The sequence below is a fragment of the Azospirillum sp. ST 5-10 genome, from assembly GCF_051225715.1.
GTDB lineage: Bacteria > Pseudomonadota > Alphaproteobacteria > Azospirillales > Azospirillaceae > Azospirillum.
Map to the genome: position 1 here is coordinate 1 of NZ_JBPJSP010000017.1, position 54991 is coordinate 54991.

53 protein-coding genes and 1 pseudogene (1 of these 54 cut by a window edge) are annotated in these 54991 nt (G+C 71.3%); 31 read left to right on the forward strand and 23 right to left on the reverse strand.

Going from position 1 to position 54991, the window contains the following annotated elements; translation table 11 throughout:
* Positions 1 to 128 precede the first annotated feature (128 nt).
* Positions 129 to 911, reverse strand: a complete 783-nt coding sequence (locus ACSBPG_RS18635; RefSeq protein WP_435538700.1) for an FCD domain-containing protein — start codon at positions 909 to 911, stop codon at positions 129 to 131.
* Positions 912 to 1065: 154 nt separating this feature from the next.
* On the opposite strand from ACSBPG_RS18635, the gene ACSBPG_RS18640 reads away from it, so the two are divergent.
* The 3 genes from ACSBPG_RS18640 to ACSBPG_RS18650 are packed head-to-tail and all read left to right on the forward strand — an operon-like array spanning position 1066 to position 3893.
* The gene (locus ACSBPG_RS18640; RefSeq protein ID WP_435538701.1) at positions 1066 to 1830 is read left to right on the forward strand and encodes a (Fe-S)-binding protein; all 765 of its coding nucleotides are present in this window, start codon (positions 1066 to 1068) and stop codon (positions 1828 to 1830) included.
* Entirely contained in the window at positions 1820 to 3247 is a 1428-nt protein-coding gene (locus ACSBPG_RS18645; protein WP_435538702.1) for a LutB/LldF family L-lactate oxidation iron-sulfur protein, read from the forward strand. Before ACSBPG_RS18640 ends, ACSBPG_RS18645 begins: the two co-directional genes overlap by 11 nt.
* Entirely contained in the window at positions 3240 to 3893 is a 654-nt protein-coding gene (locus tag ACSBPG_RS18650) for a LutC/YkgG family protein (RefSeq protein ID WP_435538703.1), read from the forward strand. The genes ACSBPG_RS18645 and ACSBPG_RS18650 overlap by 8 nt, the downstream gene beginning before the upstream one ends.
* A gap of 3 nt (positions 3894 to 3896) precedes the next feature.
* Here the strand turns inward: ACSBPG_RS18650 and ACSBPG_RS18655 are convergent, their stop codons facing one another.
* The 3 genes from ACSBPG_RS18655 to ACSBPG_RS18665 form a co-directional block, all read right to left on the reverse strand.
* Positions 3897 to 5516, reverse strand: coding sequence for a PAS domain-containing protein (locus tag ACSBPG_RS18655; protein ID WP_435538704.1), 1620 nt, complete (start codon positions 5514 to 5516; stop codon positions 3897 to 3899).
* A gap of 8 nt (positions 5517 to 5524) precedes the next feature.
* Positions 5525 to 6469 (reverse strand): substrate-binding domain-containing protein, encoded by a 945-nt coding sequence (locus ACSBPG_RS18660; protein ID WP_435538705.1) that lies wholly within the window; start codon positions 6467 to 6469, stop codon positions 5525 to 5527.
* A 117-nt stretch (positions 6470 to 6586) separates the two neighbouring features.
* Positions 6587 to 7006, reverse strand: a complete 420-nt coding sequence (locus ACSBPG_RS18665) for a hypothetical protein (protein WP_435538706.1) — start codon at positions 7004 to 7006, stop codon at positions 6587 to 6589.
* 144 nt (positions 7007 to 7150) lie between these two features.
* On the opposite strand from ACSBPG_RS18665, the gene ACSBPG_RS18670 reads away from it, so the two are divergent.
* Positions 7151 to 7357 (forward strand): DUF6898 family protein, encoded by a 207-nt coding sequence (locus tag ACSBPG_RS18670; RefSeq protein ID WP_435538707.1) that lies wholly within the window; start codon positions 7151 to 7153, stop codon positions 7355 to 7357.
* A gap of 173 nt (positions 7358 to 7530) precedes the next feature.
* Positions 7531 to 7848 carry a hypothetical protein gene (locus ACSBPG_RS18675; RefSeq protein WP_435538708.1) on the forward strand — a complete coding sequence of 106 codons (318 nt, stop codon included), beginning with the start codon at positions 7531 to 7533 and terminating at the stop codon, positions 7846 to 7848.
* Positions 7849 to 7918: 70 nt separating this feature from the next.
* Here the strand turns inward: ACSBPG_RS18675 and ACSBPG_RS18680 are convergent, their stop codons facing one another.
* Entirely contained in the window at positions 7919 to 8362 is a 444-nt protein-coding gene (locus ACSBPG_RS18680) for a MucR family transcriptional regulator (protein ID WP_435538709.1), read from the reverse strand.
* 546 nt (positions 8363 to 8908) lie between these two features.
* Between ACSBPG_RS18680 and rpiB the strand changes: the two genes are divergently transcribed.
* Genes rpiB through ribD form a run of 4 tightly spaced genes read left to right on the forward strand, consistent with a single transcriptional unit; the run spans position 8909 to position 12371 of the window.
* Entirely contained in the window at positions 8909 to 9346 is a 438-nt protein-coding gene (gene rpiB, locus ACSBPG_RS18685; RefSeq protein ID WP_435538710.1) for a ribose 5-phosphate isomerase B, read from the forward strand.
* Positions 9347 to 9383: 37 nt separating this feature from the next.
* Positions 9384 to 10691 carry a serine hydroxymethyltransferase gene (gene glyA, locus ACSBPG_RS18690; protein ID WP_435538711.1) on the forward strand — a complete coding sequence of 436 codons (1308 nt, stop codon included), beginning with the start codon at positions 9384 to 9386 and terminating at the stop codon, positions 10689 to 10691.
* Between the two features lie 46 nt (positions 10692 to 10737).
* Positions 10738 to 11202: a transcriptional regulator NrdR gene (gene nrdR / locus ACSBPG_RS18695; protein ID WP_435538712.1), complete on the forward strand. Its 465-nt coding sequence runs from the start codon at positions 10738 to 10740 to the stop codon at positions 11200 to 11202.
* Positions 11203 to 11258: 56 nt separating this feature from the next.
* A complete protein-coding gene (ribD, locus tag ACSBPG_RS18700; RefSeq protein WP_435538713.1) occupies positions 11259 to 12371 on the forward strand; it encodes a bifunctional diaminohydroxyphosphoribosylaminopyrimidine deaminase/5-amino-6-(5-phosphoribosylamino)uracil reductase RibD in 1113 nt (370 codons plus the stop codon).
* A gap of 131 nt (positions 12372 to 12502) precedes the next feature.
* On the opposite strand, the gene ACSBPG_RS18705 is transcribed toward ribD, so the two are convergent.
* Together ACSBPG_RS18705 and rnd are read right to left on the reverse strand one after the other, a co-directional pair.
* On the reverse strand, positions 12503 to 13798 hold the full coding sequence (locus ACSBPG_RS18705; RefSeq protein WP_435538714.1) for a hypothetical protein: 1296 nt from the start codon (positions 13796 to 13798) through the stop codon (positions 12503 to 12505).
* A gap of 182 nt (positions 13799 to 13980) precedes the next feature.
* Entirely contained in the window at positions 13981 to 15150 is a 1170-nt protein-coding gene (gene rnd, locus ACSBPG_RS18710; RefSeq protein WP_435538715.1) for a ribonuclease D, read from the reverse strand.
* Positions 15151 to 15322: 172 nt separating this feature from the next.
* On the opposite strand from rnd, the gene aspS reads away from it, so the two are divergent.
* Positions 15323 to 17164 (forward strand): aspartate--tRNA ligase, encoded by a 1842-nt coding sequence (aspS, locus tag ACSBPG_RS18715; protein WP_435538716.1) that lies wholly within the window; start codon positions 15323 to 15325, stop codon positions 17162 to 17164.
* A 90-nt stretch (positions 17165 to 17254) separates the two neighbouring features.
* On the opposite strand, the gene ACSBPG_RS18720 is transcribed toward aspS, so the two are convergent.
* Positions 17255 to 17479, reverse strand: coding sequence for a hypothetical protein (locus ACSBPG_RS18720; RefSeq protein ID WP_435538717.1), 225 nt, complete (start codon positions 17477 to 17479; stop codon positions 17255 to 17257).
* A 184-nt stretch (positions 17480 to 17663) separates the two neighbouring features.
* Between ACSBPG_RS18720 and ACSBPG_RS18725 the strand changes: the two genes are divergently transcribed.
* Entirely contained in the window at positions 17664 to 18719 is a 1056-nt protein-coding gene (locus ACSBPG_RS18725) for a tetratricopeptide repeat protein (RefSeq protein ID WP_435538718.1), read from the forward strand.
* A gap of 34 nt (positions 18720 to 18753) precedes the next feature.
* Here the strand turns inward: ACSBPG_RS18725 and ACSBPG_RS18730 are convergent, their stop codons facing one another.
* Entirely contained in the window at positions 18754 to 19623 is an 870-nt protein-coding gene (locus ACSBPG_RS18730; RefSeq protein ID WP_435538719.1) for a cell envelope integrity EipB family protein, read from the reverse strand.
* Positions 19624 to 19728: 105 nt separating this feature from the next.
* Here ACSBPG_RS18730 and ACSBPG_RS18735 point away from each other — a divergent pair, with 105 nt between their 5' ends.
* The 5 genes from ACSBPG_RS18735 to ACSBPG_RS18755 all read left to right on the forward strand — a co-directional run bounded on the left by ACSBPG_RS18735 (position 19729) and on the right by ACSBPG_RS18755 (position 25305).
* Positions 19729 to 20709: a 2-hydroxyacid dehydrogenase gene (locus tag ACSBPG_RS18735; RefSeq protein WP_435538720.1), complete on the forward strand. Its 981-nt coding sequence runs from the start codon at positions 19729 to 19731 to the stop codon at positions 20707 to 20709.
* 180 nt (positions 20710 to 20889) lie between these two features.
* Entirely contained in the window at positions 20890 to 21582 is a 693-nt protein-coding gene (locus tag ACSBPG_RS18740) for a GGDEF domain-containing protein (protein ID WP_435538721.1), read from the forward strand.
* 86 nt (positions 21583 to 21668) lie between these two features.
* The gene (locus ACSBPG_RS18745; protein ID WP_435538722.1) at positions 21669 to 23300 is read left to right on the forward strand and encodes an AMP-binding protein; all 1632 of its coding nucleotides are present in this window, start codon (positions 21669 to 21671) and stop codon (positions 23298 to 23300) included.
* A gap of 128 nt (positions 23301 to 23428) precedes the next feature.
* Positions 23429 to 23842: a response regulator gene (locus tag ACSBPG_RS18750; protein WP_435538723.1), complete on the forward strand. Its 414-nt coding sequence runs from the start codon at positions 23429 to 23431 to the stop codon at positions 23840 to 23842.
* Between the two features lie 50 nt (positions 23843 to 23892).
* Complete coding sequence (locus tag ACSBPG_RS18755; protein WP_435538724.1) at positions 23893 to 25305, forward strand: PleD family two-component system response regulator; 1413 nt, start codon at positions 23893 to 23895, stop codon at positions 25303 to 25305.
* A 109-nt stretch (positions 25306 to 25414) separates the two neighbouring features.
* On the opposite strand, the gene rpmG is transcribed toward ACSBPG_RS18755, so the two are convergent.
* Entirely contained in the window at positions 25415 to 25582 is a 168-nt protein-coding gene (gene rpmG, locus ACSBPG_RS18760) for a 50S ribosomal protein L33 (RefSeq protein WP_029007077.1), read from the reverse strand.
* A 308-nt stretch (positions 25583 to 25890) separates the two neighbouring features.
* On the opposite strand from rpmG, the gene ACSBPG_RS18765 reads away from it, so the two are divergent.
* The gene (locus ACSBPG_RS18765) at positions 25891 to 29508 is read left to right on the forward strand and encodes a PAS-domain containing protein (protein WP_435538725.1); all 3618 of its coding nucleotides are present in this window, start codon (positions 25891 to 25893) and stop codon (positions 29506 to 29508) included.
* A 27-nt stretch (positions 29509 to 29535) separates the two neighbouring features.
* On the opposite strand, the gene ACSBPG_RS18770 is transcribed toward ACSBPG_RS18765, so the two are convergent.
* A complete protein-coding gene (locus ACSBPG_RS18770; RefSeq protein ID WP_435538726.1) occupies positions 29536 to 30000 on the reverse strand; it encodes a pilus assembly protein TadG-related protein in 465 nt (154 codons plus the stop codon).
* Positions 30001 to 30138: 138 nt separating this feature from the next.
* Positions 30139 to 30501: a hypothetical protein gene (locus tag ACSBPG_RS18775; protein ID WP_435538727.1), complete on the reverse strand. Its 363-nt coding sequence runs from the start codon at positions 30499 to 30501 to the stop codon at positions 30139 to 30141.
* Between the two features lie 231 nt (positions 30502 to 30732).
* On the opposite strand from ACSBPG_RS18775, the gene ACSBPG_RS18780 reads away from it, so the two are divergent.
* The 4 genes from ACSBPG_RS18780 to ACSBPG_RS18795 all read left to right on the forward strand — a co-directional run bounded on the left by ACSBPG_RS18780 (position 30733) and on the right by ACSBPG_RS18795 (position 34462).
* Positions 30733 to 31242, forward strand: coding sequence for a hypothetical protein (locus ACSBPG_RS18780; protein WP_435538728.1), 510 nt, complete (start codon positions 30733 to 30735; stop codon positions 31240 to 31242).
* Between the two features lie 4 nt (positions 31243 to 31246).
* A complete protein-coding gene (locus tag ACSBPG_RS18785; RefSeq protein ID WP_435538729.1) occupies positions 31247 to 32629 on the forward strand; it encodes a type II and III secretion system protein family protein in 1383 nt (460 codons plus the stop codon).
* 8 nt (positions 32630 to 32637) lie between these two features.
* Complete coding sequence (locus ACSBPG_RS18790; RefSeq protein WP_435538730.1) at positions 32638 to 33063, forward strand: CpaD family pilus assembly lipoprotein; 426 nt, start codon at positions 32638 to 32640, stop codon at positions 33061 to 33063.
* A 106-nt stretch (positions 33064 to 33169) separates the two neighbouring features.
* On the forward strand, positions 33170 to 34462 hold the full coding sequence (locus ACSBPG_RS18795; protein ID WP_435538731.1) for an exonuclease domain-containing protein: 1293 nt from the start codon (positions 33170 to 33172) through the stop codon (positions 34460 to 34462).
* A gap of 74 nt (positions 34463 to 34536) precedes the next feature.
* On the opposite strand, the gene ACSBPG_RS18800 is transcribed toward ACSBPG_RS18795, so the two are convergent.
* Positions 34537 to 35001: a YaiI/YqxD family protein gene (locus tag ACSBPG_RS18800; protein ID WP_435538811.1), complete on the reverse strand. Its 465-nt coding sequence runs from the start codon at positions 34999 to 35001 to the stop codon at positions 34537 to 34539.
* Between the two features lie 100 nt (positions 35002 to 35101).
* Between ACSBPG_RS18800 and ACSBPG_RS18805 the strand changes: the two genes are divergently transcribed.
* Positions 35102 to 35818, forward strand: a complete 717-nt coding sequence (locus tag ACSBPG_RS18805; RefSeq protein ID WP_435538732.1) for a dienelactone hydrolase family protein — start codon at positions 35102 to 35104, stop codon at positions 35816 to 35818.
* A 25-nt stretch (positions 35819 to 35843) separates the two neighbouring features.
* On the opposite strand, the gene ACSBPG_RS18810 is transcribed toward ACSBPG_RS18805, so the two are convergent.
* From ACSBPG_RS18810 to ACSBPG_RS18830, 5 genes are all read right to left on the reverse strand, one after another.
* Positions 35844 to 36467: a glutathione S-transferase family protein gene (locus ACSBPG_RS18810; protein WP_435538733.1), complete on the reverse strand. Its 624-nt coding sequence runs from the start codon at positions 36465 to 36467 to the stop codon at positions 35844 to 35846.
* 69 nt (positions 36468 to 36536) lie between these two features.
* Positions 36537 to 37025: a sigma factor-like helix-turn-helix DNA-binding protein gene (locus ACSBPG_RS18815; RefSeq protein ID WP_435538734.1), complete on the reverse strand. Its 489-nt coding sequence runs from the start codon at positions 37023 to 37025 to the stop codon at positions 36537 to 36539.
* 157 nt (positions 37026 to 37182) lie between these two features.
* Positions 37183 to 37605 carry a VOC family protein gene (locus ACSBPG_RS18820; protein ID WP_435538735.1) on the reverse strand — a complete coding sequence of 141 codons (423 nt, stop codon included), beginning with the start codon at positions 37603 to 37605 and terminating at the stop codon, positions 37183 to 37185.
* Between the two features lie 285 nt (positions 37606 to 37890).
* On the reverse strand, positions 37891 to 39189 hold the full coding sequence (locus ACSBPG_RS18825; protein WP_435538736.1) for an RNA polymerase sigma factor: 1299 nt from the start codon (positions 39187 to 39189) through the stop codon (positions 37891 to 37893).
* Positions 39186 to 39560, reverse strand: coding sequence for a YciI family protein (locus ACSBPG_RS18830; protein WP_435538737.1), 375 nt, complete (start codon positions 39558 to 39560; stop codon positions 39186 to 39188). The genes ACSBPG_RS18825 and ACSBPG_RS18830 overlap by 4 nt, the downstream gene beginning before the upstream one ends.
* A gap of 179 nt (positions 39561 to 39739) precedes the next feature.
* Between ACSBPG_RS18830 and ettA the strand changes: the two genes are divergently transcribed.
* Positions 39740 to 41416, forward strand: a complete 1677-nt coding sequence (gene ettA, locus ACSBPG_RS18835) for an energy-dependent translational throttle protein EttA (RefSeq protein ID WP_435538738.1) — start codon at positions 39740 to 39742, stop codon at positions 41414 to 41416.
* A 72-nt stretch (positions 41417 to 41488) separates the two neighbouring features.
* Here the strand turns inward: ettA and ACSBPG_RS18840 are convergent, their stop codons facing one another.
* Positions 41489 to 42829: a L,D-transpeptidase family protein gene (locus ACSBPG_RS18840; RefSeq protein ID WP_435538739.1), complete on the reverse strand. Its 1341-nt coding sequence runs from the start codon at positions 42827 to 42829 to the stop codon at positions 41489 to 41491.
* A gap of 459 nt (positions 42830 to 43288) precedes the next feature.
* Between ACSBPG_RS18840 and ACSBPG_RS18845 the strand changes: the two genes are divergently transcribed.
* Positions 43289 to 43753 (forward strand): DUF882 domain-containing protein, encoded by a 465-nt coding sequence (locus ACSBPG_RS18845; protein ID WP_435538740.1) that lies wholly within the window; start codon positions 43289 to 43291, stop codon positions 43751 to 43753.
* Between the two features lie 34 nt (positions 43754 to 43787).
* Here ACSBPG_RS18845 and ACSBPG_RS18850 read toward each other — a convergent pair whose 3' ends face one another.
* Entirely contained in the window at positions 43788 to 44222 is a 435-nt protein-coding gene (locus tag ACSBPG_RS18850; RefSeq protein WP_435538741.1) for an ATP-binding protein, read from the reverse strand.
* Between the two features lie 204 nt (positions 44223 to 44426).
* Here ACSBPG_RS18850 and ACSBPG_RS18855 point away from each other — a divergent pair, with 204 nt between their 5' ends.
* Positions 44427 to 45608: a hypothetical protein gene (locus ACSBPG_RS18855; protein ID WP_435538742.1), complete on the forward strand. Its 1182-nt coding sequence runs from the start codon at positions 44427 to 44429 to the stop codon at positions 45606 to 45608.
* 495 nt (positions 45609 to 46103) lie between these two features.
* On the opposite strand, the pseudogene ACSBPG_RS18860 reads toward ACSBPG_RS18855, so the two are convergent.
* Positions 46104 to 46356, reverse strand: a pseudogene (locus ACSBPG_RS18860) (helix-turn-helix domain-containing protein); the annotation flags it as partial.
* Positions 46357 to 46843: 487 nt separating this feature from the next.
* Between ACSBPG_RS18860 and ACSBPG_RS18865 the strand changes: the two are divergent.
* From ACSBPG_RS18865 to ACSBPG_RS18875, 3 genes are all read left to right on the forward strand, one after another.
* Positions 46844 to 49291 carry a methyl-accepting chemotaxis protein gene (locus ACSBPG_RS18865; protein WP_435538743.1) on the forward strand — a complete coding sequence of 816 codons (2448 nt, stop codon included), beginning with the start codon at positions 46844 to 46846 and terminating at the stop codon, positions 49289 to 49291.
* Between the two features lie 83 nt (positions 49292 to 49374).
* Entirely contained in the window at positions 49375 to 49725 is a 351-nt protein-coding gene (locus ACSBPG_RS18870; protein ID WP_435538744.1) for a hypothetical protein, read from the forward strand.
* Positions 49726 to 49842: 117 nt separating this feature from the next.
* The gene (locus tag ACSBPG_RS18875; protein ID WP_435538745.1) at positions 49843 to 50184 is read left to right on the forward strand and encodes a hypothetical protein; all 342 of its coding nucleotides are present in this window, start codon (positions 49843 to 49845) and stop codon (positions 50182 to 50184) included.
* A 43-nt stretch (positions 50185 to 50227) separates the two neighbouring features.
* Here ACSBPG_RS18875 and ACSBPG_RS18880 read toward each other — a convergent pair whose 3' ends face one another.
* A complete protein-coding gene (locus tag ACSBPG_RS18880; protein ID WP_435538746.1) occupies positions 50228 to 50935 on the reverse strand; it encodes an MlaA family lipoprotein in 708 nt (235 codons plus the stop codon).
* 341 nt (positions 50936 to 51276) lie between these two features.
* Here ACSBPG_RS18880 and ACSBPG_RS18885 point away from each other — a divergent pair, with 341 nt between their 5' ends.
* Positions 51277 to 51705 carry a hypothetical protein gene (locus tag ACSBPG_RS18885; protein WP_435538747.1) on the forward strand — a complete coding sequence of 143 codons (429 nt, stop codon included), beginning with the start codon at positions 51277 to 51279 and terminating at the stop codon, positions 51703 to 51705.
* Positions 51706 to 51829: 124 nt separating this feature from the next.
* Here the strand turns inward: ACSBPG_RS18885 and ACSBPG_RS18890 are convergent, their stop codons facing one another.
* Entirely contained in the window at positions 51830 to 52741 is a 912-nt protein-coding gene (locus ACSBPG_RS18890; RefSeq protein ID WP_435538748.1) for a COG4223 family protein, read from the reverse strand.
* A gap of 573 nt (positions 52742 to 53314) precedes the next feature.
* On the opposite strand from ACSBPG_RS18890, the gene ACSBPG_RS18895 reads away from it, so the two are divergent.
* Entirely contained in the window at positions 53315 to 54637 is a 1323-nt protein-coding gene (locus ACSBPG_RS18895; protein WP_435538749.1) for a COG4223 family protein, read from the forward strand.
* A gap of 224 nt (positions 54638 to 54861) precedes the next feature.
* On the forward strand, positions 54862 to 54991 hold the start of the coding sequence (locus ACSBPG_RS18900; RefSeq protein ID WP_435538750.1) for a dynamin family protein. 1331 nt of this gene lie beyond the right edge of the window; 130 of the gene's 1461 nt are visible here — the first part of the coding sequence; it begins with the start codon at positions 54862 to 54864; its stop codon lies beyond the right edge, outside the window.

Genomic DNA, 54991 nt, shown 5'->3' on the forward strand with positions numbered 1-54991 from the left:
GGTACTGCGTCTCAAGACGTGGGAGAGTAGGTCGCCGCCAGGTCACCAGGACGCACACAGCGCAAATCACCCTCTTCGATCCCGGACGACGCCCGCACCTCCCGGTGCGGGCGTCGTCGCGTTCGCGCTCACCGCCCGGACCGCGGCGCCGCGGCCACCAGATCGCCGCGGCCGATGCGGCGCAGCGACGCCTCCAGGCGCGTCTCCTCCTCGCGGATCTCGCGCACCGTCTCCAGGGTGTAGGCGATGTGCCGCTCGGCCGCCTGCGCCGCGGCCACACCGTCGCCCGCCATCACCGCGTCGTAGATCGCCCGGTGCTGGGCCAGCAGCAGCTCGCGCGTGCCGCGGCGCGTGTACAGCCGGGTGCGGCTGTAGAACACGCCCCGCCGCAGCATGGTCGCCAGGCCGCGCATCACGTGCAGCAGGACCACGTTGTGCGTCGCCTCGTAGATCGCCAGGTGCAGATCGCTGTCCGCCTCCGCCTCCTCGCTGGGGTCCTCCAGACCGTGCGAGGCCTCCATGCGCTCGAACACCGCGCGTAATCCCTGCCGGTCGATCTCGGTCGCCCGTTCGGCGGCGAGGCGGGCGGCGTGTCCCTCGACGGTGCGGCGGAACTCCAGATAGTCGAAGGCCGTCTCCGGACGGGTTTCCAGCAGCGCCGCCAGCGGGTCGAACAGCGCCGCCCCGACGAGGTCGGCGACGAAGGTGCCCTCCCGGCTGGCCGTCAGCAGCCCCTTGCCCTCCAGCTTCTGCAGGGCATCGCGCAGGGTGGGGCGGGAGACGTCCAGCCGCTCCGCCAGGTCGCGCTCCGCCAGCAGCCGCTCGCCCGGGCGCAGGACGCCCTCCAGGATCAGCGATTCGAGATGCCCGGCGATCACCTCCGACGCCTTCATCTTCACCGGTTCGCGCATCCCGAGCACCCGCCTCCATGATCGCCCGGCGCGACTCTACGGCCGGGCCAATCCGCTGTCCACCGGCGGTTGGTCGCGCGGCGGGATTGTCCGGTTGACGAGCATGGTCAAAAAATTTATCCATGATCGAGGCTCCGTCACCGAAGGCCCCGCCATGACCGCTTCTCCCACGCCGCCGCCGGAGCGGCCGCGCACCGTCTATTATTTCGGAACCTGCCTGGTCGACCTGTTCTATCCCGAGGCCGGGCTCGCCGGGATGGAACTGCTGCGGCGGGAGGGGCTTCGGGTCGTCTTCCCCCAGGGGCAGAGCTGCTGCGGCCAGCCGGCCCGCAACACCGGTCTCCACGAGGAGGCGCGCGCCGTCGCCCGCGCCCAGATCCGGGCCTTTCCGGAGCCCTGGCCGATCGTCGTGCCGTCCGGCAGCTGTGCCGGGATGATGCGGGTGCACTATCCGCAGCTCTTCGAGGGCGAGCCCGACCGCGCCGCCGCGGAGGCCTTCGCCGGCCGCGTCTACGAGCTCACCTGGTTCCTCGTCCACGTCCTCGACGTGCGGCTGGAGGACAGGGGGGAGCCGGTCCGGGTGACCTGGCACCCGTCCTGCCACTCGATGCGCGAGATGGGCGTGACCGACGAGCCCAAGCGCCTGCTGCGCGGGCTCGCCAACGTCGAGCTGGTGGAGAACCCGCGCGAGCGCGAATGCTGCGGCTTCGGCGGCACCTTCTCGGTGCGTCAGCCCGAGGTGTCCGCCGCCATGGTCGCCGACAAGATCGCCGCCGTCGAGGACACCGGGGCGTCGGTGATGCTGACCGGCGATTGCGGCTGCCTGATGAACATCGCCGGCGCCATGGAGAAGGCGGGCAAGCCGCCGCGCGGCCGCCACATCGCCGAGTTCCTGATGGAGCGCTGCCATGGCCGCTGACGGGGATTTCGCCGCCCGCGCCCACGCGGCGCTGGGCAACGCCGGCGTGCGGGCGAACTTCCGCCGCGCCATGGACGGGCTGATGGCCAAGCGCGCCGCCCAGTTCCCCGACCCCGAGGCCTGGGCCGTGCTGCGCGCCCGCGGCGCCGCCATCAAGCGCCGGGTGCTGGCGCGTCTGCCCGACCTGCTGGAACGGCTCGAGGCGCGCTGCCGGGAGAACGGCATCCAGGTGCACTGGGCCGAAACGACCGACGAGGCCAACCGCATCGTCCTCGGCATCCTCCAGGAGGCCGGCGCGCGCACCCTGGTCAAGGGCAAGTCCATGGTGTCGGAGGAGATGCACCTCAACGCCTTCCTCGAGCGCCACGGCATCACGGCGGTGGAGTCCGACCTCGGCGAGTACATCATCCAGCTCGCCGGCGAGATGCCGAGCCACATCGTCATGCCCTGCATCCACAAGAACAAGGGCGACATCGCCCGGCTGTTCGCGGAGCACATCGAGGGCCAGGGCTACACCGAGGACGTGGCGGAGCTGACGGCGGCGGCGCGCCGGGCGCTGCGCGGCAAGTTCGCCGCCGCCGACGCCGGCATCTCCGGCGTGAACTTCGCGGTCGCCGAGACCGGCACCCTGGTGCTGGTCGAGAACGAGGGCAATGGCCGCCTGTCCACCACCCTGCCGCCGCTGCACATCGCCGTCATGGGCATCGAGAAGCTGGTGGAGACCCTCGACGACATCCCGCCGCTGCTGGCGCTGCTGCCGCGCTCGGCGACGGGGCAGGCGGTGACCACCTACGTCAACATGATCACCTCGCCCCGCAGGCCCGGCGAGAAGGACGGGCCACAGGCGGTGCACCTCGTGCTGCTCGACAACGGCCGGTCGCGGGTCTACGCCGACGCCCAGCTCCGCGACACCCTGCGCTGCATCCGCTGCGGCGCCTGCATGAACCACTGCCCGGTCTACGCGCGGGTCGGCGGCCACACCTACGACGCCGTCTATCCCGGGCCCATCGGCAAGATCCTGACGCCGCAGCTCGCCGGTCTCGACGTCGCCGGCGACCTGCCGCACGCGTCCAGCCTGTGCAACGCCTGCGTCGAGGTGTGCCCGGTGCAGATCCCCATCGCCGACATCCTGGTGCGCCTGCGCCGCGAGGCGGTGCGCCCGTCCGACAGTCCGGCCGTCAAGGGGGCGGGCGCCAAGCGCTCGCGCCTGGAGGCGCTGGCCTGGGCCGGATGGCGGTGGCTGTGCGCGTCGCCGCTGCTCTACCGGCTGGGCAGCCGGGCCATGGCGCGCTTCGGCAACCTCGTGCCCGAACGGCTGCCGCCGCTGCGGCAATGGACCTCGGTGCGCAGCAAGCCGCGGTTCGCCGCCAGAACGCTCCACGACCTCGCCCGCGACCGGGGGTTCGACGATGCCTGATGCCCGCAGCGCCATCCTTGCCCGCCTGCGCGCCGCGCCCGCCGCCGCGGCGCCGGAGCTGCCGGCGTGGCAGCCGCCCTCCTTCGGCGACGAGCGGGCCGCCCGCTTCCGCACCATGATGGAGGCGTGGCGCGGCGAGGTTCACGACGTCGACGCCGCCACCTGGCCGGCACGGCTGCGGACGATCCTGCACAACAAGGGGGTCCGCCGCGTGCTGCATGCCCCGGCGACCGACGCCGGGCGGGAGCTGGCCGAGGCCTGGGCGGGGCAGGCGGAGGCGCCGCGCCTCGTCGCCTACGACCGCACCGTGGAGGCGATGAAGGACACCCTGGTCCACGAGGTCGACGCCGCGGTGACCGGCACGCTCGGCGCCGTCGCCGAGACGGGATCGCTGATCCTCTGGCCGTCGCCGGAGGAGCCGCGGCTGATGTCCCTGCTGCCCCCCGTCCACGTGGCGCTGGTCGCCCGCTCCGCCATCCGCGACACCCTGGCCGAGGTGGTGCGGACGGAAGGCTGGGCGGACCGCATGCCGACCAACCTGGTCCTCGTGTCCGGCCCCTCCAAGACGGCGGACATCGAGCAGACCCTGGCGTTCGGCGTGCACGGCCCCAAGGAGCTGGTGGTCCTCGTCGTCGCCGACCGCTGACGCTCATCCGCCGGGCGGGTCCGGCGGAGCGGGGTGGGCGCCGTTCTTGCGGGAGTCGATGTCGACGACGGCCGTGTGCCCCTCCACCACGTCGCCGGCCGCGTCGCGCACCGGCTCGGTGGTGAGCGACACCCACAGCGGCCGTCCGTCGCGCCGGCGCATCTGCAATTCGGCGCCGCGCACCGGCTCGCCGGCGCGGAAGCGGGCGTAGACCCGATGCGCCGCCGGCGCCCCGTAGGGGGTTTGGGCGTAGAGGTCGACGATGCGCAGCCGGCCCAGCTCGTCGGCGCCGTAGCCGAGCAGGCGTTCGAACGCGCGGTTGAAGCGCAGGAGCCGGCCGTCGCTGGCGCGCACCGACACCAGCGCCACCGGCGCGTCGTCGAACAGCGCGCGGTGGTGGTCCAGGCTGGCGCGCAGCTGGCCCTCCCGGGCCGCGAAGCCGGCGGCCAGGCCGTTGACGGCGCGGACCACCCGGGCGACCTCGTCGTCCCGTCCGTCGGGCGCCAGCCGGGCGGCGGGGTTCCGTTGCAGCGCTTCGACGCCCGCGGCGAGGCGCTCCAGGCGGCCGGAGACGGCGCGGCGCAGCAGCCAGCCGCCGAGCGGGACGAACACCAGCGTGCTGCCGGCCACCGCCAGCAGGGTCGCGCGCTGGAAGGCGGCCAGCCCCGCGTCGAGATCGGACCGCCGGCGGGCCACCAGGACGTTGACGCGCCCGGCGTCGAGCGGCAGCCAGGCGGCGCGCAGGAAGAAGTCGCGACTGGCGACCTCCTGGCCGACGGTCGGGCGGGCGCCGGCGTCCGCCTCGTCGAACAGGGGCTGCTCGACCGCCGCGAGATCGGCGTCGGCGAAGGGGGCGGGAGGCGCCGCCCCGGCCGGCACCAGGGCGATCTCCAGCCCGGTCCGGGCGGCGATCTCCCGCACCGCCCCCGGATCCATGGTGCGGGCGACGGTGATGACGCCGACCACGGGCGCGCCACCGCCGGGCGGGTGGCGGACCACCGGGGCGCTCGCCACATGCAGCAGCCGCTCCCCGTAGAGGCGGCGGACCAGCGTCGTCCCGCCGGGAACGGCGGCGGGGGCCAGCGCATCGAGGATGGCCGGCGGCTCGACGATGCGGGCCAGCCGGTCGAGCGGCTGTGCCGTGCCCACCGGGACCCGGTGGCCGCCGATGACCGTGATGAACCCGCTGTCGGGGGACCGCGCCTCCGGCTGCCCGCTGGCGTAGAAGGCGACGAGGGAGAGGCCGGCATCGTGGGCGGTCACCAGGTCCAGGCCGATGCCGCGGGCCTGATCGGCGAACGTCTCGGCGAGACGGCGCTTCTCCACGTCGAAGATGAAGGGGTTGTAGTGTGTCGGGTCCTCGAAGCTGCTGACGAGGTGCAACGCCCCGATCACCTCCTCCCGCCCGGCAAGCACCAGCGCACCCGCCCGCACCGCCCGGCTGTCGTCGCGCAGCTGGGCCGAGAGCAGGTCGAAGGCGACGCCGATGTCGGCCTTGGCCCGCTCGGTGTGCAGACCGGTGAGCATCGTCGTGAAGACGGTGCCGAGCGCGGCGACCAGCAGGAGCGACGAAAGCCCCCACGCCAGCAGCAGGCGTTGTCGCAGTGTTGCGCGGCCGGCCATCGCGGGCCTCAGAAGATCGGCGGGATCGAGGCGGCGTTCGCCTTGGTCACCAGGCGGGTGTCGACGACCACCTCCTTGGGCACCGCCTCGCCGCGCAGCAGGCGGACGGCGAGGTCGGCGCCCTCCCGGCCGAACGTGGGATAGAGGAACGACCCCGCCTGCTCGCCGGCGAGGACGGCGGCGCGCGCCTCGGCGATGTAGTCGACGCCGACGGTCGGCACCGTGGCCGGGTCGATCCCGGCGCGGCGCAGGGCGAAGCGCGCGCCGCTCGCCATGCTGTCGCTCTGGGCGTAGATGGCGTCGAAGGCGATTCCCTCGGCCAGCACCTCCTCGACGGCCAGTATGGCCTTGCTGCGCAGGGAATCGGCGCGGCGGATGGCGGCCACCGACAGGCCCGGGAGATTCGCCAGCTCCTCCAGGAATCCTTCGGTCCGCTCGATCGCCGGCGTCGTCGTCGGAATGTGCTGAAGCACCAGGACGCGGCCGCGGCCGCCCAGGCGTTCGGCGAGGAAGCGCGCGGCGTCACGGCCGATCGCGCGGTTCGAGGCATGGACGAAGCTGGTGAAGGCGTCGCCGACGACGCGGCGGCTCAGCAGCACGACGGGAATGCCCCTGGCATGGACGGACGCGATCACCGGCGCCATGACCGTCGCGTCGAGCGGGCTGGTGATGAGCACGTCGGCGTTGCCCGCCGCGAACCGTTCGATGTCGAAGATCTGCTGCGCCACCCGGCCGCCAGCGTCCGAATAGACGAAGCGCACGTTGCGGTAGGGCTTGAGGGCCCGCTCGACGTCGCGCACCTGGGCGATGCGCCAATCGTTCTCCAGGGTGTCCTGGGCGAACGCGACGAACCACGTCCGCTCGGCCGGGGCGACGATCGGGCCGTCGTCGGACGAGGCGCTCACGACGGGAGCGAGCAGGAGCAGGAGCGCAAGGACAGGACGGACGACCATGGCACGCCTCCATCGAATGGAGTATGGACCACGCCTCTGGTCGAAGGAAGTTTACGCCCGCCGGGGCGGCGGACGTGAACGGCAAATCGGCAAGGGTGCCCTGACGTGCGCCGGCGGTCAGGGCCAGGCGGACTGGCGTGCCACGGGGGTGATGAGCACGCGGCCGACGACGTCCCGACCGAGCATCTCCTCGATCGCCGCATCGATGCGCTGGCGGAAGGCGGCGGCGTTGGCGATGTTGCCACGGACGATCCATCCCTGATCGACCGCCTCGTAGACCAGCGTGAGGATCGCGTCCTGCAGGCGCGGCACCGCCGCCTGCGCCACCCCGAGCTTCGTCGGATCGGCCAGTTCGAGGGTGATCTCCAGCTGGTTGTACTTTTCGATCCGACCGTCGCTGATCACGGGAACGAATAGGGGCCGGATGCGCAGGGCGGGCGGTGGTGCTCCCGGCGCACCCGGCGCTCCTTCGTTGGCGCGGACGGGGGCGGCGAGGGCGAGAAGGCCTGCCAGGACGAGGGCGGGCAGGGCGCGCATGCGCGAACCTCCAGCGGGTGCGGGACGGAATGCGGGGCGGCCGGCGAATCGAGGCTGTCGCCGCCGGACGCGCCGGCGCAGTATACTGCGCCGGGTGGCGCGACGCGAGGTCCGCCGGCCCGGTGATCAGGGAGTGTCCGCGGCATGTCCGGCTTCGATGAAAACAACGTCCTGCTCGAATATGTTCGGGTGGGGAACTACCTGAAGGTCAGCGCCATCGATCCGGTCACCGCCACCGAGGTCTCCGTCTCCGGCCCGGCGACGGGCAGCCGCGAGTTGCTGAAGCGCACCGCCGTCAACAAGCTGCGCTACGTGCTGCAGCGTCAGCAGGAGAAGGGCGCGAAGCGCTGAGCGGGGGAGGGGCGGGTGCGCAGCCCCTGGCGCATCGCCGCCGACCTCTGTAGAAGGGGCGGCGAGGACCGGCCGGGTTCGCCTTCGGCGCCTGTTCCTCAGATCCCTTGGGCCGGAGACCGCCGGCCACCCCCGGACCCACCAGCCGGACCCACGACCCGGACGAGGACCGAATGCGCTTGGCGACGACGGCGGCCATTCCGGCCGCAGTGACGATGATGGTGTTCCTGACCGCTGCGGCGCCTCCCGGCACGACCGCCAACACCTACATCTGCCTCAAGCCCGGCATGCCGGTGTGCATGGACGACGCGACGACCTTCGTCAGCGCCGAGCGGATGCAGAGCTGCCAATTCGAGGTCAAGGAATACGTCGAGCGGACCATGGCCTATCTTCAGTGTCTCAATGATGAGAGCACCGCGACCGGGAAGGAGCTGAACCGCAACGTCGAGCGGTTCAACTGTCGATTGTCCGGCGGCAAGGCCTGCGACTGACCCGCCGACCCGTACGCGGCCCGCCGCCGGGCGGCGGGCCGCGTACGGCCCGCCTCGGCGGTGGGGCCGGTCAGGACGCCTTGCGGCGGGTCTGCCGGCTGGCGCTGCGCCCGAGACCGATTCGCTTGGCGAACTCCGACCGCTGGGCCGCATAGTTCGGCGCCACCATCGGATAATCCGGCGGCAGGTTCCAGCGCGACCGGTATTCGTCCGGCGACATGTTGTAGGTGGAGCGGAGATGGCGCTTGAGCATCTTCAGCTTCTTGCCGTCTTCCAGACACACGATGTACTCGGGCGTCACCGACTTGCGGATCGGCACCGCCGGCTTCAGCGGCTCGTTCGGAGTCTCCGGCGCCCCGTTGTTGAGACCGTTCAGCGACGAGAACACCGTATTGATCACCTCGGGAATCTGCTGGGCCGGCAGGACGTTCTTGCTGACGTAGGCCGATACGATGTCGGCCGTCATCCGCAGCATCGCATTGTCGGGTACATCGGAACGGAGCGGGTCACTCATTGCCTAGTGTCCTGGATTTTTCGTTTTTGATCCTAGCAACCACGTTGCACACCGTGATTTGGGTGTCAATATAAATTCGACAAGTGGGGAAAAGCGTTATTTGTGTCTGCCAGAACTTGCCGGCATCCGGAGAATTAGCCCTTTCTGAAATCCCCGAGGCGCCGCGGCCTCTGTCGCTGGATTAGGGCTGCTCTAGTGTGGGGCGACCATCGCAGACGAGGAACACCGCCGCGCGCAACTGGCCGGTTCGGGGGAACGATACGAATCGGCGGATGCGCTTACTACGTCCTATGCGTCTTGTTGCAGCGGAATAAGCTTTGGGTTGTCATCGCCCGCACCTGATTCGCCAGCGACGACCGGGCGCCGCTGCGGCGGCCGGCGCGCTGCCATGCATGCAGGCCATTGTGTCGAACTGGTGATCGGCATCGACATCTGGTAGTTTCCCCACCGGTGTCCGGGACGTCGGCCGGGAGGCCCGGCGCCGGAGGCCATCGGGGGTGGGCGCCCTGCGCCGGCCCGGGGTCGTGGTACTGGGAGTGTTGCCGTATGACCGTGAAGACCGTCGCCCTCGCGTCCGACCACGCGGGCTATGAACTCAAGGCCGAGCTGCGGGAATATCTGGCGGGGAAAGGCTACGAGACCCTCGACCTCGGCACCGACGGGCCCGGATCGGTCGACTATCCCGATTTCGCCGACGCCATGGCCGCGGCGATTCGCGAGGGCCGGGCCGAGCGCGGCGTCTTGATCTGCGGCACCGGTATCGGTATCAGCATCGCCGCCAACCGCCACAAGGGCGTGCGCGCCGCGCTGTGCGCCGAGCCGACCTCGGCCCGGCTGGCGCGCGAGCACAACGACGCCAACGTGCTCGCACTGGGTGCGCGGGTGATCGGCCCGGAGATCGCCAAGGATTGCCTCATCGCGTTCCTCACCACGCCGTTCGCGGCCGGCGACCGGCACAGCCGCCGCGTCGGCAAGCTGGGGTGAGGGCGCGCCGCCGTTCGAGTTGAAAGGAACCCGTCCCATGTCCGCCCCCACGCCCGCCGCCGCCGAGATCGGCCGCTTCTTCTCGGCAACCCTCGCCGAAACCGACCCCGAACTCGCCGGTGCCGTGCGCGACGAGCTGCTGCGCCAGCAGGAGCAGATCGAGCTCATCGCCTCCGAGAACATCGTCTCCGTGGCGGTGCTGGAGGCCCAGGGCTCGGTGATGACCAACAAGTACGCGGAGGGCTATCCGGGCCGCCGCTACTACGGCGGCTGCGAGTTCGTCGACGTCGCCGAGCGGCTGGCCATCGAGCGCGCCTGCAAGCTGTTCGACTGCGCCTTCGCCAACGTGCAGCCGAATTCCGGCTCCCAGGCGAACCAGGCGGTGCTGCTGGCGCTGCTGCAGCCGGGCGACACGGTGCTCGGCATGTCGCTGGCGGCGGGCGGCCATCTGACCCACGGGGCGCCGCCCAACCTGTCGGGCAAGTGGTTCAAGGCGGTGCAGTACGGGGTGCGGCGCGACGACCACCTCATCGACTTCGACGAGGTGGAGCGCCTGGCCCGCGAGCACAGGCCGAAGCTGATCATCGCCGGCGGCTCGGCCTATCCGCGCACCCTCGACTACGCGCGCTTCCGCGCCATCGCCGACGAGGTCGGGGCGTACTTCATGGTCGACATGGCGCACTACGCCGGCCTCGTCGCCGGCGGCACCTACCCCAACCCGCTGCCCCACGCCGACGTGGTCACCACCACCACGCACAAGACGCTGCGCGGGCCCCGCGGCGGCATGGTGCTGACCAACAACGAGGAGATCGCCAAGAAGATCAACTCGGCCGTGTTCCCCGGGCTGCAGGGCGGCCCGCTGATGCACGTCATCGCCGCCAAGGCGGTGGCCTTCGCCGAGGCGCTGCGCCCCGACTTCAAGGCCTACGCCCAGGCCATGCTCGACAACGCGCGCACCCTGTCGAAGACGCTGATCGCCGGCGGGCTCGACATCGTCTCGGGCGGCACCGACAGCCACATCGTGCTGGTCGACCTGCGGCCCAAGAACCTGACCGGCAAGGCCGCCGAGGCGAGCCTGGAGCACGCCGGCATGACCTGCAACAAGAACGGCGTGCCCTTCGACCCGCAGAAGCCGATGGTCACCTCCGGCGTCCGCCTGGGCAGCCCGGCGGCCACCACCCGCGGCTTCGGCACCGCCGAGTTCGAGCAGGTCGGGCGGATGATCGTCGAGACGCTGGACGGGCTGGCCGCCAGCAACTCCGGCGACAACACGGCGGTCGAGCACGCCATGCGCGAGCGCGTGCGCGAGCTGTGCCGCCGCTTCCCGATCTACCCGACGCTGTAGGCCGGCGCGCGAGCGCCGGCCCCTTCCTGGAGGAGAACCCCCGTACATGCGCTGCCCGTTCTGCGGACACGAAGACACCCAGGTCAAGGACTCGCGCCCGACCGAGGACAATTCGGCCATCCGGCGGCGGCGCTTCTGTGCGGGCTGCGGTGCGCGCTTCACCACCTTCGAACGCGTCCAGCTGCGCGAGCTGACGGTGGTGAAGAGCACCGGCCAGCGGGAGCCCTTCGACCGCGAGAAGCTGCTGCGCTCGATGCGCATCGCCGCCCGCAAGCGGCCGATCGACGCCGACCGCATCGACCGGGTGGTGAACAGCCTGGTGCGCCAGCTCGAATCCTCGGGGGAGAGCGAGATCCCGTCGAAGCAGATCGGCGAGATGGTGATGAGCGCGCTGCAGACCCTCGACCAGGTCGCCTATATCCGCTACGCCTCGGTCTACAAGGACTTCCGCGAGGCCGCCGACTTCAACCAGTTCGTCGGCCAGCTGGCGCCCGAACCCAACGAGGGCTGACGGAACGGCCGCGGGCGCCGGCCGCCCCGGCCGGCTCACAGCGGGGAGCCGCAACCATGCCGTTCGATTCCGACGACCTCCGGCACATGCAGTCCGCCCTGGCCCTGGCGGCGCGCGGGCTCGGCACCGTCTGGCCCAACCCGTCGGTGGGCTGCGTGCTGGTCCGGGACGGCCTCGTCGTCGGCCGCGGCTGGACCCAGCCGGGCGGCCGTCCCCACGGCGAGACCGAGGCGCTGCGCCGGGCCGGTGCGGCGGCCCGCGGCGCCACCGCGTACGTGTCCCTGGAGCCGTGCAACCACCACGGCAAGACGCCGCCCTGCACCGAGGCGCTGCTGGAGGCCGGCATCGGCCGCGTCGTCGTCGCCTGCGAGGACCCCGACCCGCGGGTCGCCGGCAGCGGCGTGCGGCGCCTGCGCGACGCCGGCCTGGAGGTCGAGGTCGGGCTGTGCGCCGAGGAGGCCTACGAGCTCAACCGCGGCTTCTTCACGCGCATCCTGCGCGGCCGCCCGCTGTTCACCCTGAAGCTGGCGACCACCCTGGACGGCCGCATCGCCACCCATGGCGGGGAGTCGAAGTGGATCACCGGCGCCGCGGCGCGGGCCTGGGGGCACCGGCTGCGGGCCGGCCACGACGCCATCATGATCGGGGTCGGCACGGCGCTGGCCGACAATCCCGATCTCACCTGCCGGCTGCCGGGCCTCGCGCACCGCTCGCCCCTGCGGATCGTCGTCGACAGCCGCCTGCGCCTGCCCCTCACCGGCCGCCTCGTGGCGACGGCGCGCACCGTGCCGACCTGGATCTTCACGCGCGACGACGCGGACCCCCTGCGCATCCAGGCCTTCACCGCGTGCGGCGTGGAGGTCCTGCCGCTGCCCGCCGACGGCGCCGGGCTGCCCGACGTGGTGCGGGCGGCGGCGGTGCTGGCGGAGCGCGGGATCACCCGGGTGCTGGTCGAGGGCGGCGCCACCCTGGCGGCGTCGCTGCTGCGCGCCGCCCTGGTCGACCGGCTGGAATGGTTCCGGGCGGCGCGGGTGATCGGCGGCGACGGCATCGCCGCGGTGGCGCCGTTCGGTGTCGACCGCCTCGCCGACGCGGCGGCGTTCCGCCGCATCGACGTCCGCCGGTGCGGCGAGGACGCCGTGGAGCGCTACGTCCGCCACGACGCCTGACTAAGCAGGTTTGCCCGGATCGGGCCACCGATGGCCCGGCCTGGGCAAACTTGCGGGCTCTCTGGTTTTGCAGGTTTTCCGAGCCTGCCCGAAGGTGGGCGGAGTTCGGAAAACCTGCTTGGGGCGCCGGGTCAGTCGGTCAGGCCCTTGGCGGTGTTGACGGCGTCGCGGACGGCGACGCCCTTGCGCATGATGTTGTCGACCGCGCGCCCCTGCACCAAGCCGATGCCCGCCTTGTGCGCGTAGACCAGGCTCGCCACCGAATCGCAGCGCGCCAGGATGAACTTGCAGCGGTCCTGCTCGGCGATCCGGTCGAAGAAGTACCTCTCGAACGTCGGATCCATCTCCAGCATGTCGTTCGACCAGAAGATCTTGGCGTAGTCGGCGTTGAGGTACTCCAGGTCGAAGTTGGTGACCCAGAAGGGGTTGAGGCCGTCGACGGCGATCTTGTACTGGCGGTCCTGCGCGAAGTCCACGACCTCCTGGAAGAGCTGGAGGTTCTCGATGAGATCACCCTTGGTGACCTCGAGGACGACGTTGCCGCGGAAGTCGATGGGCAGACGCTCGTCAAACTTCACGAACCCCGTCGAGATCACCGTCGACAGGTTGATGTTGATGCCGATCTTCCGCCCGCGCATGAACGACAGCCCGTGGTTCAGCGCCTTCAGCACCGACTGGTCGAGGTTTGCCGTGAAGTAGTTGAACAGCCACTTGTTGGCCGTCAGGTCGTAGTCGGGACAGAGGCGCTCCTGCAACAGCTTGATCGAGATGTAGAGCTCGAAATACTCCATCTCGTCGGTGCCGTTCGGACCGAGATTGGCGATCGCCTGGTTGAACAGGAAGGGGGACAGGTCGAACATCTGCATCGAGCGTTCGAGCTTGCCCATCTCTTCGAGCGTGATCGGCGGCTTGGTCTCGACCGCGCCGGCGCCGGCCTCACCGATCTGCAGTTCCTCGACGAACCGGATGACGTTGATGAAGTTCAACGCCAGTTCCATGATCGAGTAGAGCGAATATTCCTTGTACGGGTTCGGCCCGGTCAGCGTCGTCTTCGACAGGAAGACCTGCTCCACCTTCTGGCACACCTCGGTGACGCCGGACAGTTTCAGACCCTTGTAGAGAACGATGACGTCGCCGTTGGAGATGTTGAAGGACTGGAGATAGGAGGCCTTCGATCCCAGCTCCTGGATGATCGTGCGGACGATCATCTGGCTCGTCGGGTCCTTGTCCTTCAGGAGCGACAGGTGCATGTGGATGAGGCGCATGCCCTGCAGCTCGCTCTTGGCGGAGCGCAGCAGGTTCAGCAGCTTGTCGTTGTCGAATTCGGGTTTCTTGTCCTGCGCCGCGGCGACGGCCTGCTGCTTCTCCAAGGTGGAGAGGCGGACGCGGTCCCTGCCCATGGGCGGCTTGCCCCGAAACGTGCTCATCCAGAACTCCTGTGCCCCGCGGACGGTGGAAGGCCACGGGCGACTTTCCCTGGGAACCGGCGGGTCAGCGTCCGCCGGGCGCGATGGTAACTCAGGCCTTCTTTAAAAACATCTTAAACCCAGCGAATAAGAGTATAATGCGACTTGCATTGTAGTGTTTTCCGCCGGTCCGCGCCGTGGACTCAACGGCCAGCGGCGGCGTCTGGCACCGGAACGATGCGCACCCGGCGGTCGACGACGGCGAGCGCGATGCGGCCGTGCTTCAGCGCCAGCGCATCGTCACCGAACAGCTCCCGCCGCCATCCCGCCAGGGCGGGGACTTCGGCCTCGTCGTCGGCGGCGATCGCCTCGAGGTCGGCGGCCGACGCCACCAGCTTGCTGGCGACGTGGTTCTCGTCGCACTTCATCTTGAGGAGCACGCGCAGCAGCTCGATGACCGGGGCGAGGCCCGGCGGCAGCTCCTCGCGGGGCTCGACCCGCGGCCATTCGGACTCCGGCAGGTTCAGCCCGCGCTGCACCGCGGCGAGCACCTCCTGCCCCTGGCGGCCCTCGGCGAAGCCGCGGCCCATGCCGCGGGTGCGCGCCAGGTCCTCGACGCTGGTCGGGGCGTGGGCGGCGATCTCGAGCAGCGCCTCGTCGCGCAGCACCCGCGAGCGCGGCAGGTCGCGGCGCTGCGCCTCCCGCTCGCGCCAAGCCGCCAGCTCCTTCAGCGCCGCCATGAAGCGCGGCTTGGTGGTGCGCACCTTGAGGCGCTGCCAGGCCGTGTCGGGATCGACGCGGTAGGTGCGCGGATCGGTCAGCACCGCCATCTCCTCCTCCAGCCAGTGCTCGCGCCCGGTCCGGGCGAGGCGCTTGCGCAGCTTCTCGAAGGCGGGGCGGAGGTGGATCACGTCGGACAGCGCGTACTGGAGCTGGCGGTCGGTGAGCGGCCGCTGCGACCAGTCGGTGAAGCGGCTGGACTTGTCGATGTGGGCGCCGGCCAGCTTGGTGACCAGCGTCTCGTAGCCCACGCTCTCGCCGAAGCCGCAGACCATCGCCGCCACCTGGGTGTCGACCAGCGGGTGCGGGATCTTGCCGGTGAGCTGGTAGAAGATCTCGAGGTCCTGCCGCGCGGCGTGGAAGACCTTGAGCACGCCGGGATCGTCGAGCACGGCCACCAGCGGCCCGAGGTCGATGCCCTCGGCCAGCGGGTCGATCGCGACGGCACCGCCCGGCCCGGCGACCTGGATCAGGCAGAGCTGAGGATAATACGTCTTCTCCCGCAGGAACTCGGTGTCGACGGTGATGTAGTCGGCTCCGGCGAGGTCGCGGCAGAACGCCTCGAGGTCGCGTGTGGTCGTGATCAGAGTCATGATCTGTTCATACACGACCCGGCGGGTGTAGGAAAGTATCGACAGGAGCGCGCGGCGCTCCGCACGGCGCGTCCCGCCACCGTCTTCGCGGCTTGACATTCGCCCGGCGTCGGTGTGCTCTGGCCCGCATTTCCCTGCCGGAACCGCCCGAGTCTTCAAGGTATCCCGACCCATGCACCCCTATCGCACACACACCTGCGGCCAGCTTCGTGAAGAGGACGCGGGGCAGATCGTCCGCCTGTCCGGTTGGATCCATCGCAAGCGCGACCACGGGCAACTGCTGTTCGTCGATCTGCGTGACCACTACGGCATCACCCAGTGCGTGGTCGACACCTCCAGTCCGGCCTTCCCGGCGCTGGAGCGGCTGCGCGTGGAGTCGGTCGTCACGGTGACCGGCAAGGTGGTCAAGCGTTCGGCCGAGACCATCAACGACAAGATGGCGACCGGCCGGGTCGAGATGCAGATCCAGGACGTGACCGTGCAGAGCGAGGCCGAGCAGCTTCCCATGCCGGTCAACCAGGAGGCCGACACCGGCGAGGAGGTGCGCCTGCGCTACCGCTTCCTCGACCTGCGGCGCGAGCGCATCCACGAGAACATCCTGCTGCGCTCGCGCGTCATCGCCTCGGTGCGCCGCCGCATGATCGAGCAGGGCTTCACCGAGTTCCAGACGCCGATCCTCACCGCCTCCTCGCCCGAGGGCGCGCGCGACTACCTCGTGCCCAGCCGCAACCATCCCGGCAAGTTCTACGCCCTGCCGCAGGCGCCGCAGCAGTTCAAGCAGCTCCTGATGGTCGCCGGCTTCGACCGCTATTTCCAGATCGCGCCGTGCTTCCGCGACGAGGACGCGCGTGCCGACCGCAGCCCGGGCGAGTTCTACCAGCTCGACTTCGAGATGTCGTACGTCACCCAGGACGACGTCTTCGCCGCCGTCGAGCCGGTGCTGCACGGCATCTTCGACGAGTTCGGCGGCTTCCGCCGCGAGGCGATGCCGGCCGTCGATAAGCCGCCGTTCCGCCGCATCCCCTTCGACGAGGCGATGCTGAAGTACGGCTCCGACAAGCCGGACCTGCGCAATCCCCTGGTCATCACCGACGTCACCGAGATCTTCCGGCGGGACGACGTGGAGTTCCGCGCCTTCCGCGGCACCATCGACAAGGGCGGCGTGGTGCGCGCCATCCGCGCCCCCAAGGTCGCCGACCGGCCCCGCAGCTTCTTCGACAAGCTGAACGACTGGGCCAAGGAGCTGGGCGCCCCCGGGCTCGGCTACATCGTCTTCGAGGCGGCCGGCGGCAAGGGACCGATCGCCAAGTTCGTGCCCGAGGCGGCGCAGGCGGCGCTGCGCGCGCTGGTCGGGCTGGAGGACGGCGACGCCGTGTTCTTCGTCTGCGACCAGCCGGCGGCGGCCGCCAAGCTGGCCGGTGCTGCGCGCACCAGGCTCGGCCAGGAGCTGGACCTGATCGAGAAGAACGCCTTCCGCTTCTGCTGGATCGTCGACTTCCCGATGTACGAGTACGACGAGGACCTGAAGCAGGTGGTGTTCTCCCACAACCCGTTCTCGATGCCGCAGGGCGGGCTGGAGGCGCTGGAGACCAGGGACCCGCTCGAGATCAAGGCCTACCAGTACGACATCGTCTGCAACGGCGTCGAGCTGTCGTCGGGCGCCATCCGGAACCACCTGCCGGAGGTGATGTACAAGGCCTTCGCCATCGCCGGCTATCCGCCGGAGGAACTGGAGGCGCGGTTCGGCGGCATGCTCAGCGCCTTCAAGCTGGGCGCGCCGCCGCACGGCGGCTCGGCCCCCGGCATCGACCGCATCGTCATGCTGCTGGCCGACGAGCCCAACATCCGCGAGGTCATCGCCTTCCCGCTGAACCAGCGCGCCGAGGACCTGCTGATGCAGGCGCCGGCCCCGGTGGCGGTGGAGCGCCTGAAGGAACTGCACCTCAAGCTCGACCTGCCCAAGCCCAAGGCCGGCCCCGCCACCCCGGCGGGGGGGCCGACGATCACCCACTGAGGCGGCGGTCGGCTTGACGCTCGATCAAGCCGACCGCCGCCGCGGGCGGCCGCGGAAGCGCTTTCCGCGGCCGCCCGCGGGCCGGTCCCGTCACGCGACGTTCGGCGCCGGCCGCGTCTCGACGAGCCGGTAGAAGGCGGAATCGGCCAGCACGAGGCAGCTCAGCGTCTTGGTTTCGCCCTCGTCCTCGGTGTTGACGATGCGGGCGTGTGGGATGCCGAACAGGGCGACCGTCGCCGTCACGCGCCACGTCCGTCCGTTGGTGGCGCCGGCGACCTGATAGACCTGCCCCACCTGAATCTGCTTCCTGCCCATCGCCAATCCCTCGTTGCGGCATGCCTGATCCGTTCGCCCATGTTGGCGATAAAATCTCTTAAAATTTATTGATCCCCCGGACGAGGTCACGGCCGGGTCCGGGAAATCGCTTCCGGGTGTCCCGGCAATCTGCTTCAATGCCGGCGCGGGGCAGCAGCCGCGGTGTCTCGGAAGGGGGGAATCGATGGATTTCGGTGCCATTTCTCTGCCGGTGCTGGCGCTTTCCGCGCTGGTGGGATACGCGGTCCTGTTCGATCCGAGCCCCATCGCCTTCCACGACATCGACGTGCCACCCTCCCTGAGCTATCAGGGTTTCACGCCGGAGGTGTTCACCGCACACTTGGCCGACGAGGTGCGCCTGATCAACCGGAAGGCGCGCACCGTGAAGGCGGTGCGTGACTTCCACCTGCCGGACGGCGAATCGGCGGTCGACTCCATCACCGGCCACTTCAAGTTCCTGGAGCCGGTGCTCGCCACCCAGGAAATGCTCGGCCTCGTCGAGTTCCGCGTCGATGGAGACGTCATCAAGCGCGACGACGGCTACATGCTGTCGATCCGCGGTCTCGACTATTACCGCAAACGCGCCTTCGAGACGTCGGTCACCGCCACGGACCCGCGGGCCCTGGTGCACAGCGCCGCCATCGACATCGCCCGCTTCATCGATCCCTACGTCGTCGCCTCGTACTACTACGAGACGGCGGTCGACGCCGGCAACGGCGACTTCGCCAATGCGGAGCGGGAATTGCGGAACTGCGAGGCGGCGATGCCCCGTGACGAGCTCCACTGGGTGCACAACCTGCGCGGCCTGATCCACGTCCGCAAGGGAGAGGCGCAGGAGGCCATCCGCGACTACCGCAAGGCGTTGGAGGTCCGGCCGGACTTCGTGCTGGCGGTCTACAACTGGGGCAACGCCCTGGCGCTCGAAGGCGCCTACGAAGACGCCATCGGCAAGTACCAGGAGGCCCTGGCCCTCGATACCGACGGGGCACGGGTGCCCCACGCCTACACGCAATGGGCGGTGGCCCTGATCGCGCTCAAGCGCGACGGCGAGGCCGTCGAGATGCTGAGGAAGGCGCGCGACGCCGATCCCGAGTTCGCCGAGGCCTACAACGTCTGGGGCAAGCTGCTGCGCGACCAGGGGAAGACGTCCGAGGCGATCGCCATGTTCGAGCGCGCCGTCACCTTGCTGCCGAGCCGGGCGGAGTACCAGGAGAACCTGAAGTCCGTGGCGATCAACTGAGAGGCTGCCAACCGAGGCGTCGCCGTGGGCCGCTTCAGCAACCGGACCGCGGCAGCGCCTCGAGTCGTTCCAGGACGGCGTCGACCGTGAAGTCGCCGTAGTCGATCTGCATCGATTCGGCGACCCCGTTGCGCAGCAGATGGAGGCTCATCTCGTATTCCGGCTGGGCGGCGTCGCCGTCCAGCGGGAAGAACGCCATGCGCACCGGCCAGCCGGTCTTGCCCGCCAGCAGGTCGCCGCCGACGCCCGAGGTGGCCGGCGTCGGCTTGCCGATGACGGCGCTGATCTCGGTCGCCCCTTCGGCGTCGGCGCCGTCGAACACCGGGCGGTTGAGGAACACGTCGCCCGCCGCGGCGTGTTCCAACAGGGCGATGGTGTGGGCGGTGGGGAACATGGTTCCCGGCGGCAATTCCATCTCCTGCTCTTCCGGCGCGGCGAACATGGCGACTCCGCCGCCGCCCTGCGCCTCCAGTCGGGCGGAGCCGCGCACCTCCTCGTCCAGGTCGCCGTCGATGAGCTTGCGGACGTTGAAGCGGTAACGCGTCCCGTCCTTGGTTTCCCAGGTGGTGTAGGTGGTCGACATGGTCGTCTCGTCACCCTCGGCGTAGACGAAGCGCAGCTGGAACCGCTGCTGGGTCGTCCAGCCGTCGCAGGCGTCGGCCCACTCGAAGCTCATCAGGCCGCTGACGTCCGCGACCTTGCTGCTGTTGCGGGCCTTCAGCAGCGACATCTTGTAGAGCGCCCGGTGCGGCAGGATCTCCGGAGCGGCCTGCACCGCCGTCGCCGTGACGCCGGCACCGACGACCAAGGCGACTGTGGCGAGCGCCGCGGCCGCGAACGGGCGGGCGAGGCGGCTCCGGGTCGGGCGACGGGTGGGGCGGCGGTTCGTCGAGGTGGCGTCCACGGTCGGTGTGGCCTATGAATCGAGAGCGATGGACCGGGATAATGGGCGCTTTTGCCGCGGATCGGAAGCGCCAGCGCGACTATTTCGAGATTCGGGAGGGCGGGGATGGGCATAAATGCCACGCGGACGAAGCCGGTTCTGGTGGTCACCCGGCGGCTGCCCGACGCCGTGGAGGCCAGGGCGGCGCGCGACTTCGACGCCCGCCTCAACCCCGACGACACGCCGCAGACGCCGGCCTCGCTGGGCGAGCGGGCGGCCGGCGCCGAGGCCGTGCTGTGCTGCCCGGCCGACCGCCTGGACGCCGCCGCCTTCGCGGCGCTTCCCGCCAGCGTGCGAATCGTCGCCACCTTTTCCGTCGGCACCGATCACATCGACCTGGCCGCGGCGGCGGCGCGCGGCATCCGCGTCACCAACACGCCGGACGTGCTGACCGACGCCACCGCGGACGTGGCGTTGCTGCTGATGCTGGGCGCCGCGCGCCGCGCCTCGGAGGGGGAACGCCTGCTGCGACGCGGCGACTGGACCGGCTGGACGCCGACCCAGCTCATGGGCACCCACCTCGGCGGCAAGCGGCTCGGCATCTTCGGCATGGGCCGCATCGGCCAGGCGGTGGCGCACCGGGCGCGTGCCTTCGGCATGGCCATCCATTACGCCGGCCGCCGCCGTCTGCCGCCGGAACAGGAGCGGGGCGCGGTCCACCATGCCGACCCCGACACCCTGCTGGCGAACGCCGACGTGCTGTCGCTGCATTGCCCGGCGACGGCGGAGACGCGGGGGTGGCTGAACGCCGCGCGCATCGACCGGCTGCCCCGCGGCGCCATCGTCGTCAACACGGCCCGCGGCACGGTGGTCGACGACGACGCGCTGATCGCCGCGCTGCGCAGCGGCCGGCTGGCGGCCGCCGGCCTCGACGTCTTCGCCAACGAACCGGACCTCGACCCGCGGTACCGGACGCTGGAGAACGCCTTCCTGCTGCCGCACCTCGGCAGTGCGACGGTGGAGACGCGCAACGCCATGGGCTTTCGCGCGCTCGACAACCTCGATGCGTTCTTTGCCGGCCGGACGCCGCCCGACCCGGTCGTTTAGTGCGCGGCGGAATTTCCTGCCGGGCGGCGGGAGGCGGGCAATTCCTGCCGGGGCGAAGCCGCCGCGGCGCGTTCTGCCGGCCGGCGCAACGGCGGAATTGCAGGGCCGGGGAGCTGGCACGGCCGTTGCTTCAGGTCGGGCGTGACGGTGCAGCCGCCACGCCCGCCGAGGAGCCCAGCCATGACCGCCTACGCCCCGATCCACGTCGCCATCGAGACCGCTCCGCAGGCCGGGACCATCGCCCGGCTGCCGTCGGCCTTCGACCTGACGGCGAACGGCGTCGACGACTGGAAGCTCCACGACGCGCTGGCCAAGCTGGCCGAGGCCAGGGACCTGATCGAGCAGCAGCAGGAGCGCATCGCCTATCTGGAAAGCCTGACCATGACCGACGAGCTGACCGGTCTGCTGAACCGCCGCGGCTTCTACAGCCATCTGCGGCGGGAACTGGCGGCGGCGCGGCGCAAGGCGGCGGGCGGGGTGATGGTGATGATCGACCTCGACGGCTTCAAGGCGGTGAACGACGTCCACGGGCACGCCGCCGGCGACGCCTACCTGCGCCAGGTGGCCCGCTTCCTCCAGTCCCAGGTGCGCGCCCAGGACGTGGTGGCCCGCCTCGGCGGCGACGAGTTCGCCATCCTGCTGACCGCCACCGACGCCGCGGCCGGCACCGCCCGTGCGGCGCAGCTCGCCGCCGCGGCCGAGCGCGAGCGCGTCGAGTGGGGCGGCGCGGCGCTGCCGGTCCGCTTCTCCCTGGGGCTGCACGCCTACGCCGCCGAGGATCGCGAAGACGAGGTGATCCGCCAGGCCGACGCGCGGATGTACCGCGCCAAGGGCGAACGCCGCCGCTCCCGCCGCGGCCGCCGCGCGGCGTGACGGAGCGTCGGCCGAACCGCCGGCTTGCCCGCCGCTCGCCGCCACCCCTACTGTAGGGGAAGACCGCGGAGGGGAGGGGAGGGGCGGTGTACGCTCATCTGCGCGACGAGACTCGCTGGGTGCTGGCCGAGGCGCTGGCGTGGCAGGCGCGCGAGCGCGGCGGCGCCACCTTCGTGACCATGGTCGACGGTGGCGCCCTGACCTACGCCGAGGCGCAGGCCGATGCCGAGCGGGTCGCCGGCTGGTTCGCCGGGCAGGGGGTGCGGCCGGGCGACATGGTGGCGGTGATGCTGCCCAACGGCCTCGATTTCGTGCGGGTGTGGCTCGGCCTGGGCCGCCTCGGGGCGGTGATGGTGGCGCTCAACACCGATCTGGTCGGCGCCTTTCTCGAGCACCAGATGACCAACTGCGCGGCGCGGCTGGCGGTGGTCGACGCCGCCCTCGCCCCGCGTTTCGACGCCCTCGCCCCGCGTCTGCCGGACCTGGCGTCCCTCGTCGTCGTCGGGGCGGCGGCGGCGGGGGCGGTGCCGCGGATACCCTTCGACGGCTGGCGGACGGCGGCGCCGTTCGCCGGCCCCATGCCGCGGCCCGGCGACACGGCCTGCGTGATGTACACGTCCGGCACCACCGGCCCCTCCAAGGGCGTGCTGATGCCGCACGCCCACACCTTCCTGTTCGGGCTGGGCAGCATCGACCATTACGCGATGACGGCGGACGACCGCTTCTACGTCGCCCTGCCCATGTTCCACGCCAACGCCCTGTACATGCAGCTGGGCGCCACGCTGATCGCCGGCGCCGCGGCGGTGCTGCGGACCCGCTTCAGCGCGTCGGCGTGGATCGCCGACATCCGGCGTCATGGGGCGACCCTGACCAACTCCCTGGGCGCCGTGACCGTCTTCGTGGTGGCGCAGCCGCCCCGCCCCGACGACCGCGACCACCGGCTGCGGCTGGTCGGCTGCGCCCCCAACCCGGCGGCGCTGGAGGGGCCGCTGCGCGAACGCTTCGGCATCGCCGACGTGGTCGGCCTCTACGGCATGACCGAGGTCAACATCCCGCTCTACGGCGAGCGCGGCGTCCCCCGGCCGGGCACCTGCGGGCGCGTCTACGAGCGCTATTTCGAGGTCGCCATCCGCGACCCGGAGACCGACCGGCCGCTGCCGCCCGGCGCCGTCGGCGAGATCGTCGTGCGTCCCAAGGCGGCGCACGGCTTCATGAGCGGCTACCACCGCATGCCGGACAAGACGGTGGAGGCCTGGCGGAACCTCTGGTTCCGCACCGGCGACGCCGGCGTGATGGCCGAGGACGGCTCCTTCACCTTCGTCGACCGCATCAAGGACTGCATCCGCCGGCGCGGCGAAAACGTCTCGTCCTTCGAGGTGGAGACGGCCATGGCGCGGATGCCGGGGGTGGAGGAGGTCGCCGCCTTTGCCGTTCCGGCGGCGCTGGCCGGGGCGGAGGACGAGATCATGCTGGCGGTGGTGCCGGCCGCCGGCGCCACGCTCGACCCCGCGGCGGTGGCGGCCCACGCCGGACGCGAGCTGCCGCGCTACGCCCAGCCGCGCTACATCGAGATCGTCGACGCCCTGCCCAAGACGCCGACCGCCAAGGTGCAGAAGACCGCCTTGCGCAGCCGCGGCATCGGCCCCGCCACGTGGGACCGCGAGACCGGGGCCATGGCGGGGGCCGCCGATCCGACTCCGCCGGGGGCGCGGCGCTAACCACAATTTAACCGTCGCAGCCCCATAGAGAAATCGGTGTACCGGCCCACCGGCCAAGTCCGTGCGCAGGGGTGGCACCGCAGTCTATTCTCCGCACGTGGCAGCGGTGGACCCCAGGGAGCGCCTTGATGTCTTCGGAAGCGAACGGCCCGGGCAACGCGATGGTGGCGGCGAAGCCTTCCAGGCGGGTCCTCATCGTCGAGGACAACGAGCTCAACATGAAGCTCTTCCATGACCTGCTGGAGGCGCACGGCTACGAGACGCTGCAGACGCGCGACGGTCTGGAAGCGCTGAAGATGGCCCGCAGCCACCGGCCCGACCTGATCCTCATGGACATCCAGCTGCCCGAGGTGTCGGGTCTGGAGGTCACCAAATGGATCAAGGAGGACGACGACCTGAAGTCCATTCCGGTGATCGCCGTCACCGCGTTCGCCATGAAGGGAGATGAGGAGAAGATCCGCGAAGGCGGCTGCGAGGACTACATCGCCAAACCGATCTCGGTGACGAAGTTCCTCCAGTCCGTCCAGAAGTTCCTCGGCTGACCGCCGCCGATCGGCATCGGCTCGTCACTGGCATCGGATAAAGGCCCGCAATGTCCGCGCGCGTTCTCGTCGTCGACGACGTTCTGCCCAACGTGAAGCTTCTGGCGGCGAAGCTGACGCGCGAGTACTTCGACGTCATCAGCGCCTACAACGGCCCGGACGCCCTGGAGCTGGTGCGGCGGGAGTCGCCCGACATCGTCCTGCTCGACGTCATGATGCCGGGCATGGACGGCTTCGAGGTCTGCGAACGCATCCGCTCCGATCCCACCACCATGCACATCCCCGTGGTCATGGTGACCGCGCTGTCCGACGTCGCCGACCGGGTGCGCGGCCTGGAGGCCGGGGCCGACGATTTCCTGACCAAGCCGGTCAACGACATCGCCCTGTTCGCCCGCGTCCGCTCGCTGGTCCGCCTCAAGATGATGATGGACGAGTGGCGGCTGCGCGAGAACACCTCGGGCCAGTTCGGCGTGTTCGAGCCGACGGGGACGCTGCTGTCGGAATCGCCGGAGAAGGCGCGTGTCCTGGTGCTCGAGGATTCCGTCCTCGACCTCGACAAGATCGTCGAGACGCTGCAGCGCGACAGCGACCACACCGTGGCGGCCGACACCTGTGCGCGGGCGCTGGAGCGGGCGCTGGCCGACGATTTCGAGCTGGTCATCGTCAGCCTGACGCTGATGCACGAGGACGGGCTGCGCCTGTGCTCGCAGCTGCGCTCCCACGAGCGCACCCGCCAGGTGCCGATCCTGCTGGTGGTCGACGAGGGCGACCTCAACCGGGTCGCCAAGGGGCTGGAGCTGGGCGCCAACGACTACGTCATCAAGCCGATCGACCGCAACGAGCTGCTGGCCCGCGTGCGCACGCAGATCCGCCGCAAGCGCTACCAGGACCGTCTGCGGGCGAACTACGAGCACAGCCTGTCGATGGCGCTGACCGACAGCCTGACCGGCGTCTTCAACCGCCGCTACGTCAACGCCCACCTGCCGCGGCTGCTGGAGCGGGCGATCGACAGCCACAAGCCGGTGTCGGTCCTGATGTTCGACATCGACCACTTCAAGGTGGTCAACGACACCTACGGCCACGACGTCGGCGACGGCGTGCTGAAGGAGGTGGCCGAGCGGTCGAGCCGCAACCTGCGCACCTTCGATCTGGTGGCGCGGCTGGGCGGCGAGGAGTTCCTGGTGGTCCTGCCGGACACCGACGGCGATGCCGCGCTGATCGTCGCCGAGCGGCTGCGGGCGCGGATCGGCGACGCGCCCTTCGCCATCCCGGCGCCGGTCGGGGAGATCGCCGTCACGGTGTCCATCGGCGTCTCGGCGGGCGGCCGCCTGGGCGACACCGCCGAGAGCCTGATCAAGCGCGCCGACGAGGCGCTGTACGCCGCCAAGGCCAAGGGCCGCAACTGCGTCGTCGCCGATCCGCGCACCGACGTGCCCGAGCTGCGCCTGTCACCGGCGCGTTAGGACGCAGCTCGCGGCCGGCTGGGTCTGGCAAAAGGACGGGACAGACAGAAGAAATGCAAAAGGCCGCCCCTCGGGACGGCCTTTTCCTGCACGTCGCGGCCGGAACGCCTTACTTGATCTTCGATTCCTTGAACTCGACATGCTTGCGCGCCACCGGGTCGTACTTGTTGAACGACAGCTTCTCGGTGGTCTTCTTCGGGTTCTTCTTCTTGACGTAGAAGAAACCGGTATCGGCCGTGCTCACCAGCTTGATGAGGACGGTGTTCTGCTTGGCCATGATCGCTATCCCGACATAGATCCGTAACCCGCCGGCCCGGCGGGGCGGCGACGTAGGCGCGCAAGATACCCTCATCCGCCGCCGTGTCAAGTCCCGGCCCCGTGGATTCCCGGGACATCGCACCCGGCTCCGGGACTCCGGCCCGCTCCCCGGGGCGGGTGCTGGACGCGCATTTCCCCCTGTCCGATCCGATATGCCCGCCGGCGCGGATCATCCGATTGCCCCGCCGCTCCGACAACTTGCGGTGAGGGAAAACGCCTCGGGCCTGCTACACTGCGGCGGGCCATGACCGCACATCGGGATCCAGGGTGGACACGCCGCCGCTGCTCATAGCCGATTCCGTCGCCGACGCGCCCTTGCCGATGGGCGCGCGCGACCTTCTCGACGTGCTGCTCGGCCGCCTCGACACCGCGGTCTGCCTGTTCGATCCGCTCGACCGCATCGTGCTGTGGAACCCCGCCTATCCGCGCTTCTTTCCCGAGGAGGCCGACCTTCTGCGGCCCGGCGTCTCCTACGAGGACACGCTGCGGCGCTACTTCGCGGCCAACTTGCCGCCCGAGGAGATGCCGGCGCTCGACCGCCATCTCGCGGCCGGGCTGCGCCGCCACCGGGAGCAGCAGGACCCCTACGTCTACCAGCGCCGCGACGGCCGCTGGTTCCGTGTCGAGGCCCACCGCTTCGTCGACGGCAGCCGGCTCAAGATCTGGACCGACGTGACCGCCGAGAAGGCGCTGGTGGCCGACCGGGCGCTGGGCCGCGACACCGCCGCGGCGATGCGCGTCGGCTTCGCCCGGATCGGCGCCGGCGGCGCCTTCGTCATGGCGAACCGCGCGCTCGGCGACCTGCTGCCCGACGTGGTTGGGCTGTTCCACCCCGGGGTGGCCTACACCGCACTGCTGGCGGCGGTCGCCGAGCGGCTGCTGGCTCCCGGCCAGCGCGAACGGCTGCGTCCCCTGATCGAACGGACCGATCCCCGCTCCAGCCCGGCGACGGAACCGGCGACGCTGGAGCGGCGCGACGGCGGCTGGCTGCAGTTCGAGGAGCGGCTGGCCGAGGACGGCGACCTCTACAGCCTGTGGACCGACGTCACCGTCCAGGTGCGCTCGGAGCAGGCGGCCCGCCGGGCGCGCCGGCAGCTGTCGGTCGCCGTCGAGAGCCTGCCCGAAGGCTTCGCCCTCTACGACGACGACGACCGGCTGGTCGAATGCAACGCCCTCTACCGCAGCCTCATGGGACCGGGCTGCGCCGCCGGGGCGGCGTTCGACGAGATCCTCGCCGGTGCGCTGGCGGCCGGGCACTTTCCCGAAGCGGCGGCGCTGGAGCCGGCGGAACGGCAGCGTTGGTGCGAGCGCATCCGCATCGCCCACCGGCTGCCCGGCGGACCGCTGGAGCTGGCGGTGTCGGGCGACCGCCGCATCCGGATCGCCGAGCGTCCGACGCCCGACGGCGGGATCGTCAGCGTGGTCCGCGACGTCACGGCCGAGCGGCGTCGCGAGGGCGAGCTGGCGGCGCGTTCGGCCGCCGAGATCGCCCGCAAGAACGCCATTCTCGAAGCGACCCTCGAGAACATGGGGCAGGGCATCGCCATGGTCGACGCCGACCTGCGGGTGCTGGCCGTCAACCGCCGTCTGTCGGAACTCTACGACGTGCCGCCGGACCTCGCCCGGCCGGGCATGCGGTTCGAGGATCTGATCCGCATCACCGCCGAGCGGGGCGAATACGGCGATGGCATCGACGTCGAGGCGGAGGTGCGCCGGCGGGTGGCCGAGGCGAGGCGCGCCGACGTCCCGCTGTACGAGCACGTCCGCCCCAACGGGCGGATCGTCGAGGTGCGCACCTCGCTGCTGCCCGACGGCGGCTTCGTGCGGACCTACACCGACGTGACGGCCCGCCGGCGGGCCGAGGAGGAGAGCGCCCGCAAGGCCGACATGCTGCGGATCATCCTGGAGAACATGAGCCAGGGAATCGCGCTGGTGGACGCCCGCGACCGCATCGTCGCCTTCAACCAGCGGGCGCTCGACCTGCTGGGCCTGCCCGCGGAGATGGCCGCCGCCGCCCCGTCCATGCGCGACGTCGCGCGCTTCCAGGTGGCGACCGGACGCATCCGCCTGCCGGACGACGCCCCGGATCTCGGCGACGACCTCGACGCCAAGGTCGACGTCCTGTTCGCCACGCTGACCGGCAACGGGCGGGAGACCGGCTACGTCCGCCGGCAGGCGGACGGGCGGGTGCTGGAGGTGCAGGTGGCGCCGCTGCCCGACGGCGGCCACGTCCGCACCTTCTCCGACGTCACCGCCCGCAAGAATGCCGAGGCGGAACTGGCGCTCAAGACGCAGACCCTGGAGGCGCTGCTCGAGCACATGGACCAGGGCGTCATCATGTACGACGCCGACGGCCGCGTCGTCGCCTGCAACCGCCGCGTCCGCGACCTGCTCGAACTGCCCGACGCGGTGTTCGCCGGCGGGCCGACCATGGAGGGCATCCTCGCCCACCAGATCGCCACGGGCGAGTTCGGCCCGAACCTGGAGCAGCTGCCGTCCCTCCTGCGGCCCGGCGGCCGGCCGGCACGGGTCAACGAGCACCCGCCGGCGATCGCCTACGAACGGCGGCGGCCCAACGGGACCGTCCTCGAGGTCCGCGCCAACCTCCTGCCGAGCGGCGGACTCGTGCGCACCTACACGGACATGACCCGGCGCAAGCGCACCGAGGAGGAGCTGGCCCGCAAGTCGGCGTTGCTGCAGGCGGTGCTGGAGAGCATCGGCCAGGGCCTGTGCGCGTTCGACGGCGAGCTGCGGATGATCGCGTGGAACCAGCGCTTCATCGACCTGCTGAAGTTCCCCGCGGCGTTCAACGTCGAGGGGCGCCCCTTCGCCGATTTCATGCGCCACAACGCCGAGCGCGGCGAGTACGGCCCGGGCGACGTCGAGGAACAGGTGCGCGAGCGGGTCGAACGCGCCCGCCGCCCGGAGCCGCACCGCTTCGAACGCCGCCTCGGCGACGGCACGGTCATCGAGGTGTACGGGCTGCCCATGGCCGGCGGCGGGTTCGTGTCCACCTTCACCGACGTGTCCGAGCGCAAGCGTGTCGAAGAGGAGCTGCGCAGCGCCAAGGAGCGGGCGGAGCGCGCGCTCGGCGACCTCCAGCGCACCCAGGAGAGCCTCGTCCAGGCGGAGAAGCTGGCCTCCCTCGCCCAGCTCGTGGCCGGGGTGGCGCACGAGATCAACACGCCGGTGGGCGTCGCCCTGACCGCCATCTCCCATCTCGGCGAGGAGGTGCGCAAGATCTCGGCCGCCTTCGAGGAGGGGCGGATCCGCCGCAGCGACTTCGCAAGCTTCCTCGCGCTGTGCGGGGAGACGGCGCAGATGATCATGAGCAACATCGACCGCGCCTCAGACCTGATCCAGAGCTTCAAGCAGGTCGCCGTCGATCAGGCCAGCGCCGAGCGCCGCACCTTCAACCTGCGGGACTACGTGCAGGAGGTTCTGCTGAGTCTGCGGCCGCGCTTCAAGAAGTCGGCCGTCACCGTGGCGTCCGACATTCCCGCCGACGTCGTCGTCGACGGCTTCCCCGGCGCCTTCTCGCAGGTGCTGTCCAACCTGCTGATCAACGCGCTGGTCCACGCCTACGACGAGGGCGAAGCGGGAACCATCCGGCTGACCGCCGCCGAGGTCGAGCCGGGAATGGTGGAGATGCGCTACCAGGACGACGGCCGCGGCATCGCGGCGGCCAACCTCGCCCGCGTCTTCGACCCGTTCTTCACCACCAAGCGCGGCCGGGGAGCCAGCGGGCTCGGCCTCCACATCGTCTACAACATCGTCACCGGCACCATGCGCGGCAGCATCGCCGTCGCCAGCGAGGAAGGGAAGGGGACGAGCTTCGTCCTGCGCTTCCCCCGCCGGGTGCCGGTCGCCGAGGGCGGCGGCTGAGGCGCCGGCACCGGCCGGCGGCCGTGCTCAGAGCGGTCGCGTGGCGAGCACCGGATCGCTTCCGCGGTTGCGGCGCACCACCGAACGCGCCTCCACCGTCAGGTCGTCGAAGCCGAGGAGGCGGCGGAACACGGCGTGCACCCGCGCCGTCGCGCGGACGATCAGGGTGCCGTTCTCCCGGTCCTCGGCGATCGTGAGGGGGGCCGGGTCGGCGCCGAGAAACCCGTCGGGGAAGGCCGCCTTGAAGAAGGTCCGCACATGGCCGTCGCGCTGTTCGTCGACGTGGACGCGGCCGCCGGCCAGGGCCGCGGCGTCCAGCGCCCGCGACAGGCGCGCCTCGACGAGGTAGCCGCGCATGGCGTCGACGCCGAGGCCGAGACAGCAGGCCAGCGGGAGCGCCACCAGGATCGCCAGGGTGACGCCGATGCGACGGCTGCGCCCGCCGCGGCGGCGGTCATGATCCCGCATCGTGCCGAATCCGATCATGGTCATGGGTACACTCGCTAAGGCCGTACCGGTTCCGTCATCACGCCGCCTCGGGTCGGAGCGGGCTCGTCTTGCAACCGACCCGCAACCACTTTTGATCTGTGGATGCCGAAAGATCAAGTCCTTCGGAGAACAAGAAAAAACCTAAAAAAAGCCGAATATTCGTTCCTGCTGCGACCGCCGTCGGCGATCGTCGGAGTCAAATCTGTCCAGGAGCGATGTCGGGCCGGTCGATGCGCCGCGACGATTGGCAACGGCAGGGGCATGACCGGGCCGAAGCCGAGACGGGGAAAGATATATTGAGCAGGGCAACGCGATGCCTGTGACATAATCCAGGCAAAGTTCGATATAGGCCTGGATGCCGCCGCCGAACTCGCCGCCGTTCGGCAAAGCAACGCGCATGGTTAACGTATTATTATCCAAATTCTTGGAAAGCAGGAGCCGCGCGACGGTCGTGATCGCGGCCTCAGTACGCGCAACCCTGCCGAACGGCGGCAAGCGGCGCACGATTCGACCCGGAGCGCGGACATTTGTGTGCCGAAGGGGAACGGGTCCGGCCGGGCGGGCGTCGAGGTGGGAGCGGTCGGCCGGCTCGCCGGACCGGCCGAAGCGGCGGTGGGCCGGCGGATGCCCGCAGGCGGGCCCGGCGCCCGCATCGCCGCCGTGCCCGGGGAGCCGATGCCGCGACTCGGCCGGCGGTTGTGCGCCGTTCGGCGTGGCGAACGAGGAGGAGAGGTGATGTCCGTCCGCAGGATCGTCCCGGCGATGGCCGCCCTGGCCGCCCTGGTGGCGTTGGCGGGAGCCGTGCCGGGGCAGCAGCGGGGAACGGCGTCCGCCGTTCCGGCCGTGGTGACGGCCGCGGTCGCACGGGGGCCGGCCGAGGCGGAGAAGACGGTCCGGCCGCCGGTGGCGACGACGGACCTGGCGGCCGGCGCGCTGCTGCGGCCGGACCACCTGCGGTGGTGCGCCCCGTCCGCGGCGGCCGGGCTGGCGGGCGGCGTCGAGGTGGCGTCGGCCGACGGCCTCACCGGAACCGCGACCGACGCGGACGGCGGTGTGGTGATCGCCGACGGCCGCCCCGTCACCCGGGACAGCGACCTCGGCCCGGCGCCGCCGCCACCCTCGGCCGAACGGACTGCGGCCTTCGACCAGTCCGAAAGTCAGCCGGGTGCTCCGGCGCGCCCTGCGGTAAAGGTACGCGTGGTCCGCGGCGGCGAATCCGCGGAGGTGGTCTTCCAGCCGCGGTGACAGCATGAGTCGCACGATCCTCGCCGGTCTCCTTTTCCTGGTCCTGTGGGGCGGGGCGGCGGCGCCTGCCGCGGCCCAGGGGGCCGGAACCCTGCGCCTCGAACAGGACAAGGGGCAGATCGTGCGGTTGCCGCAGCCGGCGTCGTCGGTCTTCATCGCCAATCCCGACATCGCCGACCTGCAGGTGATGTCGCCGACCATGGTCTATCTCTTCGGCAAGCGGCCGGGGGAGACCTCGCTGATCGCCACCAACAGCGACGAGCGGGTGCTGATCAATCGCACCGTCGTGGTGACGGCGAACCTGAGCGGGCTCGCCCGCGCCCTGCGCGAGCGCTTTCCCGACCGCGCCATCACCGCGGAGTCGGTGGACGGGGCGGTGGTGCTGAGCGGCAGCGTCGCCTCGCCCGCCGAAGCGGAGGACGCGCGCCGCATCGCCCAGCGCTTCGTCGGCGCCGAGCAGGGCGACGTCCTCGTCCGCCTCGGCATCACCGGCGCCTCCCAGGTGATGCTGCGGGTGCGTGTGTCCGAAGTGTCGCGCTCCGTGCGCGAGGACTTCGGCTTCAACTGGGAGATCCTCGGCCGCCTGGGGTCGGGCTACACCGTGGGCCTCGCCTCGGGGCTCACCGACATCCGGGCGATCGCCAACAACGGCGTGAACTCGCTGGTGCGCACCCCCGACATGATGAACCTCTACGGCTCCTACAGCGGCGAGCGCTGGGACATCAACGGGCTGATCGACGCCCTGGCGAGCGACGGTCTGATCACCATCCTCGCCGAGCCCAACCTCGTCGCCACCTCGGGGGAGACGGCGAGCTTCCTCGCCGGCGGCGAGTTCCCCATCCCGGTCTCCCAGGAGGACGACCGCACCTCCATCGAGTTCAAGGAGTTCGGCGTTTCGCTGGCGTTCACCCCGACGGTCCTGTCGGGCGAGCGCATCAGCATGCGGGTGCGCCCGGAGGTCAGCGAGCTGAGCAGCGTCGGCGAACTGGTGCTGGAGGGCGCGCGCATTCCCGCCCTGCGGACGCGCCGCGCCGAGACCACCATCGAGCTGGGCAGCGGCCAGAGCTTCGCCATCGCCGGACTGCTCCAGAACAACGTGAACGAGACGATCGACAAGTTTCCCTTCCTCGGCGACGTCCCCGTGCTGGGCACGCTGTTCCGCTCCAGCCAGTTCCAGCGCAACGAGACGGAGCTCGTCATCATCGTCACTCCCTACATCGTGCAGCCGGCCAGCGGTCCGGCGGCCCTTGCCGCGCCCACCGACGGCATCTCGCCGACCCGCTTCATCGACCGCGTGCTGCTCGGCCGCATGACGCAGCCCGGTCCCGGAGCCCGCCCGGTCGCCGGCTTCCGGCTGAGCGGGCCGGTCGGCTACATCGTCGAATGAGGCGGACCATGCGCACGGCCACCCGCTCCCGCCCGCTCCTCGCCGTCGCCTTGGTGGCGGCGTCCGCCCTGCTGCCGGCGGCGTGCACGAGCACGCCCCTGGAACCGCCGCACTGGCCGATCGCCGTGACCCCGGCGCGCGAGACCCCAGAACGCCTGGTCGCCGTGCCGCCGGACTGCGGGCCGGTGCCGACGACGCTGCCGGACGCCGAGGTGCGGCCCGGCCCCTGGCACGACGGCGGCCTCGGCCTGGGCTGCGCCACCGCGCGCAACCTGGCGGTCACCGTGGAACAGCCGCGGGACCTGCTGGGAGGCCGCGCCTTGGCCCCGGGCGACGCCGAGCGCGAGGCGGCGGCGGTCCGGCGCTACCGCCAGGGGCAGGAGAAGGCGCTGCAGCGCGAGACCACGCGGGGAGGCGCTGCCGCCGGGTCGTGAGGCCGGCGGCAGCGCTCCGGCCGTGGCACTCCGGCCGCCCCCTTCTCCGCCGGACGCGGCGGCGCTACAGTCACCCCGCGATGGTGTTGAGGAGCGGGGAACGCGCATGGGCGGCACGTGGCGCGTGGCGATCCTGGGTCTGGCGGTGGCCGGGCTGGCGATCGCCTATCTCGGCGTCGACGTGGCGCAGCGTACGGGCGCCGATGCCGAGGCCTTCGCCACCGACATGGCGGCGGCCGGCCTCGGTGTGATCGCCCTGTGGTTCGTCTTCGCCCGTCTCTCCCGCCACTTCCGCGACATGGAGCGGCTGCGCGACGATCTCGCGGCGCTGCGCCATCTTCCCGGCCCTCCCGGCTCGTGGGACGGCGGACGGATGGACGAACTCGGCCGCTTGGCCGATGCGGTGGCCGAGGCGTTCCGCCGCGAGCGGCGGGCGGGCGGCCGCGCCGGCGACCGGCTGGCCGCCGTCGCCATGGCGCTGGAGGAGCCGGTGCTGACCCTGGACGAGAACGGGCGCATCGCTACGCTCAACGCGGCCGCCGCCCGCTTGCTCGGCAACAACGCGGCGCCCGGCATGGACGTCTACGACCACATCGACCGACCGGCCCTGTTCCGCGCCATCGAGCAGGCGCGCGCCGCCGGCGAGCTGGCGGCGGCGACGCTGGCGCGCCGCGACGGGTCGGAGTTCCCGGCGCGGGTCGCCGACCTCGGGCTGGGCGCCGGGGTGGCCGTCGTCTTTCCGGTGCGCCCGCCCGAATACCGCCCGGCGCGCGCCGCCGTGCCGGCCGGCCGAGCCCATGGCGCCGACCACGAGCCGCTGGGCACGCTGCCGATGACGGCGCTGTGGGTGGCGACCAGCGAGCCGCAAACCGGCGGCGGCCGGGTCGTCGGCGTCGGCACCGTGCGCCTGTCGGGTGGACGGGTGTTCCGCACCGTGTCCTTCGACCTGCTGGTGGATACCGGGGAACCGCTGCCGGCCGCCGCCGCCGCGGCCCACGGCATCGCTCCGCTGGCGCTCGCCGGGGCACGTCCCTTCGCCGAGGTGTGGCCGGTGGTCGCCGAGGCCCTGCGCGGCAGCCTGGTGGTCGGGGTCGGTGTCGAGGCGGCGCTGGCGGCGCTCGGCCGCGAGGTCGAACGGGCCGGAATCGGTCCGTTCGAGGCGCCGCCCGCCCTCGACCTCGGCCGGCTCGCCGCGGCCCTCGATCCGGCCCTCGATCTGGCGGCGGCCGAACCGGACCTGCCGGCGCTCGCCGCGGCCGTCGGCGTCGAGCACCACGAGGGTCCCAACGGCACGCCGCACGCCCTGCTCGCCGCCGAGTTGGCGTCCGTCCTGGTGCACCGCCTCGACGCGAGGGGCATCGCCACCCTGGGCGAGACGCGGGCGCTGATGGCGGCCTGAGGAGGCCGCTCTAAATTCAAATGTTTAGAGCAAGATTCGCGCTTTTGGCCGGATCGGCCAAAAGCGATCTTGCTCTACCGCCAGATCGGCATGCGTCCGCGCCTGAGCGCCTGCACCGCCTGATCGAGGGTCTGCAGGAACAGCGACCGGTCCCTCGCCGCCAGCGGCGGCGGCCCGCCCGAGGCCAGCCCCATGTCCCGCAGGTCCGTCATCAGCGCCCGGCCGGCCAGCGCCTGGCCGATGTTGTCCCGGGTGAAGGGCTTGCCGGTCGAGCCGATGACGACGGCTCCCTTCTTCAGCGCCCGGTCGGCCAGCGGGATGTCGGCGGTGACGACGATGTCCATGGCGCCGGCCTGCTCGGCGATCCAGTCGTCGGCGGCGTCGAAGCCGGCATCGACCACCACCAGCTCGGCCCGGCATTCGGTGGGCAGGCGCAGCGGCTGGTTGCTCACCAGCAGGACCTTCAGGTCATAGCGCCCCGCCACCCGGTAGACCTCCGGCTTCATCGGACAGGCGTCGGCGTCCACATAGATGTCCAGCATCGCATCTTTCCGCTGCGTCGCACGGGCTTGAATATGCGGCGCCATGGCGCGATTGTCAGCCGGCCGATCGGGCCGAAAAGACGAGGGAAGCGACAGCATGGCGGGACAGACACTGGACTACAGCGACGGCGACGTGACCTGCGAGGCCTACGTCGCCCACGAGGCGGCCGCCGGCGAGCGGCGGCCGTGCGTGCTCATCGCCCACCAGTGGGCGGGGCCGTGCGACCACGAGCGGGCGACGGCCGACGCGCTGGCGCGCCTCGGCTACGTCGGCTTCGTGGCCGACGTCTTCGGCAAGGGGGTGCGCGGCGACCCCGGCGGCGACAACAGCGCCCTGATCGGCCCTTACGTCGCCGACCGCGCCCTGCTGCGCCGGCGCCTGCTCGCCGCCGTCGCCGCCGCCAAGGCGCACCCGGCGGTCGATCCGGACCGGATCGCCGCCATCGGCTACTGCTTCGGCGGCATGTGCGCGCTGGACCTGGCGCGCAGCGCCACGCCCGACGTCAAGGGCGCGGCCAGCTTCCACGGCCTGTTCTCCGCACCCGGTCTCGGCGCGCAGGCGCCGATCACGGCCAAGGTGCTGATCCTGCACGGCTGGGACGACCCGATGGCGCCGCCGGCCGACGTGCTGGCGGTGGCCAAGGAGCTGACCGACGCCGGGGCCGACTGGCAGCTCCACGCCTACGGCCACGCGATGCACGCCTTCACCGCGAAGGGCGTCGACAAGCCGGAGCGTGGCCTGCGCTACGACGCGGCGGCCGACCGCCGCTCCTGGGCGGCCATGACGGCGTTCCTGGAGGAGGTGTTCGCGTAGCGCCGCGCCGGTGGGCGCGGGCGGCCTACGGCGCCGCGACCAGCGCGTCGTCGATCGCCCGCGCCCGCACCGCGGCGGGGCGCGCCGCGAGGCGTTGCGCGTAGCGCTCGAAGGCCGGCCGCTTGTCGATCATGCCGAACTGCAGCAGCCAGCCGAGCTGGGCGCCGAGATAGAGGTCGGCGGCCGTGAAGCGGTCGCCGACGAGATAGTCGCGGTCGGCGACGGCGCTCTCCAGCGCGTCCGTCACGTCGGCGAGCGAGCCGTAGCCGACGGCGCGGGTGCGCTCGGGCGGCACGGCGAAGCCGAACGCCTGGTTGGTCGCCGCCGCCTCCAGCGGGCCGGCGGCGAAGAACAGCCAGCGATAGTAGGGGCCGCGCAGCGGGTCGCCGGACGGCGGGGCCAGCCCCGCCTCGGGAAACGCATCGGCGAGGTAAGCGCAGATCGCGGCACCTTCGGTCACCACCGTCCCGCCGTGGCGGAGCGCCGGCACCTTGCCCATGGGATTGACGGCGCGGTAGGCCGCCGCCTTCATGGTCGTCCCGTACTCCAGAAGTTCGGTGCGGTAGGGGCGGCCGACCTCCTCCAGCATCCAGCGGACGATGCGCCCGCGCGACATCGGGTGGGTGTAGAAGACGAGTTCGTCGCTCATGGTCCGCCCCTTCCGGTTGTCGCAGGAGTGTAGAGCGCGCGACGGGCGGCGGGAAGAGGCGGGCGGTCCTTACAGCCCGTCCAGCAGCAGTTGCGTCGGACCGCCGGCCGGGCGGGGCTTGCGCTCTCCCTTGTCCGCCGGCCGGACCGCCGGGCGGGCGGCGCTCTTGCGGTCCCCGGCGGAGGCGCCGTTGCCCTTCGCGCGCTTCGGCGCGATGCCGATGCCCTTCTTCGCCCGGTCCACCGCCTTGTCGCGGACGACCGCTTCGGGGGCGTCGGGGTCGCCGTCGAGCCACTTGCCGCGCTTGATCACCTCGTTCACCCGGCCCTGGTTGACGCCGAGCTGGAAGGCGATCTCCTGCTGCGTCATGTCCGTGGTGTGGTGGAGGTGCAGGACCTCCTGCGCCAGTTCCGGCGTCATCTTGCGGCCGGTCAGGCGCCGGGCCGGCCGGATGGTGCGGTTGGCCCGGTCCCGTTCGCGCAGGGACTCCAGAATCGCCAGGGCCGCGGTGTTGCCCGCCGCCCGCAGCGCCTCCTCGAATTCCTTCAACGTCGCCATCGGTTCCTCCCGTTGCTGCACGTCGACCGGTCACGGCACGATCTTCCCAACTACAGATGGGATCGCGGACAACAACGGGAAGGACCCGAGCTCCTATTTTTCACCGGTTACTTCATTCCTCGACAGGGCCGGTGCGCCATGTCGATCGGGTCGAGCATCACCGTGCCGGCGCCGACAGCGACCACATCACGCCGAAGGGGTCGCGGAGCTGGCCGTAACGGTCGCCCCAGAACATCTCCTGCAGCGGCAGCACGATCTCGGCCCCGGCGCCGACGGCGCGGTCCCACGCGGCGTCCACGTCGGCGACCGCAAGGTGCAGCAGATATCCCTGCGCCGGCTTCCAAGGATGCCCGTGTTCCGGATAGGCGTCGCTCAGCATCAGCGATCCGCCGTTCAGATGGAGGTGGACGTGCATGGTCCGTCCCTGCTCGTCCACCGGATGCTGCCCGACGACCGTGGCGCCGAACGCCTGTGCGTAGAACGCGGCCGCACGCACGGCCCCGTCGACCGTGAGGTAGGGCACGACACCCCCGAGAACCGGAGGCTTCGCCCCCGCGGTGACGTCGATGGATTCCTGCATGGCCTGTCTCCCTGATTTCTGGATGCCCGGAGGACGATCGCACCCATCCTGCGCCGACGTCGCCCGACAAAAAAAGTGCGGAGAGTTGCGGGACATCGTGGCGATCAGCGGCAGGCGATGAGCCTGGAGCCTTTCGCCCGCGTGTTGGTCTTGGCGCGCTGCGGAACGTTGCCATTTCAGAAAGAACCGCTTTCGCAACGACCTGCGGGATGGTGAAGAATCACCCCGGTCTCCGCGTTGCCGCCGGGACGCCGGACAGGCTCCTGCCGCCCCGGATCGTCAGCATCAGGTCGCCTCTCGCGATCCTGCGTCCCGGAGCGAGTCCTGCCGGACGTCCGCGGCGTCGCGGATCAGCCGGTCCAGGTGCTGGCGGATGTGCGCGGCCTCGGCGGCGGAATTGGCGCGGGCGATCGCCTGGTCGAAGGCGGCGCGCGCCGCGTCGCGGCGGCCGAGCTGGAGCAGCAGCGCGCCGCGCACGCCGTGGAAGTGGAAGTAGCCGGCCAGCCGGTCGGCCAGCGGCTCCACCAGCACCAGCGCCGCCTCCGGACCGGCGGTCTTGGCGACGGCGACGGCGCGGTTCAGGGTGACGACGGGGGAGGGCTGCAGCCGCTCCAGGCTGGCGTAGAGCCGCTCGATCTGCGCCCAGTCGGTGTCCTGCGGCCGCGCCGCGCGGGCGTGCAGGGCGGCGATGGCCGCCTGCACCTGGTAGGGGCCGGGGCTGCGGTGCAGCATCGCCTTGTCGACCAGCGCCAGCCCCTCGGCGATGGCGGCGCGGTTCCAGAGCCCGCGGTCCTGATCCTCCAGCAGCACGATGGCGCCGTCCGGCCCGTGGCGGGCCGGGGCGCGGGCGTGCTGCAGCAGCATGAGCGCCACCAGTCCCATCACCTCCGCCTCCGCCGGGAACAGGCGCAGCAGCAGGCGGACGAGGCGGACCGCCTCGTCGCACAGCGGCGCCCGCTCCGCCACGGTCTCGCCGCTGGCGGAATAGCCCTCGTTGAACAGCAGGTAGAGCATGGTCATGACGGCACCCAGGCGCACCGCCCGTTCGCCCGGGTCCGGCGATCCGAAGGGCACGCCGGCGGCGGCCACGCGCGCCTTGGCGCGGGTGATGCGCTGCTCCATCGCCGCCTCACCCACCAGGAAGGCGCGGGCGATGCGTGCCACCGGCACGCCGCAGACGATGCGCAGGGCCAGGGCGATCTGCTGCGCCGGTGGCAGATCGGGATGGGCGCAGACGAACAGCAGGCGCAGAACGTCGTCGCGCCAGTCGGCGGCGTCCAGCCGGTCCGCCAGGTCGGCCTCGGCGTCCTCCAGGTCGGACAGCGCCTCCTCCGGCGGCAGCGGGGCGAGGCGGCGGGCCCGCCGCACCCCGTCGACGCCGGCGTTGCGGGCGACGAAGATCAGCCAGGCCGCGGCATCGCGGGGCGGACCGTTGCGCGGCCACGCCTCCAGCGCGCGCAGGCAGGCGTCCTGGAACGCCTCTTCCGCCGTGTCGAGATCGCGGAAGTAGCGGAGCAGGGCGGCCACCGCCTGCGGCCGCGCGGCGGTCAGCGCCGCCTCGATCCAGGCCGGGTCGGTGGTCATGGCGCGAGGTCCGCTCCCGGCCGGAACAGCAGCATCGGCCGCACCTCGTAGCTGCCGGGGCCGGAGCTCGCCTCGGCGAGCCGGCGGGCGAAGGCCAGGGCCTCCTCCAGCGTGTCGACGTCGACGACGTAGAAGCCGAGCAGCTGCTCCTTGGTCTCGGCGTAGGGGCCGTCGATCACCAGGGCGTCGCGGCCCTTGCGCACGGTGGTGGCGGCGGTCGTCGGCAGCAGGCGGGCGACGGGACCGAGCCGGCCGGCCTCGCGCAGCGGCCGCTGCACGGCGTCGAGCCGGCCCATCAGCGCGGCCTCCTCGTCCTTGTCGTAGGCGAAGACCGTGTCCTCGTCGTCGTAGCAGAAGATGGCGTAGAGCATGCGGATGTTTCCTCCCGTTCCCAAGGACGAACGACCATGCGCCGGGCCGACGGGGGAAGACGCAAAAGGCGCGCGACCCTTCCAACCCACGGTGCGATGCGCTAAAACCCTGCCCGGTCCACTCGGCGCCAAGGGCGTCCGGTATTCGTTTTTCCCTCGAAGAAGGGTCGGAGAGGCGCATGGCGTCCTACCAGTATGTCTATGTCATGAAGGGCCTGTCCAAGGTCTATCCCGGCGGCAAGAAGGTGCTGGAGAACATCTGGCTGAGCTTCCTGCCCGGGGCGAAGATCGGCGTGCTCGGCGTCAACGGCGCCGGCAAGTCGACCTTGATGAAGATCATGGCCGGGTTCGACAAGGACTACTCGGGCGAGGCTTGGGCGGCGCAGGGGGCCAAGGTCGGCTACCTGCCCCAGGAGCCGCAGCTCGATCCCGGCAAGACGGTCCAGGAGAACGTGCTGGACGCGCTGGCCGAGACCAAGGCGCTGGTCGACCGCTTCAACGAGGTGTCGAACCAGATGGCCGACCCCGACGCCGACTTCGACGCGCTGATGGCCGAGCAGGCCGAGCTGCAGGAGAAGATCGACGCCGCCGACGCCTGGGACCTCGACCGCACCGTCGAGATCGCCATGGACGCCCTGCGCTGCCCGCCGGGCGACGCCGACGTGACCAAGCTGTCGGGCGGCGAGAGGCGCCGCGTGGCGCTGTGCAAGCTGCTGCTGGAGAAGCCCGACCTGCTGCTGCTGGACGAGCCGACCAACCACCTCGACGCCGAGTCGGTGGCCTGGCTGGAGCGCCACCTGCAGGAGTACAAGGGCACCGTCGTCCTGGTCACCCACGACCGTTACTTCCTCGACAACGTCACCGGCTGGATCCTCGAGCTCGACCGCGGCCAGGGCTTCCCCTACGAGGGCAACTACTCCGCCTGGCTGGAGCAGAAGCAGAAGCGCCTGGAGCAGGAAGGCAAGCAGGAGCAGAACCGCCAGAAGCAGCTGGCCGCCGAGCTGGAGTGGATCCGCCAGAGCCCGCGCGCGCGCCAGGCCAAGTCGAAGGCGCGCATCGCCGCCTACGAGGCGATGCTGGCCGAGAGCGGCAAGGAGGCGGTCGGCGAGGCCAAGATCGTCATCCCGACGCCGCCGCGCCTGGGCAACGTCGTCATCGAGGCGGAGAAGATCGCCAAGGGCTTCGGCGACCGCCTGCTGATCGACGACCTGTCGTTCAAGCTGCCGCCGGGCGGCATCGTCGGCGTCATCGGCCCCAACGGCGCCGGCAAGACCACGCTCTTCCGCATGATCACCGGCCAGGAGACGCCCGACGACGGCAGCTTCCGGGTCGGCGAGACGGTGAAGCTGGGCTACGTCGACCAGAGCCGCGACACGCTCGACGGCAAGAAGACGGTGTGGGAGGAGATCTCCGACGGCCTCGACGTGATCGACCTCGGCAAGAAGTCGATGCCGAGCCGCGCCTACGTCTCCTCCTTCAACTTCCGCGGCCCCGACCAGCAGAAGAAGGTGGGCCAGCTCTCCGGCGGCGAGCGCAACCGCGTCCACCTCGCCAAGATGCTGAAGTCCGGCGCCAACGTGCTGCTGCTCGACGAGCCGACCAACGACCTCGACGTCGACACCCTGCGCGCCCTCGAAGAGGCGCTGGAGAACTTCCCCGGCTGCGCCGTGGTGATCAGCCACGACCGCTGGTTCCTCGACCGCATCGCCACCCACATCCTCGCCTTCGAGGGCGACAGCCACGTCGAGTGGTTCGAGGGCAACTTCCAGGATTACGAATCCGACAAGAAGCGCCGCCTCGGCGACGAGGCGGTCGAGCCGCACCGCATCAAGTACAAGCCGCTCGTCCGCGGCTGATCCGGCGGCGGCCGGTCGGCCGCAGGACCGAGGGAGGAGGCCCCTTTCCCGCCCGGGAAAGGGGCCTTTCCGTCAGAGCGGCCGCTCGGCGCTGACCATCGGCGCCGCCTGGGAGGCCGGCAGCGCCGCCGGGGCCGGCGTGTAGGCGGGCGGCGGGTAGAGCTGAGGCGCCGCCTCCGGGAGCGCCGGCGCCGCCGGGCCGGCGGGCGGGAAGGTTCCCGCCGGGGCGGGCGTCTGCGGCGGTGCCAGCGACGCCGCCATCTCGTCCACCATGTCGTAGACGTCGGGGTGCAGGCGCACCGTGCCCAGGGCGTCGACCGTCGCCGTCCAGTAGACGAAGCGGACGGGCAGGGCGTTCACCTTCAGCCAGATCGGCTCGCCCCGTTCCAGGTAGCGGTCGATGCGGGCCGGCGTGACGTCGACCTCGGCCAGCAGCAGCTCCGCCATCAGCCGGGCGTCCTCCAGGCGCACGCAGCCGGAGCTGACGGTGCGGACGTCGCGGTCGAACAGCCGCGGCTCGTTGGTGCCGTGCAGGTAGATGTTCAGGGGATTGGTCAGGTTGAAGCGGAAGCGGCCCAGCGCGTTGTGGTCGCCCGGCTCCTGGACGATGCGCACGCGCCCCGGCGACACGGTGCTCCAGTCCACCGTCTCCGGCACCACCGGCTCGCCGTCGAGGTAGACCGTGGCGTTGGAGATGCCGGGATTGCCGTTGCGGCGCAGGTTGGGGAGCTTGTCCTGCTTCAGCACGGTGGGCGGGACGGTCCAGGTCGGGTTGACGATGATGTGGGTGACCCGGTCCTCCAGCAGCGGCGTCTCGCGCGACGGGCGGCCCACCACGGCGCGCATGGTCAGCTCGAACCGGCCGTGGCGCACCAGCGTCACGGTCTGGCTCGGCAGGTTGACGATGAGGACGCGGTCGGGCGCGGTCTGGGCGAAGGCGCGCATGCCGGCGGCGCTCTGGCGCATCATCAGCGCCGCCTCCTGCGGCGTGCGGTCGAGCACCGTGCGGGTGGCGCCGCCGACCACCCCGTCGGCCTTGAGCCCCTGCGCCAGCTGGAAGCTGCGCACGGCGAGGTCGATGCGTTCGTCGAAGAGGGTGCCGATCGCGTCCGGCGGCAGATAGCCCAGATCAGCCAGGCGCTGGGACAGGCGGTACACCCGGCCGTCAACGTCCCCCACGCGCAGCAGCGGGCCCGGTCCGATCGGGGCGGTCGCCGGCGGCGGCATCAGCTCGAGTTCGGCGGCGCGCTGATCGAGCCTCACGGCGGACGCCTCGAGCGTGTCGCGGAAGGTCTGCGCCGACGCCGGGCCGGCCGGGACCGCCGCGGCGAGCGCCAGCAGGATCAGCAGCGCCGGAATCGCAGCGGCCCCGGCCAGCTGGCGGCAGCGGATCGTCAGCAGAGTCAGCGTCATCGTCAGGCCCTCGCTCGGCGCGTCAGTCGGGATTGTGCTTCACAGAACATATACATCACATTCCGCACTTGCGATGTGACACGCGTCGCATCGCTCCAATGCACGACCATCGACACTCCTTTGGTTTCGGGCCTATGCCCGCGACGATTCGTACTGCGCTTCGGCCAGTTTGTGGTTGATCGCGCCCTATGCCCTCGCCTATACGAATAGGTGATCGGATAAGACAACCAGCTTTAGCCTAATTCCGATCAGTCATAATACGTCCCAGCGAAGGGGCGCAAGGCACCCTGCCTTTTCTAAGAAACCTTCGATCAACCGGATATTGAGGGGAAGGGAATGAGCTTTGCGGGGGATGGGGGCGCCGGTCCCGACGTCGGGCGGCGTGGATTTCTGAAGTTTGGCCTTGCCGCGGCGACCACGGCGTCCGTTTCTTCGGTACTCCTGCCGGCCGTTCCGGCCATGGCCGCCCTGCCGGCACCGCCCAAACGGCGGTTGGTGTTGCACAACGTCAACACCGGGGAACATTTCGACGAGGTCTACTGGACCGACGGCGCGTACCGGCCCGAAGTGCTGCGCCGGCTCGACCGTCTGCTGCGCGACCACCGGGACGGCCAGGTCGCCCGTTTCGATCCGCGGCTGTTCGATCTGGTGTCGGAGTTGCACCGGCGCATGGGCTCCGGCGAGCCGTTCAAGGTCATCTGCGGCTATCGGTCGAAGCACACCAACGCGCTGGCGCGGCGCCGGTCGCGCGGCGTGGCCAAGGAAAGCTACCACACGCGGGCGATGGCGATGGACATCGCGCTGCCGGACCGCAGCCTCAAGGGCCTCGCCCAGGAGGCCAAGGCGCTGAAGGCGGGCGGCGTCGGCGTCTACGGCCGGTCGGGATTCGTTCACGTCGACGTCGGGCCGGTGCGCACCTGGTGACGCGGCGGGACGGCCCGGTCCGGGCCGTCCCCCGTCAGTCCGCCGTCGGCGCCGTCGCACGCTTCGACAGGATCAGGTGATTGCGTCCGCCGCGCCGCTCGTAGCGGACGCTGTCCATCATCGTCTTCACGAAATGAATGCCGAGGCCGCCGATCGGGCGGTCGTCGATGTCGCCTTCGAGAACCGGCGGCCGCGCTTCGGTCAGCGGATCGAAGGGCGTGCCGTCGTCGCTCATCTCGGCCGTGATGCCGTCGCCGTCGACGGTGATGGTGACGGCGATTTCGTGCCGGCCGCCGGCCGGGAAGGCATAGGAGATCACGTTCGTCAGCAACTCGTCCAAGGCGAGGTTGAAGTTGAAGGCGACGGACGGCGGCAGATCGCGGGACTCGAAGAAGGCTTCGACGGTTTCGGCCAGTCGCGGGATTTCCGCCAGATCGTTGGCGAGGCGGAGGTCGAGGCGGTCGGTCATCGCAGGCTCAGCCGTCGTTCGCCGGAGGACGTCGCACGCCTGCGGCCGGTGAAGCGATCCTGCCGTGCCGTCGGCAAGCCGGCAACGGGAATCTCCCCGCGCGCCGCCGCCGTGCCCGGGCGCGGTGCCGCCCGGTCCGCGGAACCAAAGGAATTCCGGACGGTTGCTGGCTACAGGCCCCCACGCAGATCGACGGGAATGCCCATGTTCAACAAAGATGACCTCGGCCGTCTGGTTGCCGTCGACACCGCGCCGGCGGTGTCCGTCTTCCTGCCCACCCATGTGGCCGGCCGTGAGATCCGCCAGGATACGATTCGCCTGAAGAACCTGCTGGGCGACGCGGTGGAGCGCCTGACGGCGCAAGGTCTGCGGCGCCCCGATGCCGAGGCGCTGATAGCCCCGGCCCTCAGGCTGCTCGACGACGCCGCCTTCTGGCGCCACCAGAACGAGGGGCTGGCGCTGTTCATCGCCCAGGACCTGTTCGAGGCGCACCGCGTTCCCATCGGCCTGCCGGAAGAGGTGGTGGTGTCGCAGAACCTCGCGGTCCGGCCCCTCCTGCCGCTGTTGGCGGCCGACGGCAGCTTCATGGTCCTCACCGCCACGGCGAGCGGCGCCCGCCTCTATTCGGCGACCCGTCACGGCCTCTGCGAGGAACAGGCCGACCTGCCGGCCGGCGTGGAGGATGTGGACGCGGAAACCGATTACGACAAGAACGTCCTGAACTCGCCCGGGCACATGCGCCACCATGACCGGCGGAACGTCGCCGTCAACTCGGTCAAGACGCACAATTTCGGCGAATCGCCCGAGGAACTGCGACACGCTCATCTCGTCGAATACCTGCGGCGCCTGGCCGATGCAGTGCAGCGCCATCTCGACCGCGTCGGCTTCAAGGGGCCGCTGGTGCTGGTGGCCGAGCCCGAGGTTCAGGGCCAGTTCCGCAAGCTGGTGCGCCATCCCGCGTCCCTGCTTCCCGCCGGCGTCGACGCCAATCCGGACGCCCTGAAGGCGGAGGAGATTCACGACCGTGCCTTCCGGCTGGTCGAGCCGCTGTTCGACCAGGGGCGCCGCGACGCCGTCGACCGGTTCCGCGCCGTGGCCGGCGACCCGCAGGAGCGCACGCGCGCCGTCACCCGGCCCGAGGAGATCGTCGCCGCCGCCGGGGAGGGGCGCATCGACGCGCTGCTGCTGGTCGAGGGGACGCGGCTGTGGGGGCGCTACGACGAGACCACGCGGCGCGTCACCGCGACCGGCTCGCCGGACGGCCAATCCGTCGACCTGCTGGAGAAGGCGGCCGCCGACACGCTGTTGCACGGTGGGGCGGTGCACGTGGTGGCGAGGGCGGATCTGCCACCCGAGGCCATCGTCGGCGCCATCCTGCGCTATTGAGCGCCACGCCGCGGTCGAGACGGCGACACGCGTCCTGCCGACCGGTTCACGGCCATGCCCGCGGCCGGAGGTCCGGTCAGCGCGCCGGCCGGCGTTCGCGTCAGTCGGTGGCGGCCGGCGCCTTGGAGGCGCGATAGATGTCAGCCGGGTCCCACACCGCCCCGTGGCGCCGCCGCTGCTTCTGGCCGGACTTGGCGGAGGCCCGCTTCGGCTTCGCCGGGGACCCCTTGCCCGCCGCGTCGGCGGTCCGCACCGTCCGCTGCGGGAAGGTGGGCGTCAGCTCATCGCGGTCCGAACCGCCGTCCGCCCCTTCGCTGCCGTCGCGCAGGTGGGGCGACAGCGCCGACAGCAGGGACAACATCTCGTCGGCGACCGGCGCGGGCGCCGATCGCCACAGGCGGAGCAGCCGCGCCTCGCGCCGGCTGATCTCCCCGCCACCGGCGGTCGGCGTCTCGCCCACCCGGAGCGCGGCCGGCGCGTGAGGATCGTCGTAGCAATCGAAAAAGAAGCTGACGGGAACGTCCAGAACCTGACTCAGCCGATAGAGAGTCCCCGCTGAAATCCGGTTCGAGCCGCGTTCGTACTTCTGCACCTGCTGAAACGTCAGCCCGATCGCGTCGCCAAGTTTCTCCTGGCTCATCCCCAGGAGGGTCCGGCGCATACGGACACGCTGCCCAACGTGGGCATCCACCGACCAGGATTCAGGCGAGCCGCGCCTTCCCCGCTTGCGCACGGACGATTCGCTCATCGTCTTCCCACCCTCAATGCTTAAACCGCAATCGGGACGATTACCCCTAATCGGCATGATTATTCCCACAACCCTTGACGCGGGGCAAGGGAAATCTTTGTCAATTCATTAGCGGTGAAACGTCACCAGGAACAGCCGGACCCCGAGAATTTTGCCGGAGCAACCCTTGGCTGCCGCTTCTTTTCGAAGTCTGCACCATGACGAAGCGTCGCAGCGGCAAGTCCGCGCACGATTCTGTTCGATTGAGCGGTCGATCATTGCCGTGACGCTCGAAGAGCGGAGAACGGAACCCGCACCCTTGTCTGCGTCGTCCTGCTCGATCCCGCGGGAAACGATCCGCTGCGACTGGACGGATTGAAAGGGTTTGCTAACCCGAATCGTCTAAACCGAACGGATGGGTCCGCCCAAGCGCCGCGACCGCCGACGCGGCGGCGGTTCGGCGACGGCCGGGTTGCGGCCACGCGATGGATTGGCAAGGAATGGAACCATGAAGGGAAGCAGTCTGGCAGGGCGCTTCAAGGTCGGAACCCGGATCTACTTCGGCTTCCTGACGGTTTTGCTGCTGCTCGTGCTGGTCGTCACCGTGGGCGTTCGCGGTCTGTCCGGTGCGCGTGAAGGCTTCGAGACCTACGCCGCGATCAGCAGCCATTCGCTTCTGGTCGAGCAGATCAACACCAACGTGGCGCAGATGCGCCGGCAGGTGGTGAATTTCAACGACACCGGCGATTCCGCGGTGGCGGAGGACATCCGACGCATCCAGGGCCTTCTCGCCAAGGAGCTTCGCGAGTCGTTGAGCGGCGTGCCGGTCGGCGAGCGGCGCGACGCGCTGGAGCGCATGGGCCAGCTCTTCGAGAGCTACACGACGAACTTCGGTCGGCTGGTCGAGACGCGCCGCAATCGCGACGCCCTGATCGGCGAGCAGCTCACACCGACCGGACAGCGGGCCCGCGAAAGCCTGTCCCAGGTGATCGCCAGCGCCATGGGCGACGGGAACATGGAGGTCGCCGCCTTGGCCGGCCAGGCGCAGGAACGGCTGATGCAGGCCCGCCTCGCCGCCCAGCGCTTCCTGGTCGACGCCGACGCGGCGCAGGCGGAGGAGGTGCGCAAGGACAACGCGGCGTTCGACGCGATGCTGCGCGCCGTCGCCCTGCGCGTCGTCGATCCCACGCGCCGCCGCCTGGTGGAGGAGGCGGACCAGCTGTCGGGCCGCTACGTCGAGATCTTCGACCGGGTCGCCGCGGCGATCGGCGAGAACGCCCGCATCGTGTCGGCCATGGCGGCGATGGGGAGCGAGTTCGCCGAGCTGGCCGAACGGACGGTGGCGCTGGAGGGGCAGGAGCGCACGGCCCTGCTGGCCGCCGCCGAGGCGGACATGGACTTCACGATGACGGCCGATCTCGCGATCGCCGCCGGCGCCCTGCTGTTCGGGGCCCTGCTCGCGTGGCTGGTGGCGCGCGGCATCGTCGTTCCCGTGCGGGACATGACGGGCACCATGACGCGCCTCGCCGGCGGCGACCTCGACGTCACCGTGCCGGCGCTCGCCGACCGCGACGAGATCGGGGCGATGGCGAAGGCGGTCGAGGTGTTCAAGACCAACGCCCAGGAGAAGCGGCGCATGGACGAGGCCGAACGCCAGCGCCTGGAGGCCGAACGCCGCGCCGAGGAGGCGCAGCGCGCCCGGGAGACGGCGATCGGCGAGGAGATCGCCGGGCTGATCGACGCCGTGTCCAGGGGCGATCTGTCGCGCCGCCTCGACCTCGCCGGCAAGGACGGCTTCTACAAGACGATGTCGGAAGGCATCAACCGCCTGACCGACACCGTCGAGGCGGTGATCGCCGATCTCGGTTCGGTGCTGTCGGCGCTGGCCGGCGGCGATCTCGACCGGCGCATCGACAAGGACTACCAGGGCGCCTTCCAGCGCCTGAAGCAGGACGTCAACGCCACCTCCGTCAAGCTGGCGGAGATCGTCGGGCAGATCCGTCAGGCGACCGAGGCCATCTCGGCGGCGGCGTCGGAAGTGTCGCTGGGCGCCACCGACCTGTCGGAGCGCACGGAGCAGCAGGCCTCCTCGCTGGAGGAGACGGCGGCCAGCATGGAGGAACTGGGGGCGACGGTGCGCTCCAACGCCGACAACGCGCAGCGCGCCAACCGCATGGCGGCCGACGCGCGGGCCTCGGCGGAGTCGGGCGGCGGCGTCGCCGAATCGGCGATCGAGGCGATGCGGCGGATCGAGGATTCCTCGCGCAAGATCACCGACATCATCGGCGTGATCGACGAGATCGCCTTCCAGACCAACCTGCTGGCGCTGAACGCCGCGGTGGAGGCGGCGCGGGCCGGCGACGCCGGGCGCGGCTTCGCGGTGGTCGCCCAGGAGGTCCGGCAGCTGGCCCAGCGCTCGGCCCAAGCCTCCAAGGAGATCAAGAGCCTGATCCTCGACAGCGACGGCCAGGTGCGGGACGGCGTCGAGCTGGTGAAGCGGGCCGGCCAGGCGCTGGACGGCATCGTTTCCGGAGTGCAGGAGGTGGCCACGCTGATCGCCGAGATGGCATCGGCCTCGTCCGAGCAGGCGACCGCGCTGGACGAGATCAACGCCACCGTGGCGCAGATGGACGAGATGACCCAGAAGAACGCCGCCCTGGTGGAGGAGACCACGGCGGCGGCCCAGTCGCTCGCCACCCAGGCCGGCGACCTGCGCACGCTGGTCGGCTTCTTCAAGCTCGACCAGGCGGCCGTGCCGGCCCGGGTCGCCGCCGTGGCGGCCCGCCCGGCGCCGGTGCGCATCGTCGCGGCGACCAAGCCGGTCGTCCGGACGGCCGCGGCGAAGCCGCTCGCCCGGACGGCCGCCAAGCCCGCGGCCGAGGCGGCGGCGTCCCGCTCCGCCGTCGGCGTGCTGCAGCGGGCCCAGGCGGACGAGGACGACTGGAAGGAGTTCTGAGGCTCCGGCCGGGGCGCGGGGGCGACGGGGAGCCGATCGTGTGCTAGCCTGTTCACCAGGGATGGTGAGGAGAGGAGGCGACGATGCGCACGTTGACCACCCTGGCCTTTGCGGTCCTGCTGCTCGCCGGTCCGGCCGCGGCCGCGGAGGCGCCGCCGGCGCCCGAAGCGCCGGCGCAGGAAGCGCCGGTGCCTGAGGTCCCGCCCGACACGCCCGCGGCGAAGGCCCGGCGCGGCCTCGACCTCCTGCTTCAGGCGCTGGAAGGCTGGATCAACCAACTGCCGTCCTACGCTCCGCCGGAGGTGATGCAGAACGGCGACATCATCATCCGTCGCCTCGACCGGCCGCCATCGCCGCCGTCGCCGCCCTCGGCCCCGCCTCCGGGGGGACCGGCCGCGCCCGGCGCCGCGCCGGGCGGCGCGACGCGCCTGTGACGGCGTCCGCCGGCGGCCGGCGAAGGTCGGCGCGGCGATTCCGGGGCCAGCGAAGCCGTGGCGGTTCGCCGCCGGCGTGCTAAGATCGCCGTGGCCGAATGCTCATCGGAGGATATCATGCGCGCCCTGCTCGCCCTCGCCCTTGCCGGTTCACTCGCGCTCGCCCCGGCCGTCGCCGTGGCCCAGCAGGCCCCGGCACCGGTGCCGATGCCCGCGCCGGTGGAGCCCGCCGCCCCGGCGGCGCCCAGCATCTTCGGCCTGTCGCCGGACCACGCGCTGGCGGTCGGCGTCGGCATCGTCGCCGGCGCTCTGGCGATGGACGTGCTGGCCGGCCGCGGCGCGCTGATCGGCGCCATCGCCGGCGGCCTGATCGGCAGCTGGTGGTACGGCACCCACGAGGTCGGCCCCGCCACCACCCGCGTCAACCGCATCGCCTACGAGCCGGGCCCCGCCATCTGACCGGCGGGCGGCGGCCGAGACGCCGCGCCGCCTCCGGCGGGCGTCAGGGGGTGTCGGGCTGCGCGTCGGCGACGGCGAACGGCGCCCGCGCGCCGTTGCGGCACTCGGCCTGGCGGTGCTGGAGGTAGGCGCTGCGCTGCCAGGCGTAGGGGTCGAGGGAGAACCGTTCGAGCTGGCGCATCTCGGCGAGAACCTCGGCCGAGGCGATGGTGCTGTCCGTCGCCGCGAAGGTGAGATAGCCGTCGCCGAACATCGAGGCGCCGGCGGCCAGGGTGATCGCCGTGCCGGTCAGGTCCCGCACCGTCGTCGGACCGGTGAACGGCAGGATCAGGAAGGCGCCTTCCGGCACGCCGTGCGCGCACAGGGTCTGCCCGAGATCCTCGGCGCGGCTTTCCAGCCCGAGGCCGGCCGCCGGATCGAACAGGCCGAGCAGGCCGATCGTGCTGTTCACGGCGAAGCGCGCCGACGCGACGCCGGCGTTGCCGAAATCCCCCTGGAAACCGCTGTTCACCGCCGTCAGCGGCTCGCGCAGGTTGGCGAAGACGTTGGCCACCGACCGCCGCACCGGCGCCGGCACGGTGTCGGCGTAGAGCGCCGCGGCAGGGACGAGGACGCTGTCCTGCAGCACGCCGTTGACCGCGAACATCGCGCGGTTGAAGCGTTCGAGGGGATCGTCCGCGGCGGCCGGCGCCGCCGAGGTGAGCAGAAGGCCCGCCGTCAGGACGAGCGTCGCGCAGCACCGGATGAACACGCAGCAGCCCCATCAGCGGTTGGTTCGGTGTCCAGGACATGACGTCTGCACAGGGGGCGGACCATTCCACGAACGGCGACCTCCCGTCTGCTCCGGTGCGGCGCGTTGGGGCGTATGTGCCGGATGATGATCGTGCCCAGGATGTGTATGTGGTCCGATACGGTTCATCGCGCGCCCCGTACGGGGTCGCGTACGCAAGACGGCCGGCGGCGGCGTGACCGGCCTGAAAAGGCCGGATTCCGGCCGCCGACTCGGCTCTGCCCCCAACTTATCGCTCGCGGCCCGGCCGGCTTTCGGGGTATAGCAGGGTCGCGGTAGCGGTAATTCGATCGAGGGCGACGATGGCGGTTCCGGACGAGGTGAGAAAAAGGTTCGCCGAGTACGTGAAGGTTCAGGCACTCGACAACCGCTTCATTGCCCGCGACACCGAGAAGAAGATCCTCGAAGACGGCGTCATGCGCTTCGAGATCGGTCTGGACGACGGCCGGCAGATCATGCTCGGCGTGGCCCAGGAGTGCGGCTACGTCTTCGAGACGGAGGCGGAGAAGCGCATCCGCGACATTCTCGACGGTTTCGCCGAGGACGGCCGGATCGACAAGCGCGAGTTCGCCGACAGCGTGGCGTTCCTGCGCAAGTTCTGCGCCAACGGGCTGAGCGAGGACGAGGCCAAGAAGCGGGTCAAGAAGATCATGCTGGCGAACGGCTGGAAGCCCAAGCGGCGCGGCCTGTTCGGCACCAAGCGCTGGTTCACCCGCGTCGAGGCGGAGTGACGCGGCGACGCCGCGCGGCGCATGATCCGCCGGGGCCGGCGCCACGCCGGCGCTCCTGGGCCGTACGCAGGACGAGCCGCCGAGCACCCCGGCGGCTCGTCCCTTTTGCAGGCGGCGTATGCGCCTACTTCGCGGACATCCGGGCGAGGGCCAGGGTCGTCAGGGCGTTGGCCCCGCGATCCGCGGCGACCCGCGCCTTGGCGGCGTCGAGCCATTCCTTGGCCGGGCCATCGGTGATCGGCAGCACGGCGAGCTCGTCGACGGCGCCGGGAAGATCGTCCGCCGACAGCCGGGCGCGGGCGCGCTGCACGGTGGCGAAGGCGCTGTCCGCCGGCGGCGTGTCGAGACGGACGAGATAGCGCAACTGCGTGACCACCGACTGCCAGGGCGCGTACCAGTTCGCCTCCCGGGCGACGTCGGCGGTCGCCGGCCCCTGGGGCGCGACGATGGCCACCGCCGCCTGCGGGAACTGTTCGCGCAGCTGGCTGCGCAGCGGAATTCCGCCGGTGGCCCGCGGCGCGAAGGCGGCGAGGATGGCTTCGACGTCGGGATCGCTGCCGGCGATGGCGCGCAGCGTCGCCAGCTCGATGTCGAAGGGGCCGGGGCGGCGCAACGCCTCGCGCAGCTCGCCGACGGCCAGGGCCAGGGCGGCGGAGCGCAGGTCGGCGGCGGCGACCGCGCCGCCCTCGGCGGTGCCGGCGAGGCCGTCGACCCGCGCGCCCAGCGCCGACACCCGGGACTCGAGGTCGGCGACGGCGGCGGCGAGCTTGGCGTCCGCCGCTTCCAGGCGTTGCTGCGGCGCGGCGACCGGGTCGGGCACGCCGAGCGTCCGGAACAGCTCCGGCGCCCAGTGGGGAGCGGTGGCCACGGTCGCCGCGCTCACCACGACGGCGAGCAGCAGGGACACCACCACGGTGCCGGCGCCGCCGCGCGGTGCCGGCTGAACGGCGGGCGCCGGGGCCGGGGCCGGGGCCGGGGAGGGGGCAGGGGAAGATTCCGTCGAGCCGGCGGTCGTCGGGCTTTCGTTCTCGCTCATCGGTCCGCTCCGTTCTGGCGTGTGGAGGGCGCCTTCGGCCTCGGCGCGACAATTACAGAGACAACGACGCGAACTCAACCGCGACGTGGCGAGGCGGCGGCCTTCACGCATACACGTCGCTGACGCTACAGGAGAAAGGGGTGCCCGCGCGAGTCTGGAAACGATGATGGCGTGTGATAACTATACCGTGCCGTCGCGGCTCCCTGCGACGATATGTATTTGCCGATATCGCCGTGCCATTGGCGAATCGCGGTATTTTCCTCTCCCCTGGGAACGTGTGCGCTGTTACACTTCGCGGCCGTACGGTACACCTGTCCCCATCCGATGCCCGCGCCCGGACGGTGCCGCAGCACGCGGAATCCCGGCGCGGTACGGTGCGTCCACCGGCGAGCGGCCCGGCGGTTTGCCGCTCCGGGGCGCCGTGGGCGGCGGAGCGGCGGTCGGGGCGTGCTCGTCATCATCCGGCCTTCGTGCGAACAGACCGACAGGTGACCCATGACGTCGCAACCCGATTCGGAGCAACCGGACAGCACGCCCGATGGCGCGAGCCCCGCGGCCGCCGCGGTGGAACGGGTGATCGAACGATTCGGCGGCATCCGTCCCATGGCGGACAAGCTGAGCGTGCCGGTCAGCACGGTCCAGGGATGGAAGAAGCGGGCCACCATCCCGGCCACCCGCGAAGGCGAAGTGCGGGCTGCCGCCGCCCGCCTCGGGCTTGCCCTCGACGAAGCGGACTTGGTCGCCGCGTTCCCGGCCGAGCCGGCGCCGCAGGCCGCCGAACCGGGCGACATCGCGGTCGTCGCCGCCGCTCCGGCCGAACCGAGCGACGCCGAACCCTCAGCCGCGGTGGACACACCGGCGGCGGCGGCCGAACCGAGCGACGCCGAACCTTCAGCCGCGGCGGACGCGCCGGCCGCGGCGGACATCCCGATCCCCGAGCAGAAAGCCATCCCCGACATGACCGCTTCCGAAGCCCCCGCCACCGACCGTCCGACCGAGCCCGCATCCTCCTTCGCCGACGCCCCCAGCCCCGTCGCCGCGCTCGGCCACGCCTACGTCCACGGCAACACCGGCGCCCCGGCGGCCGCGCCCCGGTCGGGCGGCGCCGGCGCGGTCGCCATGGCGGCGGCGCTGCTCGCCATCCTGGGGGCCGGCGTCGCCGTGACGGCGCCGCTGTGGTCGCCCGACTTCCTGGCCAAGTCCGTCCAGGTGGACGCGCTGCAGACACGCGTCGCCGCGCTCGAGACGTCGCTCGGCGTGACCGCCTCGGCGGACGCGTCGCTGGGTGAGCGCATCGCCAAGCTGGAGGCGGCGGTCGGCGCCGTCGACGAGAAGGTGGCGGCCCTGCCGGCGGCCCAGGTCGCCGGCGCCCTCGCCGCCGGCCAGCTGCGCAGCGCCCTGTCCGGTTCCGGCCCGTTCGCCGCCGAACTGGCCGCCGTCAAGGTGTCGGGCATCGCCGACGAGGCGACGAGCAAGGCGTTGGCGCCGCTGGCGGCGCACGCCCTCTCCGGCATCCCGACCCATTCTGAACTGGCCGAGCGGTTCGCCTGGATGGTGCCCGACCTGGTCAGCGCCGACCTCGCCGCCGCCGGCGACCGCGGCATCGGACAGCGCATGATGGGCTGGGTGACCGGGGTCGCCGGGGCCCTGCGCCTGCCGGTGTCCGGCGCCCCGGCCGATGCCCAGAGCACGCCGGCCCTGGTGGCCCGGGCGGGCACCATGCTGGAGCGCGGGGAACTCGCCGCCGCGGTCGATCTGGTCGCCATGCTGCCCGGGGCCGCCGGCGAGGCGGCGGCGCCGTGGCTGGAGGACGCCCGCGCGCGCCTCGCCGCCGACGAGGCCGGCCGGCAGATCGGCCGGCGGGTTGCGGCGGTGCTGCCGGTCGTCAAGGGCTGACGGGCGCGCTCCAGTCGAGTCCCGTGCGCGAGGGGACGGCGGCCGTGCCGCCGTCCCCTCGCGGCGTGGTCTTCCTTGTCGCAGCATTTTTCCCCGGCGCCCGCCCGGTGGCCGTGCTAAATCGGACGCGCGGCCGCCCGGCCGCCCGCACGCAAGGGCGAAACCACGAGGACGCGTAGGCCCGTATGACCCCGAGGCAAGCACTGCAGCATCGCCTTTCCGCCTTGGAATCGCATCTGAAGACGGAGAACCCGAACCTGCTGCCGGTCATCCCGACCTATCGGGAATTCGACCGACTGCTCCATGGACTGGGCCTTCTCCGGCGCGAGGAATCGCTGGCGACGCGGATTCCCT

Coding starts and splice junctions, on each gene's coding strand:
- ACSBPG_RS18755 (WP_435538724.1), top strand. CDS start 23,893: ATGTCCGCGCGCGTTCTCGTCGTCGACGACGTTCTGCCCAACGTGAAG.
- ribD (WP_435538713.1), top strand. CDS start 11,259: ATGCCGTTCGATTCCGACGACCTCCGGCACATGCAGTCCGCCCTGGCC.
- ACSBPG_RS18820 (WP_435538735.1), bottom strand. CDS start 37,605: ATGCAGGAATCCATCGACGTCACCGCGGGGGCGAAGCCTCCGGTTCTC.
- rpmG (WP_029007077.1), bottom strand. CDS start 25,582: ATGGCCAAGCAGAACACCGTCCTCATCAAGCTGGTGAGCACGGCCGAT.
- ACSBPG_RS18675 (WP_435538708.1), top strand. CDS start 7,531: ATGCGCTTGGCGACGACGGCGGCCATTCCGGCCGCAGTGACGATGATG.
- ACSBPG_RS18875 (WP_435538745.1), top strand. CDS start 49,843: ATGCGCGCCCTGCTCGCCCTCGCCCTTGCCGGTTCACTCGCGCTCGCC.
- ettA (WP_435538738.1), top strand. CDS start 39,740: ATGGCGTCCTACCAGTATGTCTATGTCATGAAGGGCCTGTCCAAGGTC.
- ACSBPG_RS18845 (WP_435538740.1), top strand. CDS start 43,289: ATGGCCGCCCTGCCGGCACCGCCCAAACGGCGGTTGGTGTTGCACAAC.
- ACSBPG_RS18640 (WP_435538701.1), top strand. CDS start 1,066: ATGACCGCTTCTCCCACGCCGCCGCCGGAGCGGCCGCGCACCGTCTAT.
- ACSBPG_RS18780 (WP_435538728.1), top strand. CDS start 30,733: ATGTCCGTCCGCAGGATCGTCCCGGCGATGGCCGCCCTGGCCGCCCTG.
- ACSBPG_RS18680 (WP_435538709.1), bottom strand. CDS start 8,362: ATGAGTGACCCGCTCCGTTCCGATGTACCCGACAATGCGATGCTGCGG.
- ACSBPG_RS18825 (WP_435538736.1), bottom strand. CDS start 39,189: ATGACCACCGACCCGGCCTGGATCGAGGCGGCGCTGACCGCCGCGCGG.
- ACSBPG_RS18865 (WP_435538743.1), top strand. CDS start 46,844: ATGAAGGGAAGCAGTCTGGCAGGGCGCTTCAAGGTCGGAACCCGGATC.
- ACSBPG_RS18805 (WP_435538732.1), top strand. CDS start 35,102: ATGGCGGGACAGACACTGGACTACAGCGACGGCGACGTGACCTGCGAG.
- ACSBPG_RS18885 (WP_435538747.1), top strand. CDS start 51,277: ATGGCGGTTCCGGACGAGGTGAGAAAAAGGTTCGCCGAGTACGTGAAG.
- glyA (WP_435538711.1), top strand. CDS start 9,384: ATGTCCGCCCCCACGCCCGCCGCCGCCGAGATCGGCCGCTTCTTCTCG.
- ACSBPG_RS18635 (WP_435538700.1), bottom strand. CDS start 911: ATGCGCGAACCGGTGAAGATGAAGGCGTCGGAGGTGATCGCCGGGCAT.
- ACSBPG_RS18850 (WP_435538741.1), bottom strand. CDS start 44,222: ATGACCGACCGCCTCGACCTCCGCCTCGCCAACGATCTGGCGGAAATC.
- ACSBPG_RS18735 (WP_435538720.1), top strand. CDS start 19,729: ATGGGCATAAATGCCACGCGGACGAAGCCGGTTCTGGTGGTCACCCGG.
- ACSBPG_RS18660 (WP_435538705.1), bottom strand. CDS start 6,469: ATGGTCGTCCGTCCTGTCCTTGCGCTCCTGCTCCTGCTCGCTCCCGTC.
- ACSBPG_RS18790 (WP_435538730.1), top strand. CDS start 32,638: ATGCGCACGGCCACCCGCTCCCGCCCGCTCCTCGCCGTCGCCTTGGTG.
- ACSBPG_RS18785 (WP_435538729.1), top strand. CDS start 31,247: ATGAGTCGCACGATCCTCGCCGGTCTCCTTTTCCTGGTCCTGTGGGGC.
- ACSBPG_RS18740 (WP_435538721.1), top strand. CDS start 20,890: ATGACCGCCTACGCCCCGATCCACGTCGCCATCGAGACCGCTCCGCAG.
- ACSBPG_RS18705 (WP_435538714.1), bottom strand. CDS start 13,798: ATGAGCACGTTTCGGGGCAAGCCGCCCATGGGCAGGGACCGCGTCCGC.
- ACSBPG_RS18855 (WP_435538742.1), top strand. CDS start 44,427: ATGTTCAACAAAGATGACCTCGGCCGTCTGGTTGCCGTCGACACCGCG.
- ACSBPG_RS18795 (WP_435538731.1), top strand. CDS start 33,170: ATGGGCGGCACGTGGCGCGTGGCGATCCTGGGTCTGGCGGTGGCCGGG.
- rnd (WP_435538715.1), bottom strand. CDS start 15,150: ATGACTCTGATCACGACCACACGCGACCTCGAGGCGTTCTGCCGCGAC.
- ACSBPG_RS18830 (WP_435538737.1), bottom strand. CDS start 39,560: ATGCTCTACGCCATCTTCTGCTACGACGACGAGGACACGGTCTTCGCC.
- ACSBPG_RS18890 (WP_435538748.1), bottom strand. CDS start 52,741: ATGAGCGAGAACGAAAGCCCGACGACCGCCGGCTCGACGGAATCTTCC.
- ACSBPG_RS18665 (WP_435538706.1), bottom strand. CDS start 7,006: ATGCGCGCCCTGCCCGCCCTCGTCCTGGCAGGCCTTCTCGCCCTCGCC.
- ACSBPG_RS18725 (WP_435538718.1), top strand. CDS start 17,664: ATGGATTTCGGTGCCATTTCTCTGCCGGTGCTGGCGCTTTCCGCGCTG.
- ACSBPG_RS18870 (WP_435538744.1), top strand. CDS start 49,375: ATGCGCACGTTGACCACCCTGGCCTTTGCGGTCCTGCTGCTCGCCGGT.
- ACSBPG_RS18650 (WP_435538703.1), top strand. CDS start 3,240: ATGCCTGATGCCCGCAGCGCCATCCTTGCCCGCCTGCGCGCCGCGCCC.
- ACSBPG_RS18750 (WP_435538723.1), top strand. CDS start 23,429: ATGTCTTCGGAAGCGAACGGCCCGGGCAACGCGATGGTGGCGGCGAAG.
- nrdR (WP_435538712.1), top strand. CDS start 10,738: ATGCGCTGCCCGTTCTGCGGACACGAAGACACCCAGGTCAAGGACTCG.
- ACSBPG_RS18815 (WP_435538734.1), bottom strand. CDS start 37,025: ATGGCGACGTTGAAGGAATTCGAGGAGGCGCTGCGGGCGGCGGGCAAC.
- ACSBPG_RS18720 (WP_435538717.1), bottom strand. CDS start 17,479: ATGGGCAGGAAGCAGATTCAGGTGGGGCAGGTCTATCAGGTCGCCGGC.
- ACSBPG_RS18670 (WP_435538707.1), top strand. CDS start 7,151: ATGTCCGGCTTCGATGAAAACAACGTCCTGCTCGAATATGTTCGGGTG.
- ACSBPG_RS18655 (WP_435538704.1), bottom strand. CDS start 5,516: ATGGCCGGCCGCGCAACACTGCGACAACGCCTGCTGCTGGCGTGGGGG.
- ACSBPG_RS18840 (WP_435538739.1), bottom strand. CDS start 42,829: ATGACGCTGACTCTGCTGACGATCCGCTGCCGCCAGCTGGCCGGGGCC.
- ACSBPG_RS18810 (WP_435538733.1), bottom strand. CDS start 36,467: ATGAGCGACGAACTCGTCTTCTACACCCACCCGATGTCGCGCGGGCGC.
- ACSBPG_RS18770 (WP_435538726.1), bottom strand. CDS start 30,000: ATGACCATGATCGGATTCGGCACGATGCGGGATCATGACCGCCGCCGC.
- rpiB (WP_435538710.1), top strand. CDS start 8,909: ATGACCGTGAAGACCGTCGCCCTCGCGTCCGACCACGCGGGCTATGAA.
- ACSBPG_RS18645 (WP_435538702.1), top strand. CDS start 1,820: ATGGCCGCTGACGGGGATTTCGCCGCCCGCGCCCACGCGGCGCTGGGC.
- aspS (WP_435538716.1), top strand. CDS start 15,323: ATGCACCCCTATCGCACACACACCTGCGGCCAGCTTCGTGAAGAGGAC.